Genomic DNA, 56,067 nt, shown 5'->3' on the forward strand with positions numbered 1-56,067 from the left:
GGCCGCCCCCGGTCCGGGGCACTACTCGTGCTCCCCCTGGCGCGTCCTGACCCCCCCACCCCACAAACCGCGCACACACCCCCGACCCGTTGCCCCTACCGTGGATCGTGGCCTTCTTCCGTCTGACCCGCCGATGGCCACTGCGCTGCTCGCGTTACTCGCGGACCCGGGCGGGCACTGCGGGATCCGCGTCGCCGCTGTCCGCGCCCAGGGCCGCGAGCAGGCGTAGTCCGTCCTCGGCGGGACTGCCGGGGGCCGCGGACAGCACCAGCAGCTCCATGTCCGACTCGTCCGACAGCGTGAAGTTCTCCTGGTGCAGTTCCAGCAGTCCGACCAGCGGGTGCCGGTACGCCTTGCGGCCATGTGTGCGGGCGCGCACGTCCGCGCGGGCCCAGAGGCGGCGGAAGCGCTCGCTGCCCATCGCCAGTTCGCCGATGAGCGAGGCCAGGCGGGGGTCCTCGGGGTGTTTGCCGGCGGCCAGCCGCAGGTGCCCGACCACGTCGAGGGTGCAGTTCTCCCAGTCCGCGTAGAGGCCCCGCTCGGCCTCCTCCAGGAAGAGGTGCCGGGCGGTGTTCAGGCCCGGCATCGGCCGGCCGTAGAGCAGCCCGGCGAGGCGGTTCCCGGCGAGCACGTCCAGGCGGTGGTCCATGATCAGCGCGGGTGCGTCGGCGACCAGTTCGAGGACGCGCATCAGCTCCGGCCGGACCCGCCCACCCGGCGCCTTCGCGCGGCGGCGGCGCTGCCGGGCAAGCCGGCAGAGGTGCCCGCGCTCGGTCTCGTCGAGGCCGAGGACGCGGGCGAGCGCGTCGAGGACCTGCTCGGAAGGCTGGGTCGCGCGGCCCTGCTCCAGCCGTACGTAGTAGTCGACGCTGACTCCGGACAGGTGCGCGACCTCTTCGCGGCGCAGCCCTTCGACCCGGCGGCGGCTGTCGGTGGGGATGCCGACGGTCGCCGGGTCGACCCGGGAACGCCGGGTCCGCAGGAAGCCCGCAAGATCGTCCATGCCCTCAGTATGGCCGCGGCGGCGCCCGTGAAGGTGGCCCTGCCGATACCAGGAAGTCCAGTCCGACGGAAGCGGCGCCCCTGAACGCCGGGCGCCGCGCTGCCCAGAATCGAAGGCACCTGATCCGAAGGAGTTCCCATGAGGACGCTGATCGTCCACGCCCACCCGGAGCCGAAGTCGCTCAACAGCTCACTGAAGGACCTCGCGGTGTCCACCTTGGGGGCCGCCGGGCACGAGGTACGGGTGAGCGATCTGTACGCGATGAACTGGAAGGCGGTCGTGGACGCCGCGGACTACGGCCCCGACGCCTCGAGTCCGTTGAAGGTCGCCCTGGACTCGGGCCGGGCCTTCGACGCCGGGACGCTCACCCCGGACGTCCTCGCCGAGCAGGAGAAGCTGCGGTGGGCCGACACGGTCATCTTCCAGTTCCCGCTGTGGTGGTACACGATGCCCGCGATCCTCAAGGGCTGGGTGGACCGGGTGTTCACCTACCACTTCGCGTACGGCGTCGGCGAGCACAGCGACACCAAGTACGGCGAGCGCTTCGGCGAAGGCACCCTCGCGGGCAGGAGGGCTCTGCTGTCGGTGACCGCCGGCGGCCCGGAGTCGCACTACGCCGCCCGCGGGATCAACGGCCCCATCGACGACCTGCTGTTCCCGATCCACCACGGCATCCTCTACTACCCGGGCATCGAGGTGCTGCCGCCGTTCGTGCTGTACGGCACCGACCGGATGACCGACGAGGACTACGCGGACGTCGCCAAGGCCTGGGAACAGCGCCTGCTCACCCTGGAGTCCACCGAGCCGATCGCGTTCCGGCGGCAGAACTTCGGTGACTACGAGATCCCCTCACTGCAGCTGAAGGAGGGGCTGGAACCCGCGGGCCGCACGGGTTTCGGGCTGCACGTGGGCGGCTGACCCCCGACGGCGGGTACCGGCATCCATGCCGACGGCAGACCCACCGGGAATCCCCCGTTTGAGTCGCCGGTTCGCGGTGAGACGACAACCGAGGCCGACAGCCCGCCGCGCGCGTTCCCCCCGCGCCCGGCGGCAGCTACCCGGATACGGCCTCGGACGGCCGTCCCGGGGCCCGGGGACAGCATCCGGCCCCGGGGCGAGTCCGCCCCTCCGGACCTTGGGCGGCGCCCCTACGACCTGGCGCCGCCCACCCGACGTCGACTCTCCGAACACCCGCTCAGCCGCCCCGCCCAGCCCGCCCCGGCCCGCGACATGCCGGGCGGGCAGGCAGGCGGCGCCAGCCGAAGGAGCAAGCCCATGACCGACGTGTCCCGGCTACCCGGTGCCTTCGAGCACTGCTGGCAGTGGCAGATCCACGCTTCCTGCCGTACGGCGGACAGCGGCCTGTTCTTCCACCCGCCCGGCGAGCGCAACCCCGCCCACGACGACCGCGACGCGGCCGCCAAGGAGGTCTGTGCGCGCTGCCCCGTCCGCGAGGCCTGCCTGGAGCACGCGCTGCGCACCCGGGAGCCCTACGGCGTCTGGGGCGGCCTGAGCGCGGAGGAGCGAGCCGCCGCACTGCGGGCACGCCGACGCGGCGCGCCGGTCCGCCGCCGTGTCGCGGCCTGAGCCCGCCCGGGCCCGGGCCGGAGCCGGAACTGGTCGCCGGGGCCGGTCAGCAGGGCCGGTCAGCGGGGCCGGCCGTGTCGAGGAGCGGCCCTGCGTGTGGTCGACCGGGGTGCGGGTAACCCTGAGGTATGGCTGTCCGTGATGAGCTAACGGGTGGTAGTCGCAGGACCACCGTGCCGGCCGGCCCGCCGACGATGGGAGTGGAGGAGGAGTACCTGCTCCTGGACCCGACCAGCGGGCTGCCGATGCCGAAGGTGGAGGCCGTGCGCGAGGCGGCGGGCCTGCACCCCGCCGTGGACCACGCCGAGCTGCAGCACGAGTTGCTCCAGGCCCAGATCGAAGTGGCCACCCCGGTCTGCAGCGCGCTCGCCGAGGTCGGCGGTCATCTGCTGCGCCTGCGGCACGCGCTGGCGGCCGCCGCCGAGGACTCGGGCTGCCGGCTGGCGGCCTGCGCCACCGGTCCGTACGCCCCCGCCGCTCCCCCGGCGATCACCGATGCGCCGCGCTACCACTCGATCAGCCGCCAGGTCACGCGGCTGGCCGACGAGGCGCTGATCAACGGCATGCATATGCATGTGGGGATCCCCGACCAGGAGTACGGCGTCGCGCTGCTCAACCGGCTGCGGCCGTGGCTGCCGATCCTCACCGCGCTGGCCGCCAACTCGCCGGTCTGGCACGGCAGCGACACCGGCTTCGCCAGCTGGCGCACGGTGGTGTTCGGCCGCTGGCCGATCAGCGGCATTCCCCCGCTGTTCGCCGGGGCCCAGGACTACGAGGAGCGCATCCAGCACCTGCTGGACGCCCAACTGATACGGGACCGGGGCCAGTTGTACTGGCAGGCCCGGCTCTCGGCACGCTTTCCCACCATCGAGCTGCGCGCGATGGACGTGCAGCTGCGCGCCGACGAGGCGGTGATGCTGGCCGGACTGGTCCGGGCGCTGGCCGTCACGCTGTCGCGCGAACGGTCCCCCGCCCCCGCGCCGCCCGCATGGCCGCCCGAGGGCCTGGCGGGCGCGGGCTGGCACGCCGCCCGGCACGGCATGGGCGCCATGCTGCACGACCCGCGAACCGGGCTGGCCCGCCCGGCCGGAGCGATCGTCGAGGACATGATCGACTACCTCACACCCGCGCTCGCCGAGGCCGGTGACACCCGCGAGGTCGTTCCGCTGCTGGACCGTCTCATGCGCGAGGGCAACGGGGCCGAACGCCAGCGCCGCAGCCTGGCGGAGACCGGGCGCCAGGGACTGATCACGATGATCGCCGCCGAGACCTCGGCCTCCTGATCCCGTCCGAGACGCTACGGGGCAACGACGCCGTCCGAGACGCTACGGGGCCACCACGCGACGAGGCTGCAGACGCCACGAGGCCACGACGCGACGCGGCCGCGCGGCTACGAGCGGCGGACCGAGGTGGGGCGCAGCGGCAGCTGGTGCACGCCGGTGCTGAACATCCGGGCCTCGCCCCGATCGCTGATCTCCACGCAGACTATGCCGCTGTGGTCACGGTAGAGCGGGTGGCCTCCCGGGCCGGTGGCGTCCTGGCGCTGCACCACGACCACGTCGGGGGTGTCCGGGTGACCGACAGCGGGGGTGTGACGGAAGGTCAGCTCGTAACGCTCGTGGGGCATGGAAATCCTTCACTCGTGGAACCGGCCCTGCGGGGGCACCTGGTCGCGACATGACGCCGCCCCACACGCGCGAATCCGGCGGGCGGAGCGACCAGTGACGTCTACCCGCCTTTCCCGGCTCCATTCCTGCCCCGTTCGTATCCTGACACGTCCCTAACCGCTCGCCCGCTCGTCCGCCCACCCGTCGGCTCGTCGGCTGGTCGCCCGCCCGCTCGTCGCTCGTCGGTGCCTGCGGCGTCCGCGTGATCGGCGTGCGAGAGGGCGAGGCGGGGCAGTGCACGGGGGTGCTCCCGGCGCAGATAGGCGATCAGCTTCTCCCTGACCAGGCAACGCAGTTCGAAGGCGTCGCCGGCATCGCGGGCGGTCATCAGCGCCCGGACCACGATCGTGGACGGCGTGGTGTCCACGACCTGCAGCGCGCTGCCCTCGCCGTCCCAGAGCTCGGTCCTGGCCAGCAGTGCCTCGAACTCGGCGCGCAGGGCGTCCACCGGTGTGCTGTGGTCGAGGTGCAGCAGGGCCGTGCCGGTGATCCGGCTGTCGCCGCGGGTCCAGTTCTCGAACGGCCGGCCCGCGAAGTACGAGGCCGGCATGACGATCCGCCGCTGGTCCCAGGTCGCCACCACGACGTAGGTGAGGGTGAGTTCCTCGACGGTGCCCCATTCGCCGGCGACGACGACCGTGTCGCCGATGCGCACCATGTCGCCGAAGGCCATCTGGATGCCGGCGAAGACGTTGCCGAGTGTGCTCTGCGCGGCCACGCCCGCGATCACACCGATCAGACCGGCCGACGCCAGCAGACTGGTGCCCAGGGTTCGTACGGCGGGAAAGGTCATCAGCATGGCGCCCAGCGCGATCACGGCAATGGCCGCCTGGCTGACCCGGCGCAGCATGCTCGCCTGGGTGCGTGCCCGCCGCACCTGGCTCGCGTTCTGACGGCGCACCGAGAACCGCACGCTCGTGTCGATCAGCAACGCGACCAGCCGGGCCGCCAGCCAGGCGCACGACGCGAGGCAGAGCAGGACGAGCGCGTGGCGGGTGGCGTCCTGCGGTGCCGGGGCAAGACCCGCCCAGCCCGCGCCGGCGAGCATGAGGCTGGAGGCGAGGGTGACCATGAACGGCCTGCGGCATCGGCGCAGCAGCGACAGCGGCGCGCTGTCGGGGCGTTGTGAGGCCAGGCGACGGGCGACCGTCACCGCGGCCTGGTTGATCACGAACGCCACCAGCATCGCGCAGGCCGCCACCGCGGCCGTTCGCAACAGGCTCCACACAGTCACGCCGAACTCTCCTCACCCCTGGGCACGTTGGCACGGCGGCCACCGACCGCGACCGGGATCCTGTCGCCCGCACTCATCCCGCGCGCGGCAAGATCGGCCGGACCGGCCCTGGCCGCCGTCGGTGCGCCGTCGCCCGATCGGGGGCTCGTCTGCCCGGCCGGCCGGGGAGCATGCATGCAGCGGCAGCCGCCCTGGGCGGGCTCAGCCGGAGGGGCGGGCGGGGGTCCGGGCGGGGTGCGCAGCAGGGCCGGGTACTGCGCGGGGGCCAAGTCGAAGGAGCCGGCGGGAGTGCCACATCGGCCGGCGCGGAAATTCATGAGAGGAGTGGCCCGAGCCCATCGAGGGTGCCGAGCACGGCGATGTGGAGTACGCGATGACCCGCGAGGCCCGGGCGCGACAGCACGGCCACCGGTAGCTGCCGGCGTGTCCTGCGCGACCGCAGCCTGCCCTCGGCCGGACAGGCCCTGGCTCACCTGCCGCGCAGCGAGGGCACCTGGAGCGGGCTGCGCCTGTCCTCGGCGCGGGCCAGCAGTTCCAGGCACTCCTGGTACTCGGCCTGTTCGATCAGACCCGCGAGCAGGCCCGCGGCGAGCAGCCGCTCGGCCTCGTCCCAGGTGACCTTGGTCGGGTGGTCGGCCGGCCGTTCACGGTCGTCCGTCCGCTGCCCGCCGTCGGGCGACCGCCCCAGCCCGAACCAGCGGGCGGCGAGCCGTGTGGTGCCCGTCACCAGCCGGCCCAGCCAGCCGGCCAGAACAATGATCATGACCGCCACCTCCCGGGCGGGAACTCCCCCGGACCAAGCCTCCCACAGTGTCGCGCCGCGAACCGTGCGACCGTCGGCGGCCCGGCTGACGGCCGCGCTCCGGCCCCGGTCCGGCCGCGCTCCGGCCCTGCTTCGGCCCTGCTTCGGCCCCAGCTCGGCCCCTGTCCGGCCGCGGTCCGGCCTCCCGGGGTCTGTCCGGTCGGGAAGCTGCGGCGGTCGCGGTCCGGCAGACTGGGACAGACCGGACACGGAGGCGAACGCCATGCGACCAGAGATCACCGTCGGCCTCGACGGCTCCGCCGAGAGCCGGTCCGCCGCACGCTGGGCAGCCCACGAGGCCGAGCTGCGGGGACTGCCGGTGCGCCTGCTGCACCTGTGGATCCTGCGCTCCCTGACGGCACAGAACGTCCCCGGCGAGTATCCCCAGGCCCTCGCCGCGGAGCGCATGCTCCAGGACGCGGAGAGCGACCTGCTCAGGCGCTACCCCCACGTGCCCGTGATCACCGAACTCCTGTCGGCCGACTCCCCCGCGGCGCTGCTGCCGGGCGCACCCAACGCGGAGATGGTGGTGCTCGGTTCCGAGGGGCTGGGCGGTGTGCAGGGCTACGTGCTCGGCTCGCTCGCCCTGCACACCGTCGCCCAGTCCGCGGTTCCGGTGGTGCTGGTGCGCGCCCCCGAGGAGCCGGAGGGCTCCGGTGCACCCGCCGCTCGGTCCGGTGCGGTGGCCGTCGGCGTGAGCCTGCGCGCCGGGTACGACGGCGTCCTGGCGTTCGCCTTCGGCGCCGCCGCCAGACGCGGTGTGCCCCTGCTCATCGTCCACGCCGCCACGCGTCGACGGGCGGCCGACGGCCGGGAGCGGGCGCCCGACGAGTCCCCCGAACAGGCGGAGCAGCGGGAGTTGCACGACGCCCTGCTCCCGTGGCGCGAGAAGTTCCCCGCTGTGCACGTGGTGGAGCACATCAGCCATGAGAGCCCGCCCCGGGCCGTCGTGGACATCGCGCCCGGGGCGGGTCTGCTCGTCGTGGGACGCGGCGGGAACCGCACCGGCCTGGCGCCCCGGATCGGCCCCGTGGCCCATGCCGCCATCCACCACGCGGCCTGCCCGGTGGCCGTCATCCCGCACGACTGACCGTCACCCGTCCGGCCACCGTCGACCGTCCACCTGCGCCACGAGATCGCGCGCCGCCCCATGACGTCCCACGGCGTCCCCCGCCGTCCCGCCCGGCGGCGCCTCCGGCCGGGGTTCGCGCGCGCCCGGCCCGGCGGCCGCGTCAGTGCGTGAGGACGGCGGCACCGGCCGCGGCGAAGGACTCGTCGAGGTCGCCGCTGGGTGCGCCGGCGACGCCTATACCGGCGATGGGGGCGTTCTTGGCGTCGACCGGCACGCCGCCGGCCAGGAAGAGGGTGCCCGGGATGTCCTTCAGGTTCGGCGTCTGCGCGAGGCGGCCGGACAGGACGGAGGTGGCGGCGTTCCAGGAGACGGCGGTGTAGGCCTTCTCCTGGGCCGAGCTGTAGGACTGCGGACCGGCGCCGTCGCCGCGCAGGGTGACCAGGGTGTTGCCGTCGCGGTCGACGACGGCGACCGAGACGTGCTGGCCCGCCTTGGTGGCGGCGTCGAGCGCGGCCTGGGCGGCCTTGAGGGCGGCGGCCTGGCTCAGGTGGGTGGTCTGCTGGGTGTCGGTGGCGGGCGCGGAGACCGGCGCCGGGGCAGCAGCCGGGGCGGGCGCGGCAGCCGCCACGGGGGCGTTCGCCGGGGCGTCGGCGGTGGCGGTGACCGCGCCCACGACGCCGGCGGTCAGCGCGGCCAGGGTGGCGGCGCCGGTCAGGACGGTGGCACGGCTGCGGCGCAGGGTGGGCTTCACGGTGAGCTTCACGGTGGGATCGCTCCTGGTCGGGTGGGGCCCGCGGTTCGGGCCGGTGCATTCATCGTGGAAGCCGTGGGCCGCCCGCCCGGTCCACCGTGGGGCTCGCCCTGCGCCGCCCTTCGGACGACGCCAGGGTCAACCAATCGGCTGATGTGTGGTTCGCACACCGTGGGATCATGAGTGGAGAACGCAACCGACGCGCGGCGAGGGAGGCCGAGATGACCGCAGTGGGGACGGCAGCCGCGCCCGGAGTGGACGACCGGCGGCTCGCTCTGGTGATGCACACCGCGTTCTTCGTCCTGCTGCTGGCCTCGCTGGCGCGGTTCCTGCAGCGCCACCCCGGCGATCCCCGCACTCCGTGGGTGCTGACCGCCGGCGCCCTGCTCGCCATCGGCTATCTGCTGAGCGGGGCGCTGCGCGAGCGGCCCCGGCTGTGGCTCGCGGGCGTGGTCGTGGCCTGGCTGGCGCTGGTGCTGCTCGCGCCGAGCTGCTCGTGGTGTGCGGTGCCGCTGCTGTACTCCGCGCTGCGGATCCTGCCGACGCGTCCCGCGATCGTGCTGATCGGGCTGCTCACCGGCTGCATCGTCGGCTCCGAGGTGCGGCTGTCGGGCTGGGACCCCAACATCCTGCTGGCCCCGCCCGCGATCGCCGCACTCGCCGTCACGGTCCTGCTCCACTCGATGCGGCAGACCCAGCGGCTGCGTGCCAGCATGGCCGAGCTGGTCCAGGCCCGGGGCGAGCTGGCGGCCACCGAGCGCCGCGCCGGGGTCCTGGCCGAACGCCAGCGGCTGGCCGCCGAGATCCATGACACCCTGGCCCAGGGCCTGACCAGCCAGCAGCTCCTCCTCCAGGCCGCCGACCGCAGCTGGGCGCAGGATCCGGCCGCCGCCCGCGCCCACCTGGCAGCCGCCTCCGAGTCCACCGCCCGCTCCCTCGCGGAAGCCCGCCGCTTCGTCCACGACCTCGCTCCCGCCGACCTCGCCGAGACCGGTGGCCTCGAAGGCGCGCTGCAGGCCGTCGCCGCCCGCGAGAGCGCCCGCCTCCACATCGACGGGACGCCCGTCGACCTCCCGCAGCGCACCCAGGGCGCACTGCTGCGGGTCGCCCAGGGCGCCCTGGCCAACACCCGGCGCCACGCACACGCGCGCACGGCCACCCTCACCCTGACCTACCTGGACGACCAGGTCATCCTCGACGCCTGGGACGACGGCCACGGCTTCGACCCCAGCGAGCTCCCCGCTCCCGGCGCGCACGGCGGCCACGGCCTGCCGGCCATGCGCGCCCGACTCGGCCAGCTCGGCGGCCTGCTCAGCGTCGAGTCCGCACCGGGCGCGGGCACCACCGTCACCGCGATGGTCCCGCTGGATCCCGGCATGGCCCGGCCCGGGGAGGTGGCCGCGTGATCCGGGTCCTGCTCTGCGACGACCACGCGGTGGTCCGCGCCGGTCTGACCGCCCTGCTCGGCAGCGCCCCGGAGATCGAGATCGTCGCCGAGGCCGCCACCGGCGAGGAGGCGCTCGCCGCCGCCGCACACCATCACCCCGACGTGGTCCTGATGGACCTCCAACTCGGCCCCGGTATCGACGGAGTGGAGACCACCCGCCGGCTGACCGCCGCGCCGGGCGCGCCACGCGTGCTGGTGCTCACCACCTACGACACCGACGCCGACATCAGCCGGGCCATCGACGCCGGCGCCACCGGCTACCTGCTGAAGGCCGAACGGCCCGAGGAGCTCTTCACCGCCATCACCGCGGCGGCCCAGGGGCGTTCCACCATGTCCCCGCCGATCGCCAGCCGCGTGATGGCCCGCATCCGCACCCCGCCGCCCACCCTCACTCCCCGGGAGCTGGACATCCTGGGCCGGCTCGCCCAGGGCCTGGGCAACCGTGAGATCGCGCAGCAGCTCTTCATCAGCCAGGCGACCGTCAAGACCCACCTCGGTCGTGTCTACGCCAAACTCGGCGTCGACACCCGCGCCGCCGCCGTCGCCATCGCGAAGGAGGAGCGCCTGCTGCGCTGACCCAGGAGCTGTCCGGACAGCTCCTGGGCGGCGGGTCAGTTGCCGGTGGCCTGTGGCCAGAGCCGGTCGCAGTCGCCTTCCACCACCTCGGCGGCGTAGCGCAGGTCGCAGGCCAGGGCCAGGGCCAGGCCCGCGCCCACCGCGTGGCCGCTGACGGCCGCCACGGTGGGGACGGCCAGATCGCGGATGGTCAGCCAGGTCCGGTAGAAGGCCGCCAGCTGGGCTCGGGCTCCGCTCAGGCTCAACCCGTGCCCGTCGGCGAGGTCCGCCAGGTCGGCCCCCGAGCAGAACGCCGGTCCGGTGCCGGTGACCACGACGGCGCGCAGGTCGGGGCCTCGCGCAGGGAGAGCATGGTCTGCTGCCACTGGTCGGTCAGCCGCCTGGTCATCGGATTGCGTCGGTCGGGGTTGTCGAAGGTGAGCACGGTGACACCGTTCGGCCGGTGTTCGACGCGCAGGGGGTCCTGCTCGCTCGTGAGGTCCTCGATTCGGGTGGTGTCGGGGGCGCGGACTCACGCGCTCAGGCGCAGGGGCGGTGGCCGATCTCGGCGAAGACCTCTTCGGTGTGCTCGCCGATCTGCGGGCAGTGCCGGTGCAGGCCGGCCGGGGTGGCGAGGAAGCGCACGGGCTGGCCGATGAGGCGGTAGCCGCCCTCGGTGGGGTGCTCGACCGCCTGCACCAGGCCGCCCTCGACGGCGTAGTCGGTGGCGGCGGCCTCCTCCAGGCTCAGCACCGGGCCTGCGGGGATGCTGGCCGAGTCACAGAACTCCTGCCATGCGGCGCTGGTCCGCCGGGGGGTGAACTCACCGAGCAGCGTGTAGAGCTCGTCGGCGTTGTGGTCCCGGTCGGAGAGCGAGCGAAAGCGCGGGTCGTCGGCCAGTTCCGGACGGCCGACGAAGCCGAAGAAGTCACGCCAGTTGTGGTCGCTGTGGGGCAGGATGCACATCCAGCCGTCCGCCGTGCGGGCGGCCCTGCGCTTCGCACTGAGCGCCCGCGGGTAGCCCATCGGGCCCTCGGGCGGGTCGAGGGTCGCCGCCGCCAGGTGCTCGACCAGATTGAAGGCGAGCATGGTGTCGGCCATCGGCACCTCGACGTGCTGCCCCTGCCCGGTGCGGTCGCGGTGGTGGAGCGCGGCGAGCACCGACTGGACGATCACCAGGCCGCAGATCTTGTCGGCGAGCACCGTGGGGACGAAGTACGGGACACCGCTGACCTGTTCGTTCAGCCACACCAGACCGGAGGCCGCCTGCACGATGTCGTCGTAGGCCGCGCGCCCGCCGAGCTCGGAGTCGCTGCGGTAGCCCTGGGCGTTCAGGTAGACCAGGCCGGAGTTGACGGCCGCCACCTCCTGATAGCCCAGTCCCAGCCGCCGCAGGGCCGGCGGGCGGACGTTGGTGATGAACACGTCCGCGGTCGCGATCAGGGCGAGCAGCGCCTCACGGCCGCCCGGTGCCTTGAGGTCGATCGCCACGCTCCGCTTGTTGCGGTTGAGGTTGAGCGCCGCCACACCCATGCCGGGGTTGCGGGTCGGCGGGTAGTGGCGGGTCATGTCACCGGCCGGCGGCTCGACCTTGATCACGTCGGCGCCGAGGTCCCCGAGCTGCTGCGCCGCGTAGGGCGCCATGATCACGCTGGCCAGTTCGACCACCCGCACGCCGTTCAGCGGCCCCACGCCACTGGTCTCTTGCCGTCCTGTCGACATCGCACGTCTCCGTTCGCCATCAGGACCGGCTTCGTACGCCGGTCCGTTGACAAACAGTCAAGTCCTCGCCGTGCCATACCGTCCAATACTTCTCATTGCCTCATCTCATATGCTTGATCATATGGAACTGACGCAGCGCATCCTCCAGCAGTTCGTCGTCCTGGCCGAGGAACAGCACTTCGGCCGCGCCGCCGAGCGGCTCACCATGAGCCAGCCGCCGCTCAGCCAGGCGATCCAGCGACTGGAACGCGGACTCCAGGTCACGCTGTTCGAGCGGAACCCGCGGGGCGCACGACTCACCCCCGCCGGGCGCGCGTTCGCCGAGGACGCCCGGCGGCTGCTCGAAGCACAGGCCGCGGCCGTCGACCGGGCCCGGCGGATCGCGAGCGGCCACGAGGGCGAACTGCGGCTCGGGTTCATCAGCAGCCTCGGCTACGACCTCCTGCCGCGTCTGCTGCGCCGCAGCCACGCCGAACTGCCGGGCCTGAGGCTGCAGCTGAGCCAGCACTCCTCGGTGGAGCTGCTCGACATGGTCCAGGCCGGGACGCTCGACCTCGCCCTGGTCCGCCTTCCGGTCACCGGCACCGATCTGCTGACCGTCCAGCAGATCGGCACGGAACGGCTGGTCGTGGCCCTCCCCGAAGGCCACGCACTCGCCGCCGGGCCCGCCCTGGACCTGTGCGAGCTCGCCGGGCAGGAGTTCGCGCTCCCCAAGCCCGACGCCCTGCCCGGGCTCGCCCAGCAGGTCGCGCTCGCCTGCGCCCAGGCCGGCTTCACCCCCCGAGCCCTGGGTCGGGCGGACGACCTGCCGGGCCTGCTCGGCTATGTCGCCGCCGGCCTCTGCCTGGCGCTCGCCCCCGCGCAGGTGCGCTCCCTGGGGCTTCCCGGCGTGACCTGCCGCCCGCTGCGCGGCGACTCCCCCTACCTGGAGACCGCGATCGCGGCCGTGCACCGCCCCGACGGCCCGGACGCCGCCGTGGAGCAGGTCCTGAGACTGCTCGCAGCCTTCGATCAGTAGGCCAGTTTCTGAACAGAAGACAAAATAAAAGGCGCTAGGCAGGTTTGGGTGTAGAATCTGAAGCACTGAAGGCGGGCGGCCTCCGGGCTCCGGCATCGCGGTGATGCCGACGGACCGCCCAACACCAGGGGGAGAACACCATGACCAACCACATCGACGCCGCGCGGGCCACCATCGACGAGCGCCTGCGCGAGGCCCAGACGCTGCGCCTGGCGCGGGCGGCCCAGCTCAAGAACCGCGCCGAGCGCACCGGACAGCGCGCCCGCCGGGCCCTGATCAACCTGACCGCATGAGCACCCCACCCCCAACGGGCCGTCACCGACACACTGGTGACGGCCCGTCCCGTTTCGCGCGTCCCCGCCGCGCGCCCGCGCCGACGGCGACGACTGTGTAGCGACGGTGCTGACCGCGCAGCCGGTGGCACGGGCGGCAGCGGGGACTACCCTGCTGCCGGTGGGCAGTTCGTCCCGGCCCCCGTCCGCGCCGACCGCGTAGGAGCCGCTGTGACCGATCCCCGCGTCCTGACCGTGCGCCCCTCCCCCGAGCAGTACGCCTGGACCTTCGGCGGCGCCCGGCCGCTCGCCACCGTCGCGCCCGGCACCGTGCTGGACCTGTTCACCGAGGACTGCTTCGCCGGCCGGGTCACCTCGGAGAAGACCCTGGTCTCCGAGGTCTGTCAATTCCCGTTCCTGAACCCGCAGACCGGCCCGTTCCAGGTCGAGGGCGCCGAGCCCGGCGACACCCTGGCGCTGCACTTCGTGTCGATCGAGCCGGCCCGCGACTGGGCCGCCTCCACCACCGTGCCGCTGTTCGGCGCACTCACCTCGACCCACACCACCGCCACCCTGCAGCAGCCGCTGCCCGAGACGGTGTGGATCTGGCAGCTCGACCGCGCCGACCGCAGCTGCCAGTTCACCGCCCGGCAGGGCGACCTGCGGCTGAAGCTGCCGATGGACCCGATGCACGGCACGGTCGGGGTCGCCCCGGCCAACCTGGAGGTGCGCTCCGCACTGGTCCCCGATGCGCACGGCGGCAACCTGGACACCCCGGAGATGCGCGCCGGCGTCACCTGCTACCTCGGCGTCAACGTGCCCGGCGCGCTCTTCAGCCTCGGCGACGGCCACGCCCGCCAGGGCGAGGGCGAGACCTGCGGGGTGGCGGTGGAGTGCGCGATGCACACGGTGCTCGTGGTGGAGCTGCTCAAGGGCGTGGCCACGCCCTGGCCGCGGCTGGAATCGGACACCCACCTGATCTCCACCGGCTCCGCCCGCCCGCTGGAGGACGCCTTCCGGATCGCCCAGCTCGACCTGGTGCAGTGGCTGGTACGGGACTACGGGTTCGCGACCATGGACGCCTACCAGTTCCTCTCCCAGGCCGTGGAGTCACCCCTGGCCAACGTCTGCGACACCAACTACACCGCCGTCGCCAAGGTCCGCAAGGACTGGCTCCCGGCGCCGACCGCCCCGGCCCACCGCGGCCTGCACGAACACCTGCGCAGCACCGCGCCGCACGGCCCACTCGGCCCGCTCGGCTGACGCATCGCCGGCGAACCTGTCCAATGGTCCGCCGCACTTCATCTCGCCGACGCATTGTCACCGGCTGGCCGAAACCTTACTGTCTCAGAGTCTCCACGCCTGAGTTGTACAGATTACTTTCGGAGGCTCTCCGTGTCGCCCGTGACCCGTCGTACCTTCCTCGGCTCCGCCGCCGCGCTCGGCGCGGCCGTGGGGCTGGACTCCCTGCCCGGCGTCGCACCTCGCGCGGCCGCCGCGACCACGGGGACGATCAGCGACGTCAAGCACGTCGTCGTGCTGATGCAGGAGAACCGCAGCTTCGACCACTACTTCGGCTCGATGAAGGGCGTGCGCGGCTTCGGCGACCGCTCGACGATCCAGCTCGCGGGCGGCAACAGCGTCTTCGACCAGCCCAACGGCAGCGGCCGGCAGTACCCGTGGCAGCTGAGCGCCACCAACACCTGGTGGTGGGGCAGCAGCGGCGAGCTGCTGGCGCAGTGCGACGGCTCGCTCGACCACGCCTGGTCCACCCAGCACCAGGCGTGGAACAACGGGAAGATGGACTCCTGGATCGCCGCCAAGGGTTCCAACAGAACCATGGGGTACATGACCCGGTCGGACATCCCGTACCACTACGCGCTGGCCGACGCGTACACCATCTGCGACGCGTACCACTGCTCGATCCTGTCGGCCACCGGCCCCAACCGCACCTACCTGTGGTCCGGCATGATCGACCCGAACGGCACCGCGGGCGGCGCGGCCTACGACGGCGGCAGCGAGAGCGGCCTGCACTGGCAGACCTACGCCGAGGCGCTGCAGAACGCCGGGGTGAGCTGGAAGGTCTACCAGAACGCCAGTGACAACTTCGGCGACAACGCCTTGGCCTACTTCAACCAGTTCACCGGTGCGGCCAGTTCGAGCCCGCTGAGCCAGCGCGGCATGGGCTCGGTGCCCAGCACCGGCTCGACGCCGGACGACATCGCGGCCGCGATCAAGGCCGACGCACTCGCCGGCACGCTGCCCCAGGTCTCCTGGGTGGTGGCCAACCAGCTCTTCTCCGAGCACCCGGACGGCCCGCCGGAGAACGGCGCGCACTTCGTCAACCTCGTACTGCAGGCCCTGGCGGCGGACAGCACCACCTTCAACTCCACGGTGCTGTTCCTCAACTACGACGAGAACGACGGCTTCTTCGACCACGTGCCGCCGCCGGCCGCGCCCGCCGGGACCGCGGGCGAGTTCTACTCCGGCACCAACATCGGCCTCGGCTTCCGGGTGCCCATGATCATCGCCTCGCCGTGGACCCGCGGCGGCTACGTGGACTCCCAGGTCTACGACCACACCAGCGTCATCCGCTTCCTGGAGACCTGGACCGCCGCCCTGGGCACCCCGGCCACCTGCCCGAACATCAGCAGCTGGCGCCGCCAGGTCTGCGGCGACCTCACCGGCGCCTTCGACTTCGCCAACCCGGTCTACGGGGTTCCCGCACTGCCGGACACCAGCGCCACGATCAGCCAGGCCACGGCGAACACCCAGATCAACCCGGGCCCGAGCAACAACGCCATGCCCGGCCAGGAGAGCGGCACCAAGCCCGCCCGCGCGCTCCCCTACCAGCCCAACGCCTGGGTCAACCGGATCGAGTACGACGCCAACAACCAGATCCTGCTCTGGATCGACATGGCCAACCAAGGCCCGCAGGCCACCGCCTACGCGCACTACTCGATCTACGCCAACGCCTACCGCACCGACGGCCCCTGGCAGTACACGCTCGCGCCCTACAACGCCGCCACCCGCACCGACGGCAGCGCGAGCGACTCCTTCAACATCGGCGCGAACTACGGCAACGGGCAGTACGACCTGACGGTCGTGGGCCCCAACCGCTTCCTGCGCCGTTTCACCGGCAACGCGACCACCGCGGGTAAGAGCGCCGAGGCCACGACCTCCTACGCGCCGGCGCCGGACACCGGGCAGCCGGCGGTCTGGTTCACGATGACCAACTCCGGTTCCAGCAGTGCCACGTTCACCATCACCTCGAACAACTACCGCGGCGGAGTGTGGACGTACCAGGTCGCCGCCGGCGCCACCGTCACGGACTTCTTCAACGCGGTGACCGTCGCGCAGGGCTGGTACGACTTCACGGTCACCGTCAGCAGCGACAGCAGCTGGTCGCGCCGGGCCGTCGGCCACCTGGAGACCGGCGCGGTGAGCATCAGCGGCTGACGACCGGCCGCGCACACCTCGCACGCCCCGCCGAAGGACCTCCGCGCGCAGTCGCCGACGGCTCGCTCCTCCTGCTGGGCGGCGAGCCCTTCGAGGAGAAGCGCGTTATCTCGTCGGCGTCGGCGCGCGCGGGAGGCGGCGCCGGGGCGCCGGGATTCGACTCGAGCACGGCGGACCATGCCGCACGGATGATCAGGATCCGCTGGTCGCGAGGTACGCGCGCCAGTCGCCGTGGTGGGTGATATCCGTTCCCGTGGACGCCGTGTACGGGTCGCATTGGAAGCCCAGCACCCAGGTGCCCTCGGCGAGTTCGATCCGCCCCAGGGACATGGGAGCGGGCAGGGCGGCCAGGAAGCGGCCGAGGGCGGCGGGTGAGAGGGTCCAGCGTTCTCCGGTGATCGGGCCTCCGGTGCCCGGACCGACCCGCACGAGGCCGGGCTTCGCCGGGTCGGTGGCCAGCGCGGTGAGGCGGTAGGCAGCGGTCGTGGTGACCTCGCCCGCGTAGCGTGCGCCGGTGTCGGTGAGCTGGTGGCTGAGGGGCTGGCCGCGCAGGTGGGCGCCGAAAACGGCGAGGTCGACTCCGGTGTCGGGCAGGGGGGTCGGGTCCTGCTCGCCGGTGAGGCGGGCGGCGATGTCGAGGGCGGGCTGGTCCTCGAAGGCGCGGGTGATGACGCTGACGCCGAAGGGGCTGCCGTCGGCCCCGCCGGCCGGGACGGCGACGGCGGCGAGGTCGAGGAGGTTGACGAAGTTGGTGTAGGTGCCCAGGCGGGAGTTGATGGTGACGGGGTCGGCCCGGACGGCGGCGATGTCGGGATGCTCGGTGGTGGTCGGCAGGAGTAGCGCGTCGTAGCCGGACAGGAGTCGGTGGGCGAGCGCCTTGTACACGTCGAGGCGTTCCTGGTCGGCGGCCAGGGCGTGGGCGGGCAGTTCGGCGGCGGCGAGGATGATCGCGGCCACCGTGGGGTCGGCGGCCGACGGGTCACGGGCGATGAACTCGCCCACCCCGGCGTAGCGTTCGGCGACGAGTGCGCCGTCGTAGAGGAGTCGTGCCGCCTGCAGCAGGGGTGAGACGTCGATGACGGTGGCCTCGGCGCCGGCGGCCTCCAATCGCTTGACGGCCGTACCGAACGCGGCCCGTGCCTGCGACGTGAGCGGTGTGAGGTCCTCGTCCCTGGGGATCGCGACGCGTGGGTGATCCGGGGCCGACAGGCGTACGTCGTCCGGCCAGCTGCGGCTCAGCGGGTCGCTCTCGTCGGGGCCGATCATGACGGCCAGGGCCCGCTGGGCATCGGTGAGGGTGCGGGCGAAGACGGTGACGGCGTCGTAGGAGCGGGCGGCGGGGATGACTCCGGTGGTGGGGACCAATCCGAGCGTGGGCTTGATGCCGACGATGCCGTTGAGGGCGGCGGGGACGCGGCCGGAGCCGGCCGTGTCGGTGCCGAGGGCGATGTCGGCGATGCCCAGTGCGACGGCGACCGCCGATCCGGAGCTGGAGCCGCCGGAGATCTTCTCGGGGCGCAGTGCGTTGCGGACGGGGCCGTAGGGGCTGCGGGTGCCGACCAGACCGGTGGCGAACTGGTCCAGGTTCGTCTTGCCGAGGACGAGCACGCCCGCGTCCAGCAGCCGCTGCACGGCGGGCGCCGAGCTGCCCGGCGTGTAGGCGTAGCCGGGGCAGGCTGCGGTGGTGGGCAGGCCGGCCACGTCGATGTTGTCCTTGATGGCCACCAGTGTGCCGGCCAACGGCAGTTCGGCCCCTGCGGCGATCCGCCGGTCCAGCTCGCGGGCCTGCGTCAGTACGTCGGTCTCGGGGCGCAGGGTGATCCAGATCTCGGGCCGGTCGGCTTCGGCGATGCGCCGGTAGGCGTCGATGACGCGCTCGGCGCAGCTGACGGTCGGGGCCTGGGTCATGCGGTTTCCTCTTCTACGACGGTTTCCACGACGGTTTCCACGACGGTTTCCACGACGACGGCCAGCGGGATGCCGGCGTCGATCTGCTGTCCGGTGGTGACGAGTACGTCGGCGATGACGCCGTGGGCGGGGGCCCGGACCACGACCTCCATCTTCATGGCTTCCAGCACGAGGAGCGGCTGGCCGGGTACGACACGCGCTCCCGGCTGGGCCTCGATCTTCCACACGGTCGAACTGAGCGGTGCCTCGACCAGGATGCTGCCCGGATCGAGGGTCAGGGAAGCGGCGTCCTGGGCGACGGCTTCGGGCGCTTCACGGGGCGCGAACTCCCCCGCCTTCTCCCACGCCTGGCGTTCCGCCTCGAAGGCAGCTGCCTGGCGGGTGCGGAAGGCCGCGATGCTGTCGGCGTTCTCGCGCAGGAACCTCTCGTGCTCGCTGAGCGAGAAGGTGCCGGGACGGATGTCCAGGGCGGTGCGTCCGGCGGTCAGGTCGGCGCGGATGTCGAGGAGTTCCTGCGGGCTCACCGGGTGCCAGACGATGCGGTCGAAGAAGCGCAGCAGCCAGGGCTCGCCGTCCGCGAAGGAGCGGGGTGGGCGCAGGCCGCCCCAGACCGGGACGGTGCGGCCGATGAGCTGGTAGCCGCCGGGGCTCTCCATGCCGTAGACGCACAGGTAGGCGCCGCCGATGCCGACCCCGCCCTCGGCGGTCCAGGTGCGGGCCGGGTTGTACTTGGTGGTGACCAGGCGGTGGCGCGGGTCGAGCGGCGTGGCGGCGGGGGCGCCGAGGTAGACGTCGCCCAGGCCGAGCACGAGGTACTGAGCGGCGAAGACGGCCTGCCGCACGTCGTCCACGCTGTCCAGGCCGTTGATGCGGCGGATGAACTCGAGGTTGGACGGGTTCCAGGGCGCGCCGTCGCGGACCGAGGCCGTGTAGCGGGCGATGGCCTCCTGGACGGTGGGATCGTCCCAGGAGAGCGGGAGGTGGACTTCCCTGCTGGCCACGGTCAGCTCGGCGGTCGCGGGGAGTCGGTCCTCCGCCTCCTGGAGCAGACCGAGCAGGGTGCGCAGGGGCAGCGCGTCGGGGTCGGTGTGCAGGTGCAGGGAGCGCACGCCCGGGGTGATGTCGATGAGCCCCGACGGGCGCAGTGCGTGCAGGTGCTGGGCGAGGGCGTGGACGCGCATGCGCAGCGCCAGGTCGAGCGTCATCGGACCGTACTCGACCAGGATGTTGTCCTCGGCACCGCGCCGGTACGTCACCTCAGGGGTGGTGTCGGTGGCCGGGCGGCGGGCGATGACGCCGTCGTCGCCGTCCGGGCCGGCGTTCGTCGGGAGGGTGAGCAGGGCGGGGGCGCGGCGCAGCGCGTCGGCGGTCGTCTCGCTGACGGGAACGAAGCGCACGGTGTCGCCGGGACGCAACTGTCCGGTCTTCCAGCGCTCGGCGCGGACGATGGTGACGGGGCAGGCGAAGCCGCCGAGGCTGGGGCCGTCGGGGCCGAGGATGGCGGGCGTGTCTCCGGTGAAGTTGACCGCGCCGACGGAGTACGCGGTGTCGTGGACGTTGGAGGGGTGCAGGCCGGCCTCGCCGCCGTCCGGCCGGGCCCATTGGGGCCGCGGACCGATGAGCCGTACGCCGGTGCGGGCGGACTGGGCGGAGACCTTCCAGTCCGCCTCGTAGACGGTGCGCAGGCCGTCGCGGGTGAGGAAGTCCGGTGCGGGGTGCGGGCCTTCGCTGACCGCGATCCGCCAGTGGGTGGTGAGGCGCGGGCGGTGCGCCGCCGGCACCCCTGACGGGGCTGGGGCGTCGCAGGCGGGTGCCGCCGGGCGCAGGACGTCACCGGTGCGCAGCGCCCGTCCGGCGTGCCCGCCGAAGGCACCGAGGGTGAAGGTGGCGGCGCTGCCGAGGTAGTCGGGTGTGTCGAGGCCGCCGCGGACGAGGACGTAGGTCCGCATGCCGGGGCCCTTCGCGGTGCCCACGTCCAGTACCTGACCGGCCGTCAGTTCGAGCGGCTGCCACTGCTCGACGGGCCGGCCCTCGACCCGGACCTCGGCCCGTGCGCCGGTCACGCAGACCACCGCCGGGTGGGAGAAGCGCAGGGCCGCTCCTTCCAGCGTGCACTCCAGGCCCGGCGCACCCTCCAGGTTGCCGACAGCGGTGTTCCCGAGGCGGAAGGAGAGGTCGTCCATCGGACCGCCGGGCGGGATGCCGACCTCCCAGTAGCCGGTGCGCCCGGGCCAGTCCTGCACGGTGGTCTGCGCGCCGCCGCGCACGACGTCGATGCGCGGACGCGGATCGGTGATGCCCGCGAGCGTGGCGGTGGTGTGCCGGGCGGCCCGCACCTCGGGCGCGCGGCAGGCCGCGCGGAGCAGGCCGAGGTTGGTCTCCACGCCGTCGATCCTGGTGTCGGCCAGGGCCTGCGCGAGGCGGTCGAGGGCCTCGGCGCGGGTGCCGCCGGTCGCGATGATCTTGGCGATCATGGGGTCGTACGCCGTGGAGATCAGCTGCCCGGTCTCGGCCCAGCCGTCGACGCGGACGCCGTCGGGGAAGCGGACCCGGGTCAGCAGGCCGGAGCTGGGCCGGTGGTCGAGGGCGGGGTCCTCGGCGTAGATCCGGGCCTCGATCGCGTGGCCGCGCGGGACCGGTTCGTGGAGGAAGCCGGTCTCGCCGCGGGCCAGGCGCAGCATCCAGGCGACGAGGTCGACGCCGTGGATCTCCTCGGTCACCGGGTGTTCGACCTGGAGGCGGGTGTTGACCTCAAGGAAGTACGCCTGCCGGCGCGCGGGGTCGTAGACGAATTCGACGGTTCCGGCGGAGCGGTAGTCGACCGAGGCGCACAGCTGCCGTGCCGCCGTGTGGAGTTGGGCTCTGACCTGGGAGGGGAGGTCCGGCGCCGGGGCTTCCTCCAGGACCTTCTGGTGGCGGCGCTGCAGGGAGCAGTCGCGGTCGCCGAGCACAGCGATCCCGCCGGTGCCGTCGCCGAAGACCTGCACCTCGACATGGCGGGCGCCGTCGACGTACCGCTCCAGAAAGACCCCGCCGTCACCGAAGCTGCCCTGGGCCAGGCGGGTGACCTGGGTGAACGCCTCCCGCAGCTGCTGCGGTCCGGCGCAGGCCCGCATGCCGATGCCGCCTCCGCCGCCGGTGGCCTTGAGCATGACCGGGTAGCCGATCGCCTCCGCCGTCCTCAGTGCCTGCGCCTCGTCGGCGAGCAGGCCGCTGCCGGGCAGCAGGGGAACTCCAGCCGCGAGCGCGGCGGCCCGGGCGCTGTGTTTGGCGCCGAAGACCTCCAGCTGGGCCGGGGCGGGGCCGACGAAGACCAGACCGGCTGCCTCCACCGCGGCGGCGAAGGCGGGGTTCTCGGAGAGGAAGCCGTAGCCGGGGTGGATCGCTCCCGCGCCGGTGGCCAGGGCCGCTTCCAGGACCAGGTCGGCGCGCAGGTAGCTGTCGGCGGCGGGTGCCGGGCCGAGTCGTACGGCCTCATCGGCCATCCGGACGTGCGGGGCGGTGCGGTCAGCGTCGGAGTACACCGCCACCGTGCGCAACCCCAGGGCGTGTGCGCTGCGCAGGATGCGGCAGGCGATCTCACCGCGGTTGGCTACGAGCAAGGTGTCGAACACGATGGCGGCTCCTCCGCAGGGGGCGAGCGGACGGCGGTTGACGCGCCGCCGGTGTCTCGGGGTCAGACGGTGATCGGCTGTGCGGGCAGCCCGTGGTCGCCGACCTTGTCGGTGCTCAGGCACAGCGAGCAGACGGCCGCTTCATGGGTGGCACAGGCGGTCAGGTCGGGGCGCGCGTAGGGCTGGTGGCAGACGTGGCAGTCGAGGACGACCGCGCTGGGATTGCCCTCGGCGTCGAGCAGCGGCTCCTCGATGCCGTCGCCGGTGCGGCGCAGGTAGTACCTGCCCTGGGTGACGACCGCCATCAGCGGGGTGAGGACGAAGGCGATGACGGCGGCGGCGACGGGCGAGTACGGCTGGCGCGTAGACCGTCTCACGCAGTGAGGGCGCGGGCAGCACCCCCGCATCCGGCGCGGTATCCGAGGGCGTATACAGCTTCGCATCCATGAACGGACATGCTAGGAACCGCTTGTTTCCCCAAGAGCCCGAGCAGAGTAAACGGTCCGTTACCGGAACCTCACCCGGAACTGCGCCTCGGCAGGCCGATCGCCCTGTTCGGTACGCTCCCGGCACTGCCGGTGTGCAACGCGGCGGGCCGGAATAGTTGAAGGATGAACTATGTTCTGGCGTGCGAGGTCACCAGGTCACGAGATCACCGCACGAAAGGACACCTGAGGTGAACACCACCGCGAACCACCCACGGATCGACGTCCGCCGCGCCGGCGAGCGCTCCGCCACGAAGATCGACTGGCTGGACTCCAAGCACTCCTTCTCCTTCGGCGGACACTACGATCCCGCCAACACCCACCACGGGCTGCTGCTCGTCAACAACGACGACATCGTCAAGCCGGGCAGCGGCTTCGAGACCCACCCGCACCGCGACATGGAGATCGTCACCTGGGTGCTGCGGGGCTCCCTGGTCCACCAGGACTCCACCGGCCACTCCGGCGTGATCTATCCCGGACTCGCCCAGCGGATGAGCGCCGGAACCGGCATCCTGCACTCGGAGAAGAACGACTCCTGGCGCCTGAGCGGCACCGACGCCCACACCGACCCCGTCCACTTCGTCCAGATGTGGGTCGTCCCCGACGAGGGCGGCATCACGCCGGGCTACGAGCAGCTCGAAATCGACCACGAGCTGCTGTCCGGCGCCCTGATCCCGGTCGCCTCGGGGATGGACAGGCACGACGGCGCGTCCGCCATCCGGATCAGGAACCGCTACGCAGCGCTGCACGTGGCCCGCCTGCAGCCCGGCCAGAGCGTCGAGCTGCCCGACGCCCCCTTCGTGCACCTGTTCATCCCCCACGGCAAGGTCGCACTGGAAGGCGTCGGCCCGCTGGGGGCCGGCGACGCCGTGCGCTTCACCGCGGTCGGCGGGCAGCAGGTCACCGCGGTCGAGCCGGCGGAGATCCTGGTGTGGGAGATGCACGCCACCATCGCCGGCTGACAGTCCGCCAGGGGCCCCGGCCCGCGCCCGGGGCCCCACCCCGCTCGATCCGCCCCTGCGGCCCGCCCGCCCTACGGCCTCAGGAGGCGTGGTCCAGCCCGCACAGGGCCGTGTCCACCAGCCTCTCGACGTGATGCGTGCCGGCCGGGTCGTTCGGGATGTCCGTCACCGCGATGTCGGCGGCGCGGCCGTCGTCGGTGGCCCCGCCCCGGGTCTCGTATCCCGGGATGTCCCCGCCGTGGCCCCAGTAGACGCCACCGCACGACAGTGGCCTGCTGATGAGCCCCAGCCCGTAGCCGGCGCCGGTATTGCCGATGGGGACGGTGGTCCGCATCTGAGCGAGCTGGGCCGCCGGGAGGAGCCGGCCGGCGAGGAGGGCGGTGAAGAACTGGTCGAGGTCGGAGTTGGTGGAGATCAGCTCGCCGGCCGCCCAGCCCGCGGAGGGGTCCATCTCCGTGAAGTCGAGCAGCGGTCCGCCGGCCGAATCCCTCCGGTAGCCCTGGGGGTGGGCTTCCCGGATGGTCCGGTCACCGGGGACGGGGAAGTAGGTGTGGCGCAGTCCGATGCGCTTGATGACGCGCTGGTCGATCTCCTCGGCGAGGGGACGCCCGGTGACCTTCTGGACGATGAGGCCGGCCAGCACATAGTTCGTGCTGCTGTAGTTGAACCCCGTCCCCGGAGCGAAGTCGGCCTTGTGCTGGAGGGCGATGTCGAGGAGGTCGCGCGGGTCGAAGTACCGGTGCTGGAGGCCGGCCTCGTCGAGGTAGCCCTCGTAGTCGGGTATCCCGCTGGTGTGCTGCAGGATCTGCCGGACGGTGATGTGGCGTCCGTCGATCCCGTCGCCGCGGACGAGGCCCGGAAGGTAGGTCTCGATGGGCTCGTCGAGGCCGATCTTCCCTTCCCCGACCAGTTGCAGCACGACCACCGCGGTGAACGTCTTGGTGTTGCTGCCGATCCGCACCTGACCGTCGACCGGCACTTTCGCACCGGTAGCCAGGTTGCCCACCCCCGCGGTGTAGGTACGGGTGCGGCCGTCGCGGCCCCGGACGCTCGCCAGCGCGGCGGGCAGGCCGTCGGTGTGCACCAGCGCGTTCAGCCCCTGCTGGACGGCGTCCGGCCTGGCGGCGGCGGAGGCCGCGGGCGGCACCAGGGCCGCGCTCACGGTCATGACGCCGACGGCCACCGCGGCCGCGGCCGTGACCCGTGCGCGCCGACCGTCCTGCTGCCGCTCAGGGCCCGTCCGGTCGTCCCTGGCCGAAAACCTCTGCCACATCTGCTCGCGCATGAGTCAACTCCCTTGGAATCATCGGGAGACCAGGGGAATGCCCGGCAGCGCGCCGCAAGGGGGAAGAGCACATCCGCACCCGTGGAGTCGCGCGGCAGCCGGAGGATTCCCTGGTCACGAGCGGTCAGTATGGTCGGGCGGCCCACCGCTGGCCTCCCCCGACCGAGCGAGGAGCATGTCCCGCGTTCCCGCGATGCGCACCGAGCTCGCGGGCGCCAGGATGGTGCGCCGGAGCGGTCGCCGGTACAGGGCCTCGGGACGGCCGGTCGGCATCAGGCGGAGAAGGCAGGATTCGAACCTGCGTGGGCTTGCGCCCGACCGGGGCCAGGCGCCCCGGTCCCCGATCAACCACTCCGGGCACCTCTCCCCGGGACCGACCCGCTTCGCTTCGCTGCGGTCCGTCCCTGTGCCACCAACTATGAAGCGCCCCACTGACCCGATGCTGATGCGCACCTGACACCACAACCGCCTCGGCGGGCAGGGGCCAGGGGTGCGGGGTCCGGGACTCAGGCCGAGGAGCCGCCGCTGGTCGTCACCCTGGGGATGGCGGGCGCCGCGTAGCCCTGGGTCGCGACCCTGGGGGCCGCGCTCTGCGTCCGCTCGGGTGCGGCGGTGGACTCAGTGACGGCCCGCCGCGCCGAGGCCGGCGAAGGCTCGGGTACCGAGCTGGACTCGGTGGCTCCCCACCGGGCGCCGCTCCGCCCCTGCTCCCGCACCGGATTCGACATGGGCGCCGAGGTCGACCCGGTCCCGGACCAGCGGGCCGGGATCTGCTCCCGCACGGGCGTGGCGGCGGGAACGGACTCGGTGACGGCCCGCCGGGCAGTGGTCTGCTGCCCCACGACGGGCGCCGCGACCCGCTCAACGCCGGACCGCCGGGCGCCGGCCACGACCCCCGGAGCCGGGACGCCCGAGCCGACCCGGTCGATACGGATCACCAGGTTGCGTTCGCTGGTGTCACCCGGCCAGTCGTGGTCCTTGCTGCGGATCAGCTGGCTGCGCCCGTGCTCCGAGTCCGTCCACTTGCCCTGGATGGCGCGGACGTTCGGCCGCCAGACGCCCTCGTACTGGTGCTCGACGGACAGGTCCCAGCCATGGCTCGCGACACTGCCGTCGATGACCTCGCCGGCGCCGACGATTCCCGGGATCACGATCGTGGCACCGCGGCGGATGCTCACCACCGCGCGCTGCGGCCAGGAGGCCGCGACCCCGATCACCGTGATCCGGCAGGACCCTTCGTACCAGGGCATGAAACGAACCTCCGCACTCGCATCGTGGCGCAGGCCTGAGGAGGACCCGCCACCCAGGAGTACGGCCGGCCGGGCCCAATCGGTTCGGTTCACAGAACCGAAGGCAGCCTCTGAGCAGGGGTTCTTGAAATAAGGCCATCCCGCCTGTTGACCTAGGAATGCAAGACGATAGGATCGTCTCACTCGATAAAGCGAAGCCGGACCCACAGGGTCCACGTCCAAGGGAAGTGCAGCACATCATGGCCGAGTCCACCCGGGTCATCGTCGGCGTCAGCGGTTCACGGCGCGACGCGGCGGTCCTGCAGCGCGCGGCAGCGGAGGCGGCCCGGCGCGGCGCCGAGCTGGTGCCGGTGATCGCCTGGACCCCGGTCGGCGGCGAGCCCGCCTATCGTGCGCACCCCTGCCCGCCGCTGGCCGCCGCCTGGCAGCAGGCCGCGCGCACCCGCCTGGACAAGGCGTTCGGCGAGGCGTTCGGCGGCTACCCGGCCGGCCTGCCGATCTCCCCCATGGTGATCCGCGGCGCTGCGGGCCCCGCCCTGCTGGAGACCGCCGACCGGCCCGACGACCTGCTCGTGGTCGGCGCCGGCCGCCGCGGACCGCTGCAGCGGCTGTTCTTCGCCCGGGTCACCCGCTACTGCCTGTCCCGGGCCCGCTGCACCGTCCTCACCGTCCCGGCCGACGCCCGCCCCACCACCCACCGCCCGCGCGGCGGACGTGCCGAGCTGGCCATGGCCGCCTGAGGCGACTCGCCCCGGCCGCTGCCCCGGCTCAGCACGACCCGCCGGGGCAGCGGCCTCTTCAGCTGTGCGGCCGCTTCAGCTGTGCGACCCCTCCGGCTGTGCGGCCTCTTCAGCTGTGCGACCCCTCCGGCTGTGCGGTGCGGCAGGCCATCAGGTAGCCGCGACGGGTCTGCGCCTCCTGCGGGTAGTTCACCCGCTCGACCCTGGCCTCCACCGTGAAGCCGGCATCCATCAGGTGACCCGCGACCGTCTCGATCTCCAGGAAGCGGAAGTCCACGTCGACCTCGTGCCCCCACCACTCGGCCAAGTGCCGTGTCCCGGCACCGAGGTGGAACCCGACCAGGAGCAGCCCGGCGGGCCGCAGCACCCGCCGCACCTCCTCGAACGCCGCCCGCAGCTCGGACGGTTCGAGGTGGATGACCGAGTACAGCGCGACGGCCGCCCCGAACTCGCCGTCCGCGGCGGGCAGGTGCAGCAGGTCACCCACCCGGAACTCCGCCGCGGGGTGTTCCCGCCGGGCGATGTCCACCATGGCCGGCGACAGGTCGATCCCCACCGACCGGGCACCGCGCCCGGCGAGCCAGCCGGCCACGTGCCCGGGCCCGCAGCCCAGATCGGCCACCGGCCCCAGGCCGTCCGCCCGTTCCACGAGCGAGGCGAGCAGCGCCCGGTCCAGCGGCTTGTACGCCAGCTCGTCGCCGATCCGTTCCCAGTACTCCGACGCCACGGTGTCATAGCTGCGACGCACCTTGGCGTGATCATCATCTCTGGTCATCGGCCCAGCATCACACAGCAGGAGAGACGGCCTGACGCGGCACTAGTGCCGCGTCAGGCAACCTTCGCCCCGTCGCGACGCCCGGCACGCACTCTCGCCGCACCGGCCGAAAGCCCAAGTACGTCCAGTACGAGGGCTTCCGGCCGGCACGCCGATAGCACGCACCGAACGCCGCTCCTTGACGGGCAAAAGTTGCCTGACGCGGCGCTAGCTTCCCGCGGCCTTCTGCCGTCCCGCCAAGGTGCGGGAGGCGGCGAGGCGGGGGCGGGCCAGGGGGTCGACGGGAGCACCGGCGCCCTGGTCAGGGGTCTGCTGCCAGCCGCGGATCTTCGCTGCGACCTTGCTCAGGCGGGAGTCGCCCGGCGGGACATCAATCTGGAAGTGGCCTTCCTTGGGCTGCTCCTGGTCGTCCCCGCCCCAGCGGACCACGCCCTCGCAGTCGGCAAGGATGTCGCGCAGAACCAGCAGCTGCGGAGCGAACAGGTTGCCCGCCGAGCCGACCGGGTAGAGGTCGGGGCGAATCGCGAAGGCCGTGCCGGAGCGGTAGTTGGACTCGTACGGCGCCTGGTCGCCGGTGGCGGTGGTGTGGCCGTGCAGGTCGCCCCGGTTCAGGGTGTCGATCTCGTAGTTGAAGCGGCGGGCGACGTGCAGCAGCACGGTCTCCACCTCGCCGCCGCGCAGCGCGACCACCGCGTCGCTGCCCTCTATTCGGCTCTCGGCGACACCGGACCCGGTGCCCAGCACCGGCCAGCCGTTCGCCGTGGTGGCGGCAGCACCCGCGTCAGGTGCGGTGCTCGGCGCGGCATGCGCTCGGCCCGCCGGGCCGGCTACGACGGCCGCCAGGCCGGCCGCCGCACCACCGATCACGGTCAGCAGACTCCGGCGGGATATCAGCGTGTTCTCGCTCATCGAGCAAGTCCCCCTCTTCTGGCTCAGCTTCTTCGATCTTCAGCGGGCGGTTTCGGCAGTGGCTGTGTCGGCGGCGGAGGCGGCGGAGCCAGCGGAGCCAGCGGGAGCCGTCGCACCGGCCCGGCGGTGCGCCAGCTGCGCAAGTACCAGGAGCACGACCATGGCGACCAGGCAGCCGACGATCACGGGGTTGACATAGCCGGGCACCAACTCGGTCGCGCTCCCGTCGCGCCACCGGCACTGATGGCTCAGCGGCACCCAGCCCTGGAACTCCGGGCGGGTGGCCGGCTCCCCTGGTCCGCAGTAGGACATCCGGCCGCGCAGGTCCAGGAAGTGGCCCGACCACAGCCCGTGCAGGTAGGTGGCGACGGCGGCCGGCGGCGCGAGCACCGCGCCGATCAGGTAGTACCGCGCCGACCGTGCCTGACGCCTGGCCACCTCAGCCCGCCGACGTCGCACGCAGCATCCGGGCCTTGGAGTTCTCGTCGCCCACGCGCTGCAGCAGCATGTCGGCGAAGCCCTGGCAGAACTCGTCGAGCTTGCCGTCGGGCAGCATGGACGGCGTCAGGGTGGGAATGCCTCCGGTGCTCTCGATCAGGTAGGTCCGGCCCGCGTCGATCACCGCGTCGTCGTTGCTGGTGAGCGCCTCCCGGGCGATGGCCTTGGCGCCGCCCGCCGAGCCGAAGCGTCCTTCGAAGAACCGCTTGAAGCGCGAAAGGTAACCGCCGCCAAGGTAGTTGAAGCGCATCTCCTCGACGATGGTGCCGTTCTGCAGCATGCGCATGGCGATGTTGTAGGAGTCGGCGTCCTCGATCAGGTCGCGCAGCTTGAAGGTGCCGTTGCCGTCGAGCTTGGCGAGCTTCTCCCGGCAGTAGGTCAGGCCGGAGGAGTAGCTGTCGCTGTCGCGGCGCCACTCGCCGTAGAAGGTCATCCAGTCGCCGGCCCAGCCGGCCACATCGCCGCGCTTGACGGCGGTTCCGCCCGCCGCCCCGCGCAGGTACTCGCCGTTGATGGAGGCCGCCAGATGGGAGACCTTGAGGTCGATCCCGTAGAACGGGTCGCGCAGCTGGCGGATCATCTGTACGCCGGACTTGTTGACGTAGTCGACGAAGTCCCAGTCCAGGTCGCCGATCAGCAGCTGCCACTGGGAGTTCTGGTACTCCTCGTGGCGCATGAACTCCAGCACCAGCGTGTTCGGGTTGCGCTTGCCGCCGCCCGCCGCGTACGCGGTCGCCAGCGCGTAGAGCTTCTCGACGTACTCGATGAAGGCGTCGACGGGCGCGACCGGATTGTTGACCGAACCGACGGCCGGGTCGCTGCCGGTCTTGTAGACGTCGTTGTCGATCTCGATCGCGCCGCTGCCCGAGCCCACGGTCAGCGTCCGGATCTGGTTGAAGGACCAGTTCTCCGGCAGTGCGAAGCCCATGTTTCCGGAGAATCCGGTGGACATACCGGAGACGAACGACCAACGCGCGTAGGTGGACTTGGTCACCTGCGTGCAGACATTGCGCGATCCGTAGACGCCGTGGATGTAGCGCTTGCCCTGGGAGGCCAGGCCCGCCACCACCCCCTGGAAGTACGGGATGATGTTGTTGTCGATGTCGGTCTGGGTGGCGTCGTAGTCGACCCCGAAGTAGATCACGGTGCCGATGTCGAAGCCGTAGCCGAAGGCCGCGGCGTGGGCGCTGAGCGCGTCGTCGAAGCCCTGGGGGTAGCTGAAGTACTTGACCTCGCCGCCGTAGTACTGCGAAATCGGGAAGACCCGCAGCCCGTTGCGGAAGATGGTGTCCAACTCACCGGGCTGGATCCGCTTGTTGAGCTTGCCACCGGGCTTCTCGTCCAGGTAGCGCCCGACGAAGCGGTAACCGGCCGCCTTCAGAGTCTGCGCGCGGGCGTCGGTGATGGTGGTGATGCAGTCGCAGCCGGCCCCGGGGCGGGTCGGATCGCCGGTGGAGACCAGCAGCTGGCACCAGGTCGCGAAGTCTGCGCTCCCGGTCTGCGGCAACTCCGAGAACTTCTGGAAGCTCTTCACCGCGCTGGTCAGTTCGGCACCGAAGCTGCCGGTGAACCCGCCGTAGAAACCGCCCTGGGACAGCCGGACCCGGTTGAAGACCATGGCGGCGCTGAAGATGTTGACGAAGATGCCGCTTGCACCCTCCGACAGCGTGTGCGCCTTGAGCCCGGCCTGGGTGCCGGGCCCGAAGGCACCGGTCGCCTGGTCGTCGGTCATTCCCAGCTCGTACTGGATCGCGAGGTAGAGGGCTTTCTGCACATCGCGCGAGAAGATGCCGTCGCAGGGTATGACGAAGAAGTTCTTCCGGCTGACGACGTAACGACCGTTCAGCCACTGCTGGATGGAACGGACCGAGTCCGTCCCGCCGGCCACCACCGTATAGGCATCCATGGTCAGCAGTGCCTTCATCACCTTGGACGACACCGTGCCCCGGAGCTGATCTCCAAGGCCGGCGTTACTCATCAACGAGGTGACGGCGAACTGCGTCGGCAGCCCGAAGTTGCCGTTGATTCCGCCGGGTTCGTAGCCCTTGCAGTAGCAGGCGCACTGGATGATCCTGACCAGGTTCTTGTTGGACTCGTCCAGCTTGATGCCGCCACGCTCGTCCAGCTTCCCCACTGTGGTGGGACCGAAGCTGCTCGACAGCGAGGCGATGCCCAACTCGTACTGGAGCGCCCGGGTGAGCGCGAACATGGTCGACCAACCGGTCCTGCCGTCCTCGGGCGTCGCCACGTACCCGGCCACGCTCGCATACGTGGCATTGACCCACTTCTGGGCCTCAAGGACCTTGGCATCCGCCATCAGTACGCCTCCCCGTGTTGCTGTTCCGGCCGGCTTTCCGGCAGCGGCACAGCGCCTGTGGGCGGCACCCCGCCCCGAACCGCTCGAACAGTACCTCAGAGGTCAGCGACAGTAAAAACTTTGATAAAGCATTGGCAAATGCCCACTCTGCCTTCCTTGCCCAACTCGCAGGCCGCACAGTCCGCGTGTACAGAAAGCGTCAAGATCACCGGCAGCGGAAACCCGGTGAGCCGGACGGCCGTCACCATCATGGAGATCACTGATCCGACATCAGGCACTCCGGCGGCACCTGCCCGACCGGCCATCACGTGGGGGAACGTTCATGGCACAGCTGCTCGTCGAAGAGAACTTCCAGCACCTGGACGGCCAGGACGTGGAGCTGCTGATCGAGGCCCTCGCCGAGCTCGGCCTCAGCGCCGAGCCCACCCAGCCTCGCACCGGGACCCGAGGCGAGGACTGGGCGCTCATCCTGCACTGGCTCAGGGACGACACCGAGCCGATCACCGGGGATGCCGTGGCGGCGGCGCTCGTCACGAGCGTCACCCAGGTGCTGTGCCAGGTGCACGCGGCCGGACCCGGCGGCACCAGCGTGCGGGGCCGCACGCTGCCGGTCCGCATCGACATCCGCGGGCACTCGGGTGAACTGATCAAGTCACTCGCGATGCCGGGTGCGCAGACGAAGCCGGCGGCGGCGCGGTGGTGGCGCGGACAGCACACGGCGGCCACCGACGGCGCGCCGCGTCCGGGCCATGTCTCCCCGATCATGAGCGGATCCCCGTGAGCGCCGAACTCGGAGCGCTGGTTGCCGTGGGCGCGGACGCCGCCGGCGGCCTTGAGCAGCCGCGCCAGGTGTGCTTCACGCCGTCATCGTTGCCGGTGACTCAGCCGGCCGTCCCCGATACCGGTGCCGGCAGCACCGGGAGGTCCTCCCTCACAGCAGGGTGAGGATGTCCTGGTGCGCTCCGTCGAGGACGAAGCCGTTGTCCCAGCGCACCCGGACCGTCATCCGGCTGCCGCGCTCCCGGTGGGCGCTCCACTGCGGCTCCAACGCGGCGATCTCCGCCACCAGCCGCGTCCGGCTCGCCTCCGGCATGGTGTGCCCATAGGCGTCGAGGAGGGCCTTGAGCCGCTGGTACTCGCGGACCTCCTCGCGCTCCGGGAGCTCCCCGTCCACCCGCTCGACGGTGCCCTCGATCCCGGCGCCCAGCGCGAGGAACCCTACGACGGCCCCGGGCTCCCCGGTGACGGCCTCACCGATCCCGAGGTCCTGCGCCAACCGGACGCGCCGGCCCACCTCCAAGGTCATCAGTCCGCTGCCTCTCCGTCGACGATCGCCGTCGCAGACACAGCCGGCCTGCGACACCGGCCATTATCCGCCGGGTGCGTCGGGTGCCGGGACGCGGGTCGGGGCGTGCGGAACTGCTCGCGCAGCCGATCGGCCTCGGCCAGGTACCCGAGAACGGGATCCGCTCGGGCCTCAGCGGTGTTCCGGGTTCTCGAAGTCGAAGCGGCAGCCGGCGTCCCACTCGGAGCGCTGGTTGCCGCGGGCCGGGATGCCGCCGGCGTCCTTGAGCAGCCGCGCCAGGTGGAGCAGGTTCCAGGTCATGAAGGTGGTGTTGCGGTTGGTGAAGTCGTTCTCCGGCCCGCCGGACCCCTGGTCGAGATAGGACGGCCCGGGGCCGGCCTCGCCGATCCAGCCCGCGTCCGCCTGCGGCGGGATCGTGTAGCCGAGGTGCTGGAGGCTGTAGAGGACGTTCATCGCGCAGTGCTTCACGCCGTCCTCGTTGCCGGTGATCAGGCAGCCGCCGACCCGCCCGTAATACGCGTACTGGCCGGCCTCGTTGAGCAGCGAGGAGCAGGAGTAGAGGCGCTCGACAACCCGCTTCATGACGGAGGAGTTGTCGCCCAGCCAGATCGGGCCCGCGAGGATCAGGATGTCGGCGGCCATCACCTGGCTGTAGAGCACCGGCCACTCGTCGCTCTCCCAGCCGTGCTCGGTCATGTCGGGCCAGACGCCGGTGGCGATGTCGTGGTCGACGGCCCGCACGACGTCGACCGCGACGCCCTGACGCTCCAGGATGCCGCGGCTGACGTCGATCAGGCCCTGCGTGTGGCTGCGCTCGGGCGAGCGCTTGAGCGTGCAGTTGACGACCAGGGCGCGCAGGTCGGCGTAGGAGGTCTCGGTGTCCGGCATTCGGGTGCTTCCGTCCTCGGGGCGGGCATGGGTCCGCGTCCACTCCATCAGCTGGGGCAGGGCGGCGCAGGCCGGGCTGGGCCGGACGTGCGGTCCGCGAGAGCGCGGCTCGACGGGGCTGCCCGGGTGCGACCACAAGGCCGGCTTCGGCATCCGCCTCCAGGAATTCCGACATTCCGTCACATACCGTACCGACGAGCGACGGTGGCCCGAGTCGTGGGCGAGACGTCGAAACCCCGATCCCCCAAGAGGCGGATACCGTGCACAGAATCACCCGACTCGGCCTGGCCACCGCCACCGCGCTCGCCGCGGCGGGCTCCCTCGCCCCGTCCGCCACCGCGGCGACGCCCGCGGACAGCGGACACCACGGCGGACACCACGCGGTGTTCGTCCAGACCGACAACCTCGCCGGCAACCGGATCATCGCCTACCGCCGCGCGGACGACGGCACGCTGACCCAGGACGGCGGCTACGACACCGGCGGGCTCGGCGGAGCGCTCAACGGTTCGGTCGTCGACCACCTGGCCTCGCAGGGGTCGCTGACCTACGACGAAGGGCACGGCCTGCTCTACGCCGTCAACGCCGGCAGCGACACCGTGACCGTCTTCGCCGTCGACGGCGACCACTTGGAGCGGCGCCAGGTCATCGACTCCGGCGGCAGTTTCCCGGTGAGCATCGCCGTCCACGACGGGGTGGTCTACGTGCTCAACGCCCTGAACGGCGGCTCGGTCCAGGGCTACACCGTGCGCGACGGGCGGCTGGAGGAGCGGTCCGGCTGGCACCGCTCCCTCGGACTGGACCCGACCGCCACCCCGCAGTTCACCAACACGCCCGGACAGGTCGGCTTCGTCGCCGACGGCTCGCAGCTGGTCGTCACCACCAAGGCCAACGGCAACAACCTCGACGTGTTCCGGCTCGACCACTCGGGCGCCCCCTCCGACACCCCGGTGGTCACCAACCTGCCCGGTGCCGTCCCGTTCGGCTTCGTCCCGTACGGCCACCACGGCATCCACCTCACCGAGGCCGGCCCCAACGCCCTGGCCGCCTTCACCATCCACCCCGACGGCACCGCCACCCAGGACACCCTGGCGGCCACCGGCCAGTCGGCGACCTGCTGGGTGGTCGCCGTGCACGACCTGCTCTACACCTCGAACGCGGGCAGCTCCACGCTCAGCGGCTTCCGCGCCGGCGACCACGGCCGGCAACTGACCGCCCTGGGCACCACGCCCACCAACCCCGGCACCGTGGACGCCGCGGTCTCCGGCAACGGGCGCTTCCTGTACGTGCAGACCGGGGGCGAGGGCGTCCTCGACGAGTTCCGGGTCGACGACGACGGCTCGCTCGCCCCGCTCGACTCACTGCTCGTGCCCGACGCCGTCGGCGGCGAAGGCATCGTCGCGTTCTGATCGGCCGGCAGCCAGGGGTCCCAGAGCCGGCGGCCGGGGCGGACGCCGGGGGCCGGGGCCGGGCGCCGGGGGTCAGGACCGCTCCGCGTCGGCCTCCGCCGCCCGGCGGCCGTCGAGGAGGCCGGCCAGCCGCCCGGCGGCGTCGGCGGGGACCGCGGGGTGGATGAGTTCCGTCCGGTGGACCAGGCGGGGCTCGGCGACCGGGACGGCCGCGATGCCGGGCAGCGAGGCGGCCAGCGACAGGGGCAGGACGGCAAGGCCGTGACCGGCGGCGGCCAGGGCGGCCAGGCCGTGCAGATCGGTCCCGCGGTGGCGGATCCGGGGGCGGAAGCCGTCGGCGCGGCAGACCGCGCGCAGCTGGTCGAGCGGGATCGCGGTGTCCGGGGCGTCGATCCACTGGGCCTGGGTCAGATCGGTCAGGCGCACCGAGCCGCGGCCGGCCAGGGGGTGGCTCCCCGGGAAGAGCACCGCCAGGGCCTCCTCGGCCACGCCGACCGTGGTGGTGGGGCCGAGGTTGGGCAGCGGGAGCGGGTCGCTGGGGGCGGCGGCGCCGTCCACCAGGCCCGCGTCGGCACCCCCGGTGAGTACGCTCTCGATCACCGCCGCCCGGCCGAGTACCCGTACCTCCAGGTCCAACGGGTGTGTGGTGGTGTGCAGTTGGGCAAGGGCGCGGGCGACGGCGGGGCCGAGCGCGGCGGGTGTGTGGGCGAGGGTCAGCCGGGTGGGGTGGATGTCGTGCAGGCGTGCGATGTCGGCGCGGGCGGCGTCCAGGAGCAGCAGCAGGGCGGGGGCGTGCTCCAGCAGTCGCGCCCCGGCCGCGGTGGGGGCCACGGGCCGGCGTTCGATCAGGCGGGTGCCCAGGTCGGTCTCCAGCGCGGCGATGTGCTGGGAGACGGCGGACTGGGTGTAGCCGAGCTCCGCGGCGGCGGTGGAGAAGGAGCGGTGGTCGAGGACCGCGACGAAGGTGCGCAGCAAGTGCGGATTCACGTGCATCAGTATCACTGATGCGGAGTGCAGAAACCATCGTTGGACCTGATGCCCGCCGGCCGACAGGATGGCTGCCATGAACCACACCCCACGTATCGCCCTTGTCGCGGACCGCTCCGACGCCGTCCGCTCCCACACCCGCGTTCCCGGTCTGCTCGAAGCACTGCGCGTCCGTGAGGGGTTGGACCTGGACGCCTACTGGATCCCCACCGAGGACGCCGACCAGGGTCTCGACGGCTTCGACGCGATCTGGGTGCTGCCCGGCAGTCCGTACCGCAGCGAGGACGGGGCGCTGGCCGCGATCCGCACGGCACGCGAGAACGGCATCCCGTTCCTGGGCACCTGCGGCGGCTTCCAGCACGCGCTGCTGGAGTTCGCCCGCAACGTCTGCGGCCTCGACCGCGCCGGCCACGCCGAGAACGCCCCGGCGACCGCCGACGAGGACGCCGTGATCGTCCCGCTGGCCTGCTCGCTGGTCGGCCACGAGGGCACCGTCCGGGTCGCCCCCGGCTCCCGGGTCGCCCGGCTGCTCGGCGCGGACCGCATGCAGGGGCGCTACCACTGCAACTACGGGGTCAACCCGCACCACCTGGACGTGCTGCGCGAGCACGGTCTGACCTTCCCGGGCAGCGACGAGTCCGGCGAGGTGCGCATCGCCGAACTGCCCGGCCACCCCTTCTTCCTGGCCACCCTCTTCCAGCCCGAACTGGACGGGGACGGCACCCGGGTCCACCCGCTGATCACCGCGCTGGCCACGGCCGCCACCGACCACGCCGACACCCGATGAGCGCGCGCCCCGTGCTGGACCGGGTCAGCGCCGCCGTCCGCGCCTGGCTGCGCGCGTGCACGGTGCCCGAAGCCCACGCCAGGAGCCCGCTGGCCACCTTCCCGGAGGCCGCGCTCGGCGCCGCACGCGCCGGTGCCGCACGCGCCGGTGCCGCACGCGCCGGTGCCGCGGGCGTCGGCGGCACGGGCGTCGGCACCCCGGGGTCCGCCACGTACCGGCCGTGACGCAGGGCCAGGCATGACGCAAGGGGGCAGCCGGGCGCGGGGCCGATGTCCGGAAAACCCACCGGGCCGTCCGCATCGCCCCTCGGCCCGGCCCCTGCCCCGCGCCTACCGTCGAGCCATGACCGAGCCCCTGAGCCCCGAAGACCTGGCCGCCTACCACGAGAACGGCTTTCTCCTGGTCAAGAACCTGATCAGCAGGCAGGAAGCGGAGGCGATGCGCGAGGAGTGCCATGCTCTGGCCGCCCGCCTCGACTCCGACACCGACCCGACCTGGGCCAGCGCCCGCACCGTCGCCGGCGCGTCCGTCGGCCGCACCACCCTCAAGCACGCCCACGACACCCAGTTCCACTCGGCCGCGTTCGCCCGGCTGCTGGTCGACCCCCGGTTCACCGACATCGCGGCGGCGCTGCTCGGCGGGCCCAACGTGCAGCTGCACCACACCAAGATGTTCATCAAGCCGCCGGAGACCGGCTCGCCGTTCCCGCTGCACCAGGACCACCCCTTCTTCCCGCACGCCAGGCACTCCGTCGCCGCGGCGGTCTTCCACTTCGACGACGCGCCGGTGGAGAAGGGCTGCATCCGGGCCGTCCCCGGCAGCCACCGGGGTGGACCGCTGCCCCACGTCGAGGAGGGCAGCTGGCACCTGCCGCCCGACACCTGGCCGCTCCAGGACGCCCGGCCCTGCCCGGCCGAAGCGGGCGACGTCCTCTTCTTCAGCTACCTCACCGTCCACGGTTCGGGGTTGAACACCTCCGACGAGGCCCGCACCACCTGGCTGGTACAGTTCCGCGATCCGGCGGACCGGCCCACCCTGGACGAGCACACCTGGTCCCTGGGCCAGGGCATGATCCTGCGCGGCATCGACCCCACCGCGCGCCGGAGCGAGCACACGGCGGAGGGGACGGACGAGGCGCGGTGAGCGAACTGGCCCGGGCGGGTGCCGCGATCCCCCTGCTGGGCGGCGTGCGGCTGGGCGTCACCCTGGCCGGACGGCGGGTCGAGTTCGTCGACTGGGGGTTCTACCCGCCCGAGCCGTGGCGCAACTTCTGGCACAGCCACTCCTACTTCGAGCTCTGCTACGCCTACGCCGGACGCGGCACCTTCCGGACCGGGGCGCAGCAGCACCCGGTGGCGGCCGGCGACCTGTTCGTGGCCCGCCCCGGTGACGTCCACGAGATCACCACTGACGCCCGCGACCCGCTCGGCATCGTCTTCTGGTCCTGGACGATGGTCCCCGAACGGACGGTCCCCGAACGGACGGTCCCCGAACGGACGGTCCCCGAACGCGGCCTGCCCGGCGCCGGCCCGCACTCCCCCGACACCCTCGCCCTGCTGGAGGCCTTCGCGACCGGCCCGCGCCAGGTCGTCCCGGCCGGCGGGACCCCGCTCCCCCGGCTGCTGCTGACCCTCGCCGAGGAGGCCGCGACCCCGGGCCCGGGCAGCGCCGAACTGCTGACCGCGCTCGGCTCGGCCCTGGTCCTGGGCTGCGCCCGCGCCCTCACCGACCGGCCCGCCGCCGTCCCCCGCCCGGCCCCCGCGCCCGGCGGGCGGGCGGCGGCCGCCGTGGCCAGGATGACCCGCTACCTCGACGACAACTTCGACCGCCCGGTGCGGGTGCGCGATGTCGCCGCCCAGGTCCATCTGAGCGAACGTCACGCGGCCCGGCTGTTCCACCAGGCGACGGGGCACACGATCCTCGCCCACCTGACCCGCTACCGGCTCGGCGTCGCCGCTCAGCGGCTGGCCGATCCCACGCTGCGCTCGCTCTCCGTCGCGGCCATCGCCCGCTCCTGCGGCTATCCGGACGCCCGGCACTTCAGCGCCGCCTTCCGACGGCACTGGGGCGCGCTCCCGACCCAGGTGCGGGCGCGGGGCGGCACCAGTCAGCTCGTCGCCCCGCCGGCAACCGCGCATCCCATGAGCCTCTGATCAGCCGGAGTTGGCCAGCAGCGTCCACGGTTCGGGGCGGGCCAGCGCCAGGCGGGGTTTGCGGGCGGCCCAGTAGCGCACGGAGGCCGCCATGACCTCGGCCGGGTCCCGGACCGGCCGGGTGGGCTCGAAGGGCCGGGTCATGCTGGTGTAGCTCTGGAACATGGCCAGGAGCTTGACGGCCTGGCTCTGGAAGGGCGAGAGGTACTGGTCGGCGAGCGGGAGGAAGAAGCGGTCCCAGGTGTCGCCGGAGACCAGCGGCGGGCGCTCGATGGGGGCCACCCCCTGGGCGGTGCGGCACTCGTTGAGGGTGGCGCAGATGACGTCGAGCATCGTGTCGAGGGTCAGGCTCGCGGGACCACCGGCGACCACCTCGGTGCGGGGGTGCCGCGGGGGCGGGCCCAGGACGGCGGCCGCGATCGCCTCGGCGACCTCGTCCACGGGGCTGATCTCGGCGTAGCCCGCCGGATCGCCGACCACCACGGCGGCCAGCCCGGAGACCAGCGCCTGGAACAGCGTGTAGGGGCCGGAGAAGCGGGCGATCTCACCGCTGCCGCGCCGGCCGACCACCAGCGGCGGGCGGATGAGGGTCAGCGGGCCGGGGTGCTCCTCGCGGGCGATCTGCTCGCACCGCGCCTTGGACCACTCGTAGCCGTTGCGGTACCCCTCGAACTCGGCGCCGCGCAGGTCCTCGGGGTTGCGCACGCCGCCGACGTAGGCTGTCGAGACGTGGACGACGTGGGTGTCAGGGTCCGCGAGGGCGAGGACGGCCCGCAGCGGGTCGATGTTGGCGGCGATCGCCTCGGGCCGGGCGAGGGTCCAGCGGGTGCTCGCCGCCGCGTGCACGATCACGTCCCAGTGGCCGCCGAGGACGGCGGGCGGCGGCTCCTCGCCGATCCGCCAGCGCACCAGCGTGTCCTCCGCCAGGCGCCGGGCCACCCGGACGAGGGTGTGCTCGTGTTCATGGGCGGCGGCGCGCAACCGCTGCACGAGTTCGGTGCCGATCACTCCGGTGGCGCCGGTGAGGAGGACTCGCATGGCTTGGCCCGTTCGTCGTCGGAGTGGGGGGATCGGGATCGCGGGGACCGAGGTCGGGGCGCCTCAGGGCGCCGGGGCCAGGACCAGGCAGGCGTTCTGACCGCCGAAGCCGAAGGAGTTGGAGAGCACCGGGGCCCGCGCGACGCTGCGCGGTGTCCCGCCGACCAGGTCCACCAGGTCGGCCTCCGGGCTGGCGGTGAGGTTGGCGACCGGTGGCACCACGCCGCGTGCGGCGCAGCGCAGGGCGAGCGCGGCCTCCAAGGCGCCCGAGCCGCCGATCAGATGGCCGGTGACGCCCTTGACGGCGGTGACCGGCGGCGACTGGCCGGCGAAGCTGCGGTGGATCGCCCGGGCCTCGGCGCGGTCGTTGAGCACCGTCGAGGTCCCGTGCGCGTTGATGTGGCCGATGTCCGCCGGGGAGAGCCCGGCGTCGGCGATGGCCAGGCGCATGCAGCGGGCGGCCACCTCGCCGTCCTCGTGCGGGGCGACGATGTGGAAGGCGTCGCAGTTGTCGGCGTAGCCGGCGATCTCGCCGTGGATCACGGCGCCGCGCGCCCGGGCCGCCTCCCAGCGTTCCAGAACCAGGACGGCCGCGCCCTCCGCCATCACGAACCCGTCGCGGTCCGCGTCGAAGGGACGGCTGGCCAGCGCGGGGTCGCTGTTCCTGGTGGACATCGCCCGCATCCGGGCGAAGGCGCCCATCACGACGGTGCTGACCGCCGAGTCGACCCCGCCGGCCACCGACACGTCGAGTTCGCCGTACCGGATCTTGCGCGCCGCCTCGCCCAGCGCGGTGGTGCCGCTGGCGCAGGCGCTGGCGTAGGTGGTGCAGGCGCCCTGGAACCCGTAGCGCAGGGCCAGCCGGCAGGCGGGCGAGTTGGCCATGGTGCGTGGCACGGTGTGCACCGGCATGTCCCTGGGCCGGTCCGCGTGGCTGATGGTGACGGCCTCCATGCTCGGCAGGCCGCCGATGCCGGTGCCGATCTGCACGCCCACCCGGTCGAGCGGCTGGTCGGCGGGCAGCCCGGCCTCGGTGACGGCGTCCGCCGCAGCGCAGAGCAGCAGTTGGGTGGTGCGGTCGATCTGCCGCGACTCGCGGCGGGTCAGGTAGGCGTCCAGGTCGAACGGCGGTACCAGGCAGGCGAAGTGCACCGGCAGGTCGTGCTCGACCAGCCGGTCCACCCGGGTCGCGGTGGACCGGGCGGCCAGTACCGAGGCGAACGCGGTGTCCAGGTCGTTGCCCGCCGGGGACTTCACGCCGATTCCGGTGACGGCGACCCGGTGGCCGCCCGAGGGGTGCCGGTCGCTCACTGCGGCACCGCCAGCCGGCTCTGCAGCAGATCGATGGCGTGGCCCACGTTCTGAGCCGCCGTCAGATCCTGGAGCTCGATCCGCACCTTCAGGGTCCGTTCCAACCGCGCCCCGATCTCCATGAGTTCCAGGCTGTCGATCCCGTAGTCGTCCAGCAGGCTGGTTCTCTCGTGCACCTCGTCGGGCTCGGTGCCGAGCACGTCCGAGATGACCGTTCTGACCGTCAGGGCCAGTTCCTCGCGAGTGGGCAATGTGGTCGTTCCTTCCGCCGCGTCGTGCGGCAGTCACGCCCGGTGGCGTCAACCGGCGCTGGTCACCGGCACGGTGCGCTCGGCCACCGCGATCGCGGCGTCGAGAATGCCGGCCGCCTGCGCGATGTCGGCCGGGGTACTGACCAGTGGGGGCAGCAGGCGCACGGTGGTGGGGCTGCTCAGGCAGGGCGACACCAGCAGCCCCGCGCCGGCCAGCTCGACCACCACCGAGCCCGCGGCCTGCGGCGAAGTGAAGTCGATCCCGCGCAGCAGCCCGCGGCCGCGCACCTCGCGCACCACGCCGGGATACCGCTCACGCAGCTGCTCCAGCGCCTCGTCCAGCAGCGCGGACAACAGCCGTCCGTGCTCGGCCAGTTCCTCGATCGCGGGCAGCACCACGGGCAGCACCGCGCAGGCCAGCGGGTGGCCGCCGAAGGTGGCGGAGTGCAGAAAGGGGTCGGCGGCCAGCGGGGCGTACATCCGCTCCGAGCAGAGCAGCGCCGACAGCGGCAGCACGCCGCCGCCCAGCGGCTTGCCGAAGAGCACCGCGTCCACCGGCAGACCGTCGGCGAGGGCGACCGAGCGTTCCCCGCAGCGGCGCAGGCCGCACTGGATCTCGTCGGCGATCACGAAACTGCCGTGCCGGGCGGCATCCTCGCACCACTGGCGCAGCACGCCGGCCGGCAGTGGGACGGCGCCGTTCTCGCCCTGCACCGGTTCGAGGACGACCGCGGCGACCTCGCCGCCGGCCACCTCGTGCAGCACCGCCGCCGGGTCGTCGGGGTCGACGTGCACCACGTCCGCCAGGCAGCCGAGCAGGCCCGCCCGGTAGAGCGGATGGTGGGTCAGCGCGAGCGCGCCGAGCGACTTGCCGTGGAACCCGCCGCGGACCGCCAGTACCCGTCCGCGTCCGGTGGCCAGCCGGGCGAGCTTGACGGCGACCTCCACCACGTCGGCGCCGTTGAGGCCGAAGTAGACCTTCGGCAGCGCGTCGCCCAGGTAGGCCGAGAGGCAGGCGGCGGCCTCGGCCATGACCGGGTTGGTCAGACTCCGGGTGGAGGTCGGCATGGTGTCGAGCTGTCGGCGCACGGCCGCGACCGCCGCCGGGTGGCGGTGCCCGAGCAGGGTGACCGCGTAGGAGCCGAAGTCGAGCACGGTGCGGCCGTCGGAGAGCGTCACCCGGCAGCCCTCGGCGTGCTCCTCCACCGCGCCGCGCCCGGCGAAGTTGCCGGTCAGCGCGAGCTTCGGGGACAGGTGGCGGCGCAGCCGGTCGAAGGCCTCGGCGGCGCGGGCCTGTCCGGTCCGCGGGTCGCCGCTCACCGCACCGCCTCCGAGCCGGACAGCGGCCGGGCAAGGGCCTCCGGCCCGAACGCCTGCCGGCCGGAGGCCTGTTGGCCTGACGCCTGTTGCCCGGAGGCCTGCTGGCCGGACGTCTGTTGCCCGGGCGCCTCCTGGCCGGGCGCCTCCTGGCCGGGCGGCTGACCGCCGAGCAGCCGCCGTTCCAGGGCCGCGAGCATCTGCGCCGCGTTCTCGCGCAGCGCGTCCGCCGCCACCGGGTTGAGCATCTGCGCCAACAGCGGGATGCCGATGTCGAAGTCCACGTGCAGCGAGACGGTGCTGCCGCCCGGCGGCGCGGGCCGCACCGCCCAGTGCCCGGCGAACTCCCCCAGGTCACCGCTGAGTTGCTCGAAGTCGAAGCGACGTGCCCGGTGATCGATCAGCTCGGCCTCGGTCCAGCGCAGCACCGATCCCTTGAGCCGCACCGACCAGGCGGTGGTCCGATGGCTCTCGTCGGGCTGGTCGACGATCTCGACCGAGTCGACGCTCTCCATGCAGTCCGGGTAGCCCAGCACGTCCACCACCGCCGCCCAGGCGTCCTCGGGCGGCACAGCGATGCGCAGATCCACTTCAACGCGTGGCATGACGCGGCCTTTCTTCACGGTGTCCGATGGCGCGGTCGGCGGCCGGGTCGGCGGCCGAGGCAGGGGCGTTGGCGGGGCCAGGGGCGTTGGCGGGGGCGTGCGGGCCCAGTGCCTCGGCGAGCGCGGCGGCCAGCGCCCGGGGCAGCAGTCGTCGCAGCACCGCGCGCGGCAGCGGGCGGACATGGGTCATCGCGTACCACTGCTCGACCAGCTCGCAACCCAGTTCGAGCTTCGGCTGGTACGCGGTCTGGGCGAAGCGGATGTGCCGGCAGCCGGCGGCCATCGCCAGGCGGATCGCCGCGTAGTGCACGTTGTGGTAGAGCCGCGCCTCGTGGGCGAGGCGGTAGTCCAGGCCGATCCGGGCGCCGGTGGCCCCCGAGCCGGCGAAGAGGCAGAGCAGGAAGGCGACCGGCCGCTCCCCCTCGAAGCAGACCACCAGGCGCCGGCGCAGTTCGGCCTCGCCCTGCACGGCGGCCCAGAACGCGTCGTCGAGCACGTCGAGCGTCTGGTCGGCCCGGTCCATCACCTGCCGGTAGAGGGAGAGCAGTTGCGGCAGCAGGTGGCCGAACTCGTCGAGCACCTCGATCCGCAGCTCGGTCCTGGCCTCGAACTTGCGGATCTTGCTACGGGCGTTGCGCCGCGGCTTGGCCGGCAGCGCGGCCAGGTAGTCCTCGAACGAGGCGCCGGCCAGGCGCAGTTCGGTGTCGGGAAGGCTCGGCACGAGGAAGAAGTCGGCGGCCCGTAGCGCCGCGCGCAGCGGGTCCAGGTCCGCCGGGGCGAAGTCCTTGAACACCACCGTGCCCAGCCGCTCGCGCCGCGCGAAGTCGAGCACCGCCGCCACCAGCACCCGGGCGGCGTCCTCGTCGAGCGTTGCCGGGGCCAGCACGTGCCCCTGGCCCAGCAGGTTGCCGCAGAACAGCATCGGCACCCGCAGCAGCCGGGGCAGCAGTCTGCGCACCGGCGCGAGCAGGCGTCGCTCGCGTGGACCGACGACCCGGTCCAACCGCAGGTCCCGGAACAGGCAGAGCGGCAGGACGGCTGCCAGCGCACCATCCTGACGTAGCGTCAGATAGGCGTAGCCACTGGGCCCGACGCTGCTGCGCTCCAGGGCGGTGAACACGCCCCGGGCCCACATCGGGTCGTCGGCGGGTGCCAGCCGTTCCCAGACGTCGCGCGGCAACTCCTCGATACTGCGCAGCAGTTCGACGCGGTAGCCCGATTCTTCGGCGGCGGCCTCGGTCAGGTTCACCCGGCTCAGCCGATCCGCAGGGGAAGACCGTCCAGGAAGTCCCGCAGCGGGCGGGCCATCCGGCTGCGGGCCGGCGGGTGGAAGGTCAGACCGACGGCGGCCGAGGCCAGGTACGCGCCGTCCGGGGAACCGATGAACGCCATGCCGCCCAGCGCCGCCAGGCAGACCCTGGTGGTACTCGCGATCGCGTCCTGCGCGGCGTACCGGGCGGTCAGCGCCTGGACCAGCAGGGCTTCGCTCCACTCCTCGTCGGCCATCGCCCGCGCCACCGCCTCGACCGCGAGCATCGCCGCCTCGATCGTGACCAGATAGGGGGTCGGATCGTCCTGCGCACCGCCCGGGCGCAGCAGCGTGCGCTCCACCAGCGCGCTGGCCACCCCCAGGTAGCCGGCCGTCAGCAGCACTTCGAACCAGAGGAAGCCCGCCACGTTCAGCGCATCCGGCACGGCGTCGGCGGTGACCTCGGTGGGCACCACCATCTGCGGATCCAACACGACGTCGGTGAGCACGACTTCGTCGCTCTCGGCGCCCGCCAGGATCGGCGTGCCCCAGAACGGGCGCACCGTGATCCCCGGGGTGGTGGCCGGGATCAGGGCGACGCCGAGACGGTCCACGCCGTCCTCGCCGCGCAGCACCACGGAGCAGGTCAGCAGGTCCATCGACCGCGAGAGGCTGCACGGCATCTTGCTGCCGTTGAGCACGATCGCCTCGCCGCGCCGCTCGGCGGTGATGTGCGGGCTCAGGATGTTCTGGCCCGCCCGGCCCTCGGCGAAGCCCGAGGCCACCAGCATCCGGTCCTTCGCGATGGCCTCCAGCAGCAGCCCTTCCAGGCCGTTGCCGTACCGGGCGGCCTCGACCAGCCCCGCGATCGAGAAGTGGTGCATCGTGGTGGCCACCGCGAGCGAGGGGCAGCGGGCGCCCACCGCCCGCTGCACCCGGACGGCCTGCAGCGCACTCGCCCCCGAGCCGGCGTTCTGCGCCGGCACCAGCAGTCCGGGCCCGCCGGCCTCGCGGAACGCCTGGATCGCCGGACTCGGCGACTGCTCCAGTTCCGCCAGTGAGTAGCGCGCGAGGTCCTGGTCCAGCCCGGGCATGAGTGTGTCGAGTACGGCACGTTCGCGATGCAGGAAGTTCACGGGCACGTCCTTCGAGGGGTGGGCGGTGCGGGCGGCGACTCGGGCTCCTGGGCCGGGCGGGCTCCCGGGCAGGCTCTAACCGGTGGCGGCCAGGGGCAGCACGTCGAACGAGCGCAGGCAGGCGGACTCGCGCCGCACCGGCGCGTCGGCCAGGGCGAGCGCCGGGAACCTGGCGAAGAGCCGTTCGAGCAGCACTGCCCCCTCCAACCGGGCCAGTCCCGCGCCGAGGCAGTGGTGCGCGCCCGCGCCGAAGCTGAGCACCCGGACGTCCGGGCGCCGCACCAGGAACGCGTCCGGGTCCCGATAGCGCGCGGGGTCGCGATTGGCCGCGCCGAGCACCGTGGTCACGCTGCCGCCGGGCGGGACCGACACCCCGCCCACCTCCATCGGGCAGGCGGCCAGCCGTTCGGTCATCAGCACCGGCCCGTCCCAGCGCAGCGACTCCTCGACCGCGCCGGGCAGCAGCCCCGGATCGGCCCGCAGCAGGGCCAGTTGGTCGGGGTGGGTCAGCAGGGCGAACACCGACGTGCCGAGCAGGCCCACCGTGGTCTCGAAGCCGGCCACGAAGACCAGCAGCAGCAGGTCGGCCAGCTCCTGCCCGCTGAGGGCCGGCTCGGCGAGGTCCGGGTGGGCCTGCAGGCCGGAGGCCAGGTCCTCGCCCGGTCGCGCCCGCCGCTCGGCCAGCAGGGCGGCGAAGTACGCGCGCAGCTCCACGACCGCCTGATCGGCCCGCTCCCAGTCCGCCGCGGTGCGCACCGGCTCCAGCAGCCGTGCGGCCTCGCGCCCCAGCCGGTGGAACCGCTCCTGGTCCGCCCGGGGCACGCCGATCAGCTCGCCCACCGCGGTGACCGCCAGCGGATACCCCACCAGCGCCTGGAAGTCCGCGGCAGCGCCGTGCGCGGTGGCGTCGGCGAACCGGTCGAGCAGGGCGTCGACGTGCTCGGCCACGCTCGCCGCCAGGGTGGCGACCCGCCTGGCGCTGAACGCCCGCTGCACCGGCCGGCGCAGCCGCTCATGGCCCACCCCGTTGGTACCGAGGAGCGAGGAGTAGAAGAAGTCGGCGGCCGGGCGCGCTGCCCAGGCGGGCCGCTCCCGGAACAGCCAGGCCCGGTCGGGAACCACGAAACCGGGATCGGCCAGCACGGCCTGGCAGTCCGCGAAGCGGGTCAGGAAGCGGGTGTCCAGGCTTTCCTGCTCGCAGTGGTAAACGGGAGCGAATTTCCGCAGCGCCGCCAGCGACGCATAGGGACTTTCCCCGTTTTCCGGGGACAGCGCCGAGGCCAGTGCGACCCCGGCATTCGACAGATCGTCCGCCAGATCACTCACGGAGCTGTTCACTGTTCCCACCTGCCTTCACCTGCGGCTGCTCAGGAAGAATGCGCGGACATTGATCGTTCGCCAACGTCCGGACGGAGCCTACACCTGACCCCGCGGCGCACACCAGGAAAACAGGTGCTCGAATAGCGAATCCGACGATATACCCGGAGGGTATTTCCACATCATTCCCATGATCTCATTCGCCTATTGCCGTCCCGGCCCGAATGGGATGCTCGGCCTCCGGAAATACCGTCAGGGGATACGGTGCGGGTGCTGCAACCCGCTCGGAGCGGCGCGGCCCGCTCACGTCCTCCAGCGCGGTGGCGCGGACGTGGCGCGGCGAGGACGTGGTTCGGAGCGCCGCCGGGATGCCGTAGAGTAGAGGAACCGACGCGGGGTGGAGCAGCTCGGTAGCTCGCTGGGCTCATAACCCAGAGGTCGCAGGTTCAAATCCTGTCCCCGCTACGAACGTGAAGGCCCGGCAATCGCCGGGCCTTCACTGCGTTACCGCTGGATCTACCGGGCTACCGGGCGTCGGGCTCGAAGGTCCGGAGCAGCCGTCCGTCCCGGTCGTACAGGGTGACCTTGGCGGGCAGCTGCTTGCCGGCGGTCCGGAAGTGCTCCCGGATCCTGTCCACCACCGCGGGCAGGGTCGCGTCGAGACCGGCCGGCACCGGTGTGGCCGGCTGCCAGTGCATCGTCAGTTCCCAGTGGCGGCCTCTGCCGCTGCTGCGCGGTGCGGTGGGCTCGGCCTCCAGGGCCAGCTCGTCGAGCAGGTCGAGGATGAGGTTCATGTCGCTGCCGTCGATGTGCGCGAAGTTCTCTTCCACCAGGATCTCAGCCATGCCCGCTCAGTACCCTGATACCCGCGGGGACCAACCCTGAAGAGACCAGCCCTCGGGGTCAGCCGCCGGTCGACGCGGCCGCCGGGACGACCACCACAGCGTCGCCCACCGGGCGTTCGCCGGTGGCGTCGGAGGGCCTGCTGACCAGGCCGTTGCCCACGTACATGGCCGAGGAGCCGCCGCCGTCGAGGTTCATGGCCGCGACCACGCCGAGTGACCTGAGGGCCTTGGCCTCCTCCTCCAGGGTCAGGCCCTGGCTGTAGCCGGGCTCGCGGCCGTCGGCCTCCAGCAGCACGACGCGCCCCTGCGCGTCCTTGCCGATCACGGTGCGCGGATTGCGGCGGATGCCCCAGCCGTAGAAGTACGACGGGTCGCCCGGGTGCGCGATGCCGTCGGCGACCGGGGCGATGGCCTGGTGGCCGCCTTCGAGCAGCTGCGGGCCGCCGTTGACCACCGAGTCGTGCGGGCCGAAGGTGACCGGGCGGCCGTGCTCGTCGGTCACCCGGGTCTGCAGGCTGACCTGCTGACCGACCTTCAGGGCGCCGGAGAGCCAGCTCGCCTCCGTGCCGATGGACTGCAGCACCGAGTCGCCGGCCGGCACCGCGGCACCGTCCCGGGCGCCCAGGGAGACCACCCGGCCGCTCCTGTCGATGACCGCCTGCTCGCCCGGGCCGGCCGGCGGCGCGGCGCCGAACTCCGGGGTGAGCATGACGGATTCGTTGGCATTGGTGCAGGTGACGTCCATCAGCGGCTTGCTGGTGGGCTGGTCGCCGGGGTGGCCGCAGTCCCGGATCAGTCCGGCGGGCCGGTTCAGCCCCTGGATGGTGTGCCGGGTGCCGTCGACCGAGACGGTCAGGCGCGTGGTCAGCTCGGCGAACTGCAGCCGCCTGCCGCCGTCGCGCAGGATGGCCGTGATGCGGCCGTCGGTGCTCTCGCGCAGCACCTTGCCGTTCTCCACCACCATGCCCGCCGACTCACCGGGCGTCCCGTCGCCCGGGCTGATCACGAAGAAGCCGCCGTTCACCGCGGCCAGCGCGCCGGCCGTGGTGGCCAGTTGGCTGGTGGTGCGGCGGCCGGTCATGGTGCCGCCGTGGGACTCCTCGACGGAGCCCTTGAACTGGTGCGGGTCGATGACCAGTTCGTGCAGCACCCAGGGTCCGTCGCTCTGGGTGCTGTCCATCCCGGTGTAGAGGGTGGAGGTGGCGTAGCCGAGCTTGGCGAGGGTGCCCGCCAGCGCGGTGGCCGAGGGCTGGTCGGCGAAGGCGCCGACGCGCACCACATAGCCCTGCGGTCCGCCGGCGAAGCCGCGGAAAGCCGGGCTGTCCTGCTCGCTGACGGTCGGGGCATAGCCGGCGGCGGTCAGCTTCGCGGCGATCGCGTCGGCGTTGGCCTGGCTGCCGAGCACCGACTGCGGGGTGTCCGGGTCCAGGGTGGGCGGCACCGCGCCGGTGGGGACCGCCACGTCGACCGTCCAGTGGTCGGCCGGCGAGACCCTCCCCCGCACGATCGTGGTCAGGCTCACCCCCGGGGCGATCTGCTGGACGGTGCGCGTCTGCGGCAGCCCGGCGGAGCCCAGCGGCAGCCCCTGGTGGCCGGTGGCCCGGTACGGTGCCGCGGCGACGGTGAACGGCGCGATCACCGCCAGCAGGCCGGCGAGCACGCCCTGGCGCCGCGATATACCTGTGGACATCGTTCTCCTCTGCTGGCCGGTCCGAGCGAGTTCGGGCCGGGCGGGTTCGGTCCGAACGGGTTCGGGCCGGGCGGGTTCGGTCCGAACGGGTTCGGGCCGGGCACGGTGGTTCCGTGTGCACACGGGCCGCGTCGGGCCCAGGGTGCTGACGGCCCCGAGTATCGCCCGTCCCGGCGAACGCCTTCTGTCCGCCGTGCGTGGCCGACCTGTCGGGTGCGTGATCGGCTGAGGTCGCGTCAGGGCGCCACGGGCGGAACGGGCGATAGGCACCCGCTATCCGGAGGGTGAATCTTTCTCCTTGCCCCGCCCGCACAGCGTGGGATTCCCTTCCTTCAGGCCCTTCGTGCCCGGCGCCCTCTCCCGCGCCGGCCGGTCACGCCCTCGCCCCCACCGCCGGGGGCGAGTACCGCCCATCGGGCGGTCTCTCCCCGGAAGGATCCCCCATGACGTCCCGCCTGCGTCTGCTGTCCGTGCCGCTCGCCCTCACCGTGGTGCTCGTCCCGGTCGGCTCCGCCCTGGCCGCCTCCGACGGCTCGGCCGACCACGTGCCCCCGACGCTCCAGCTGACCGGTCCGCCGGCCGACCCGGACACCGCCACCGTGCTGCGTCCCGGTGCCAACGGTGGCGTCACCCCGGTCCCGGTCGCGCACCTGCGGCTGGCGCGACTGGACGCCGACGGCTCGGCGCTGCTCGTCGGCGGCTCCCCGCCGGGCGGGCCGCAGAGCACCGCGCAACAGCCGCGCCCCGGCGATGTGATCGTCGGCCCCGCCACCGGTGCGACGCCGCACGGCGCGCTGGTGAAGGTGACCGCCGTCCACCCGGGCACGGACGGTTCGACCGCGGTGGACACCGTCCCGGCCACCCTGGTCGACGCGCTGGGCGACGCCGGCGCCGACCTCACCGTGCCGCTCACCGCCGCCGACATCTCGGTCAAGCCTTCCTCGGCCGGCGGCAAGGTCAACACCTCGGCGGGGCAGAGCAGTTCACCGGGCGTCAGCTTCGACGTCGACGTGCCGATGCCGCCGGGCGTCGAACCGACCCCGGGCCACGGCACGGCGCTCCACGCCCAGGTGGACTTCCACCCGGAGCTGCTCTTCTCCTACCAGCGCGCCCACTGGTACGGCGTCGCCCCGTCGAAGGCCGAGATCGGCCTCGCCGGGGACTACAGCCACAGCGTCCAGGTGCACGCCCAGGGATCCGCGGCCTACGACACCGGGCACCAGCCACTGCACATCCCCGCGGCCGAGGTGAACGTCGACAAGACCGTGTGGCTCGGACCGGTCCCCATCGTCCTCAACCTGAAGGTCGACTACTTCTACGACGTCTCCGCCGACGGGAAGATCACCGTCGACGCCGAGGAACACACCCAGGGCAGGCTGCAGGTCGGCGCCCGCTACGACGCGAACGGCGGCTGGAGCGCCCTGTCCAGCCCCGCCCCCACCAGCCACGGCAGTTCCTCGCGGATCAGCGGCACCGCCACGGCCAAGGCGGGCATCGGCAGCCACATCGCCCTCGGCCTCTACGGGTCGGTGGGAGTCGCCGCCGACACCCAGCCCTACCTGAAGGCCACCGTCGGCGCACAGAACGCCCCGGACGCCCCGAACACGCCGAACACGCCGAACACGCCGAACGCACAGGCGAACTGGGCGCTCTACGGCGGGCTCGACATCACCGGCTCCTTCTTCGCCAAGCTGAACATCTTCGGCACCACGGTCCTCGACAAGGACTGGCAGCTGCCACCGCTCTCCCAGGAGTGGAAGCTGGCCGAAGGCAGCACCGCCTGACCCGGCCCCACCCCGCACGCCGACGGACGGGTACGGCGCGGTGCCCGGCTCATGGGGGCCGGGCACCGCGCCGTACGACGTGTGGGACGCCGGGGTCTCAACGGACGTTCACGGTGAACACCGGGGAGGCGACGTGGCCGCTGACGATGCGCAGCTCGTTCACTCCCTTGATGCCCAGCTTCACCCCCAGCCGGTAGGAGCCGTGGTGGTCGGTGTGCATCGACGCGGGCAGGGACACGAACGTGCCGTGCTGCTTCTGCTGCAGGGTGATCACACTGCCTGCCTTGATCCCGCTGGTCGTTCCGGTGACATGGAACAGCTGCCAGGCCCGGACCGACTTCGTGGACGGCTTCGCGGTGATACCGGCGTGCTTCGCCACCGCAGGGGCGCTGTGCGGACCGCGCGGGACCGCCGGTGCGCCGTGCCGGCCGCACGACATCCACGGCTTGCCATGGCCGTCGTGGCCGCGGTGGCCCGGCACCGGCGGCAGGCAGCTCTGGCCGCGCTCCACCACACCCGGGGCGCAGGAGCCACCGTGTGCCTCGTCCGCCACCGCGGTGGAGGAGGTGGCGGGGGCGGGGCGTGCGGCCGCGGCGGCCGGCGTGCAGGCGGACGCGGCGCCCGCCAGGCCGATGGTGGCCGCGGTGGCGACGCCGGCGACGGTGAACCGCAGGGAAGTCTTGCTGATCATCAGGGGTGCTCCGTTCGCTGGGAGGGTCTGCTGGAAGGGAACGCTCGAAGGATCCGCTCGAACGATCCGCGCGCACGATCCGCGCGCAGGATCCGCGCGCACGATCCGCTCGAAAGATCTCGGCCGCTCGGTCTCCCAGCCTTCTGCGGGCCCGGCCGTGGCGGAGTCCTCCAGCCGGCCCCCCGACCGGATGACCGGTGCGTCCACCGCCGGGTGGAGGGGCGCGACCGGCGCCTCGGGTCAGGCCCCCCCGGGCTGTCCGGCCGACGAGTTCGGGGCACGGGCGTGGGGCGGTTGCTCCTCCGGCGGTTCGGCTGATCAGTTGAGCCGCGCGGGAGGCCGGCCGCGGCACGGTGGGGACAGCACGGAACCTCCTGCCCGGGCTTCGGCGGCTCCGTCACGCGCCCCTCCTCGCGCGAGCAACGGTCGAGGCCATGGTCCGGGAACGACGGCCACGGTCCCACGGACGACGGCCACGGCCACGGCCCATGAACGGAGTCCCCCCATGAGCAGCATGAGCAGCACCGAAACCCACTCCACCACCCCCGAGACCACCCCCGAGCAGTCCCGGCCCGCCGCCGTCCTCGACGGCCGCGGCCTGGTCGCGCTCTGGACCCCGGCGGCGCACCGACTGCTCGGCTACACCGCCGAGGAAGTCGTCGACCGCCCCGTCGGCCGGTTGCTCGGCGCACCGCTCCCGGTGCCCGTGCGGCGTGCCACGGCCGAGGGGCACTCCTGGTACAGCCTGCTGTGGGCTCGGCACCGCGAAGGCCACCCGATCGAGATCGGCGTCGAGGCCCACCCCTGCCGGAGCGGGGACGACCGCTGGCGCTGGGTGCTGCTCCTCGAACCCGCCGAGCGCAGGGTCACCCGCTTGGTCGAGCGCGCCTTCACGCAGTCCCCGATCGCCACGTCGCTCTACGACACGCAGGCCCGACTGGTCCGGGCCAACCCGCAGATCGTCGAACTGGCCGGGCAGGACGAGGCGGAGATGCTGGGCCGGCGGATCGACGAGATCCACCCCTTCCCCCCGTTCCTGGAGTTCGCCGAACTCCAGCGCCAGGCGTTGCGCACCGGAGAGCCGACGCACAGCAGAATGGTCGGTCCCTCGCCCGGCGGCGGCCGGGAACGCGCCTGGGACGTCTTCATGACCCCGCTGATCGACGACTCCGGCACGGTGAGCGGAGTCAGCGCCTCAAGCATCGACGTCACCCTGGAACACCGGGCCCGGCAACGGCTGTTGCTCGCCACCAGCGCCTGCGACCGGATCGGCAGCACACTGGACGCCACCCGCACCGCCCAGGAACTGGCCGACACCCTGGTCGGCCAGTTCGCCGACTTCGCCGCCATCGACCTGTACGACAGCCTGCTGCGGCCAGGCCGACCGGCCACCGACCAGGCCGACAGCACCCTGCTGCGCTGCGCGCAGGCGTCGGTCCTCGACGGCTGCCCCGAAAGCCCGGTGCTGCCCGGCCAGTTGGCGCTCCACCCACCGCTGCCCCCGTTCCTCACCGCGCTGCGCGGCGCCGAGCCCTCACTGCACCAGCTCAGCCCGGCCGAGGCCACCATCCTGTCCCCCACCCCGGGCAGTCCCCGGCCCCACTCCCTGCTGCTCGTGCCGGTCACCGCCCGCGGAGTGACCCTGGGCCTGGCCGCCATCCTGCGCCACCAGCGGCCGGAACCGTTCGACCAGGACGACCTGCTGCTCGCCGAGGAGATCGTCACCCGGGCCGGAACCTGCATCGACAACGCCCGCCGCTACGCCCACGAACGCGACATCTCGCTCGCCCTGCAGCGCACCCTGCTGCCGCACCACACCCCCGAGCAGGACGCGCTCGACGTCGCCTTCCGCTACCTGCCCGCCCACAACGGGCGCGACGCCGGCGGCGTCTGGTTCGACGTCATCCCACTGTCCGGCACCCGCGTCGCACTCGTCGCCGGAGACGTCACCGCGCGGGGCATCAACGCCTCCGCCACCACCGGACGGCTGCGCACCGCGGTGCGCGCCCTGGCCGACCTCGACCTGCCACCCGACGAACTCCTCACCCACCTCGACGACCTCGTCACCCAGCTCGACCGCGAGGAACACCGCCCGGCCCGGCAACAGCCCTCGGACAACTCCGCCGGCATCGGCGCGACCTGCCTCTACGCCGTCTACGACCCGGTGGCCCGCCGCTGCACCCTGGCCAGCGCCGGACACCCCGCTCCGGCCCTGCGCCGCCCCGGCGCCCCGGCCGAATCCGTCCCGCTGTCCGCCGGACCACCGCTGGGGACCGGCGCGATCACCTTCGAGACCACCGAGACCGAACTCCCCGAAGGCTCGGTGCTCGTCCTCCACAGCGGCTACCGCCGCACCCCGCCCGGCTCCGGGGCACAGACCGTGCGGCAGGCGCTGACCACCGCCCAGGGCAGCCCGGAACAGACCTGCGACCAGGTCCTGCGAGCCCTGCGGTCCGAGGACGACGTCGCGGTACTGACTGCCCGGACCCGCGGCATCGCCCCCTCCCGGGTGGCGACCTGGCAGCTCCCCGCCGACCCCGCGGTGGTCGCCCAGGCCCGCGCGAAGGTGGGCGCGCTGCTGACCGCGTGGGACCTGGCGGACCTGGCCTTCACCACCGAACTGGTCGTCACGGAACTCGTGACCAACGCCATCCGCTACGGCCGTACCCCCATCGAACTGCGCCTGATCCACGGGCGCCGGCTCATCTGCGAGGTCTCCGACGCGGCAGCCGCCTCACCGCGCCTGCGCCGGGCCCATCCGGACGACGAGGGCGGACGCGGCCTGTACCTGGTCGCCCAGCTCACCCAGCGCTGGGGCTCCCGCTTCACCGCCGACGGCAAGACCATCTGGACCGAACAGGACCTCGTGCCGCAGCTCTGACACCCGGTCCGAGCCCACTCAGTCGCAGCTCTGCCACCCGGACCGAGCCCACCAGACCGGACCGAGCCCACCAGGAGGCACCCGCCATGACCACACCGAACAGCACCGGCCTGTCCCTGCGGCAGCTCGAATACCTGGTCGCCACGGTCGACGAAGGCCGGCTGACCCGGGCCGCCCGGCAGCTGCACGTGACCGAGCCGACCCTCTCCCAGCAACTCAGGGCCCTGGAACGGGCAGTCGGCACACCGCTGCTGGTGCGCGGGGCCGACGGCGTGCGGCCGACCGCGGCGGGCGAGGCGTTCCTCCCGCACGCGCGCTGCGCCCTGCACAGCGCCGAACGCGCGCGGGCCGAGGCACGGGCGATCCAGCAGGGCCGCGGCCGCACCGTCCGGCTGGCCGTCCTGCCCTCGCTCCTGCCCGGGCTGCTCGGCACGCTCGGCTCCTGGGCGCGGGCCAGACCCGGCGTCGACCTCCTCGTGGAGACGCACCCGACCGGCGAGCGGCTGCGCGAGCGGCTCACCGCCCGCGCCACCGACCTGGCCCTCGCGCCCCGCCCGCCGGGCTGGAGCGGGGCGGTGTGGCCCGTGCACACCGAGGAGGTCGTCCTGCTCTGCCCGGCGGACGACCCGCTGCGCGGCCGCCGCGTCCCGCCGGCGGAGCTGCGCGACCGCCGCTGGATCTGCTACGGCGAGGAGCAGTGGCAGCCACCGCGCACGACCGGCACGGCCCGCACGACCCGCACGACCGGCACGACCGGCCGGGAGGAGCGGTACGGCGGCGGCCGGGCCGCCTCGGTCCTGCGGGTCCCGTGCGCCCGGGCCGCCGTGGAACTCGCCGCGAGCGGGGTGGGACTCACGGCCGTACCGGCGCACATCCTGCCCCCGGAGCTGCGTTCCCGGGCGATCCACACCGATCCGGCCACCCGCCGGGAGATCACCGTGTTCGCCGGCCCGCAGGCGCCGCCCGAAATCCTGGCGGACGGCGCCCTGCTGGCCGCCGACGCCGCCGCGCGGCTGCCGCCCGACGACCCGCGCAGTGGGCCTCCGGCCTGACCTGCGCAGCGGACCTCCGGCCTGATCCGGGGGTGGACTCC

Annotated in this window: 50 protein-coding genes, 2 tRNA genes and 1 pseudogene; 22 read left to right on the top strand and 31 right to left on the bottom strand. The window is 72.9% G+C overall.

The features are described 5' to 3' along the window. Nucleotides 1–154: 154 nt before the first annotated feature. Entirely contained in the window at nucleotides 155–1,003 is an 849-nt protein-coding gene (locus ACFZB9_RS18315) for a helix-turn-helix transcriptional regulator (RefSeq protein WP_391448284.1), read from the bottom strand. Nucleotides 1,004–1,141: 138 nt separating this feature from the next. On the opposite strand from ACFZB9_RS18315, the gene ACFZB9_RS18320 reads away from it, so the two are divergent. The 3 genes from ACFZB9_RS18320 to ACFZB9_RS18330 all read left to right on the top strand — a co-directional run bounded on the left by ACFZB9_RS18320 (nucleotide 1,142) and on the right by ACFZB9_RS18330 (nucleotide 3,873). Then, nucleotides 1,142–1,921 (top strand): NAD(P)H-dependent oxidoreductase, encoded by a 780-nt coding sequence (locus ACFZB9_RS18320; RefSeq protein ID WP_391448286.1) that lies wholly within the window; start codon nucleotides 1,142–1,144, stop codon nucleotides 1,919–1,921. 357 nt (nucleotides 1,922–2,278) lie between these two features. Continuing rightward, on the top strand, nucleotides 2,279–2,590 hold the full coding sequence (locus ACFZB9_RS18325) for a WhiB family transcriptional regulator (protein WP_391448288.1): 312 nt from the start codon (nucleotides 2,279–2,281) through the stop codon (nucleotides 2,588–2,590). Nucleotides 2,591–2,718: 128 nt separating this feature from the next. Then, the gene (locus tag ACFZB9_RS18330; protein ID WP_391448290.1) at nucleotides 2,719–3,873 is read left to right on the top strand and encodes a glutamate--cysteine ligase; all 1,155 of its coding nucleotides are present in this window, start codon (nucleotides 2,719–2,721) and stop codon (nucleotides 3,871–3,873) included. A 107-nt stretch (nucleotides 3,874–3,980) separates the two neighbouring features. On the opposite strand, the gene ACFZB9_RS18335 is transcribed toward ACFZB9_RS18330, so the two are convergent. The 3 genes from ACFZB9_RS18335 to ACFZB9_RS18345 form a co-directional block, all read right to left on the bottom strand. Then, on the bottom strand, nucleotides 3,981–4,217 hold the full coding sequence (locus tag ACFZB9_RS18335) for a DUF6296 family protein (RefSeq protein ID WP_391448292.1): 237 nt from the start codon (nucleotides 4,215–4,217) through the stop codon (nucleotides 3,981–3,983). Nucleotides 4,218–4,318: 101 nt separating this feature from the next. After that, complete coding sequence (locus ACFZB9_RS18340) at nucleotides 4,319–5,491, bottom strand: mechanosensitive ion channel family protein (protein WP_391448293.1); 1,173 nt, start codon at nucleotides 5,489–5,491, stop codon at nucleotides 4,319–4,321. A gap of 469 nt (nucleotides 5,492–5,960) precedes the next feature. After that, nucleotides 5,961–6,254, bottom strand: coding sequence for a hypothetical protein (locus ACFZB9_RS18345; protein WP_391448295.1), 294 nt, complete (start codon nucleotides 6,252–6,254; stop codon nucleotides 5,961–5,963). Between the two features lie 262 nt (nucleotides 6,255–6,516). On the opposite strand from ACFZB9_RS18345, the gene ACFZB9_RS18350 reads away from it, so the two are divergent. After that, nucleotides 6,517–7,383 carry a universal stress protein gene (locus ACFZB9_RS18350; RefSeq protein ID WP_391448297.1) on the top strand — a complete coding sequence of 289 codons (867 nt, stop codon included), beginning with the start codon at nucleotides 6,517–6,519 and terminating at the stop codon, nucleotides 7,381–7,383. A 142-nt stretch (nucleotides 7,384–7,525) separates the two neighbouring features. On the opposite strand, the gene ACFZB9_RS18355 is transcribed toward ACFZB9_RS18350, so the two are convergent. Next, nucleotides 7,526–8,116: a heme-binding protein gene (locus tag ACFZB9_RS18355; protein WP_391448585.1), complete on the bottom strand. Its 591-nt coding sequence runs from the start codon at nucleotides 8,114–8,116 to the stop codon at nucleotides 7,526–7,528. 221 nt (nucleotides 8,117–8,337) lie between these two features. Between ACFZB9_RS18355 and ACFZB9_RS18360 the strand changes: the two genes are divergently transcribed. Together ACFZB9_RS18360 and ACFZB9_RS18365 are read left to right on the top strand one after the other, a co-directional pair. Further along, nucleotides 8,338–9,522, top strand: coding sequence for a sensor histidine kinase (locus tag ACFZB9_RS18360; protein WP_391448299.1), 1,185 nt, complete (start codon nucleotides 8,338–8,340; stop codon nucleotides 9,520–9,522). Then, complete coding sequence (locus ACFZB9_RS18365) at nucleotides 9,519–10,139, top strand: response regulator (protein WP_391448300.1); 621 nt, start codon at nucleotides 9,519–9,521, stop codon at nucleotides 10,137–10,139. Before ACFZB9_RS18360 ends, ACFZB9_RS18365 begins: the two co-directional genes overlap by 4 nt. 35 nt (nucleotides 10,140–10,174) lie before the next feature. Here ACFZB9_RS18365 and ACFZB9_RS18370 read toward each other — a convergent pair whose 3' ends face one another. After that, entirely contained in the window at nucleotides 10,175–10,504 is a 330-nt protein-coding gene (locus ACFZB9_RS18370) for an enoyl-CoA hydratase/isomerase family protein (RefSeq protein WP_391448301.1), read from the bottom strand. A gap of 154 nt (nucleotides 10,505–10,658) precedes the next feature. Continuing rightward, nucleotides 10,659–11,840, bottom strand: a complete 1,182-nt coding sequence (locus ACFZB9_RS18375) for a CaiB/BaiF CoA transferase family protein (protein WP_391448303.1) — start codon at nucleotides 11,838–11,840, stop codon at nucleotides 10,659–10,661. A 121-nt stretch (nucleotides 11,841–11,961) separates the two neighbouring features. On the opposite strand from ACFZB9_RS18375, the gene ACFZB9_RS18380 reads away from it, so the two are divergent. The 4 genes from ACFZB9_RS18380 to ACFZB9_RS18395 all read left to right on the top strand — a co-directional run bounded on the left by ACFZB9_RS18380 (nucleotide 11,962) and on the right by ACFZB9_RS18395 (nucleotide 16,589). Continuing rightward, nucleotides 11,962–12,858, top strand: coding sequence for a LysR family transcriptional regulator (locus ACFZB9_RS18380; protein ID WP_391448305.1), 897 nt, complete (start codon nucleotides 11,962–11,964; stop codon nucleotides 12,856–12,858). Nucleotides 12,859–12,998: 140 nt separating this feature from the next. Beyond that, nucleotides 12,999–13,151, top strand: coding sequence for a hypothetical protein (locus tag ACFZB9_RS18385; RefSeq protein ID WP_391448307.1), 153 nt, complete (start codon nucleotides 12,999–13,001; stop codon nucleotides 13,149–13,151). A gap of 210 nt (nucleotides 13,152–13,361) precedes the next feature. After that, on the top strand, nucleotides 13,362–14,393 hold the full coding sequence (locus ACFZB9_RS18390; protein WP_391448309.1) for an acetamidase/formamidase family protein: 1,032 nt from the start codon (nucleotides 13,362–13,364) through the stop codon (nucleotides 14,391–14,393). A gap of 132 nt (nucleotides 14,394–14,525) precedes the next feature. Beyond that, nucleotides 14,526–16,589, top strand: coding sequence for a phosphocholine-specific phospholipase C (locus tag ACFZB9_RS18395; protein ID WP_391448311.1), 2,064 nt, complete (start codon nucleotides 14,526–14,528; stop codon nucleotides 16,587–16,589). Between the two features lie 192 nt (nucleotides 16,590–16,781). Here ACFZB9_RS18395 and atzF read toward each other — a convergent pair whose 3' ends face one another. The 3 genes and pseudogenes from atzF to ACFZB9_RS18410 all read right to left on the bottom strand — a co-directional run. Further along, a complete protein-coding gene (gene atzF, locus ACFZB9_RS18400) occupies nucleotides 16,782–18,497 on the bottom strand; it encodes an allophanate hydrolase (RefSeq protein ID WP_391448313.1) in 1,716 nt (571 codons plus the stop codon). Then, entirely contained in the window at nucleotides 18,494–22,111 is a 3,618-nt protein-coding gene (gene uca, locus ACFZB9_RS18405) for an urea carboxylase (RefSeq protein WP_391448314.1), read from the bottom strand. The genes atzF and uca overlap by 4 nt, the downstream gene beginning before the upstream one ends. A gap of 62 nt (nucleotides 22,112–22,173) precedes the next feature. Beyond that, nucleotides 22,174–22,476 (bottom strand): annotated as a pseudogene (locus tag ACFZB9_RS18410) (allantoin permease); the annotation flags it as partial. A 311-nt stretch (nucleotides 22,477–22,787) separates the two neighbouring features. On the opposite strand from ACFZB9_RS18410, the gene ACFZB9_RS18415 reads away from it, so the two are divergent. Next, nucleotides 22,788–23,558 carry a pirin family protein gene (locus ACFZB9_RS18415; RefSeq protein WP_391448316.1) on the top strand — a complete coding sequence of 257 codons (771 nt, stop codon included), beginning with the start codon at nucleotides 22,788–22,790 and terminating at the stop codon, nucleotides 23,556–23,558. Nucleotides 23,559–23,637: 79 nt separating this feature from the next. Here ACFZB9_RS18415 and ACFZB9_RS18420 read toward each other — a convergent pair whose 3' ends face one another. The 3 genes from ACFZB9_RS18420 to ACFZB9_RS18430 form a co-directional block, all read right to left on the bottom strand. Further along, nucleotides 23,638–24,843 carry a serine hydrolase domain-containing protein gene (locus ACFZB9_RS18420; RefSeq protein WP_391448318.1) on the bottom strand — a complete coding sequence of 402 codons (1,206 nt, stop codon included), beginning with the start codon at nucleotides 24,841–24,843 and terminating at the stop codon, nucleotides 23,638–23,640. A gap of 277 nt (nucleotides 24,844–25,120) precedes the next feature. Continuing rightward, nucleotides 25,121–25,210: transfer RNA gene (locus tag ACFZB9_RS18425), tRNA-Arg, on the bottom strand. 139 nt (nucleotides 25,211–25,349) lie between these two features. Then, nucleotides 25,350–26,093 (bottom strand): hypothetical protein, encoded by a 744-nt coding sequence (locus tag ACFZB9_RS18430; RefSeq protein WP_391448320.1) that lies wholly within the window; start codon nucleotides 26,091–26,093, stop codon nucleotides 25,350–25,352. 239 nt (nucleotides 26,094–26,332) lie between these two features. Here ACFZB9_RS18430 and ACFZB9_RS18435 point away from each other — a divergent pair, with 239 nt between their 5' ends. Then, nucleotides 26,333–26,833, top strand: a complete 501-nt coding sequence (locus ACFZB9_RS18435; protein WP_391448322.1) for a universal stress protein — start codon at nucleotides 26,333–26,335, stop codon at nucleotides 26,831–26,833. 109 nt (nucleotides 26,834–26,942) lie between these two features. Here the strand turns inward: ACFZB9_RS18435 and ACFZB9_RS18440 are convergent, their stop codons facing one another. The 4 genes from ACFZB9_RS18440 to ACFZB9_RS18455 form a co-directional block, all read right to left on the bottom strand. Next, a complete protein-coding gene (locus tag ACFZB9_RS18440; protein ID WP_391448324.1) occupies nucleotides 26,943–27,608 on the bottom strand; it encodes a class I SAM-dependent methyltransferase in 666 nt (221 codons plus the stop codon). 207 nt (nucleotides 27,609–27,815) lie between these two features. Further along, entirely contained in the window at nucleotides 27,816–28,517 is a 702-nt protein-coding gene (locus ACFZB9_RS18445) for a hypothetical protein (protein WP_391448326.1), read from the bottom strand. A 39-nt stretch (nucleotides 28,518–28,556) separates the two neighbouring features. Next, nucleotides 28,557–28,955: a hypothetical protein gene (locus tag ACFZB9_RS18450; RefSeq protein ID WP_391448328.1), complete on the bottom strand. Its 399-nt coding sequence runs from the start codon at nucleotides 28,953–28,955 to the stop codon at nucleotides 28,557–28,559. Nucleotide 28,956: 1 nt separating this feature from the next. Beyond that, the gene (locus tag ACFZB9_RS18455; protein ID WP_391448329.1) at nucleotides 28,957–31,332 is read right to left on the bottom strand and encodes a glycoside hydrolase domain-containing protein; all 2,376 of its coding nucleotides are present in this window, start codon (nucleotides 31,330–31,332) and stop codon (nucleotides 28,957–28,959) included. A 322-nt stretch (nucleotides 31,333–31,654) separates the two neighbouring features. On the opposite strand from ACFZB9_RS18455, the gene ACFZB9_RS18460 reads away from it, so the two are divergent. Beyond that, the gene (locus ACFZB9_RS18460) at nucleotides 31,655–32,113 is read left to right on the top strand and encodes a hypothetical protein (RefSeq protein ID WP_391448331.1); all 459 of its coding nucleotides are present in this window, start codon (nucleotides 31,655–31,657) and stop codon (nucleotides 32,111–32,113) included. 150 nt (nucleotides 32,114–32,263) lie between these two features. Here the strand turns inward: ACFZB9_RS18460 and ACFZB9_RS18465 are convergent, their stop codons facing one another. Together ACFZB9_RS18465 and ACFZB9_RS18470 are read right to left on the bottom strand one after the other, a co-directional pair. Continuing rightward, nucleotides 32,264–32,638, bottom strand: a complete 375-nt coding sequence (locus ACFZB9_RS18465) for a hypothetical protein (RefSeq protein ID WP_391448332.1) — start codon at nucleotides 32,636–32,638, stop codon at nucleotides 32,264–32,266. 171 nt (nucleotides 32,639–32,809) lie between these two features. Continuing rightward, on the bottom strand, nucleotides 32,810–33,526 hold the full coding sequence (locus tag ACFZB9_RS18470; RefSeq protein ID WP_391448333.1) for a flavodoxin family protein: 717 nt from the start codon (nucleotides 33,524–33,526) through the stop codon (nucleotides 32,810–32,812). 260 nt (nucleotides 33,527–33,786) lie between these two features. Between ACFZB9_RS18470 and ACFZB9_RS18475 the strand changes: the two genes are divergently transcribed. Then, nucleotides 33,787–34,932 (top strand): lactonase family protein, encoded by a 1,146-nt coding sequence (locus tag ACFZB9_RS18475; RefSeq protein ID WP_391448334.1) that lies wholly within the window; start codon nucleotides 33,787–33,789, stop codon nucleotides 34,930–34,932. A 72-nt stretch (nucleotides 34,933–35,004) separates the two neighbouring features. Here the strand turns inward: ACFZB9_RS18475 and ACFZB9_RS18480 are convergent, their stop codons facing one another. Next, nucleotides 35,005–35,919, bottom strand: a complete 915-nt coding sequence (locus ACFZB9_RS18480) for a LysR family transcriptional regulator (RefSeq protein ID WP_391448335.1) — start codon at nucleotides 35,917–35,919, stop codon at nucleotides 35,005–35,007. 76 nt (nucleotides 35,920–35,995) lie between these two features. Here ACFZB9_RS18480 and ACFZB9_RS18485 point away from each other — a divergent pair, with 76 nt between their 5' ends. From ACFZB9_RS18485 to ACFZB9_RS18500, 4 genes are all read left to right on the top strand, one after another. Continuing rightward, entirely contained in the window at nucleotides 35,996–36,706 is a 711-nt protein-coding gene (locus tag ACFZB9_RS18485; protein WP_391448337.1) for a hypothetical protein, read from the top strand. Next, entirely contained in the window at nucleotides 36,703–36,930 is a 228-nt protein-coding gene (locus tag ACFZB9_RS18490) for a hypothetical protein (protein ID WP_391448338.1), read from the top strand. The genes ACFZB9_RS18485 and ACFZB9_RS18490 overlap by 4 nt, the downstream gene beginning before the upstream one ends. A gap of 118 nt (nucleotides 36,931–37,048) precedes the next feature. Continuing rightward, complete coding sequence (locus ACFZB9_RS18495) at nucleotides 37,049–37,849, top strand: phytanoyl-CoA dioxygenase family protein (RefSeq protein WP_391448340.1); 801 nt, start codon at nucleotides 37,049–37,051, stop codon at nucleotides 37,847–37,849. Beyond that, nucleotides 37,846–38,859: an AraC family transcriptional regulator gene (locus ACFZB9_RS18500; protein WP_391448342.1), complete on the top strand. Its 1,014-nt coding sequence runs from the start codon at nucleotides 37,846–37,848 to the stop codon at nucleotides 38,857–38,859. Before ACFZB9_RS18495 ends, ACFZB9_RS18500 begins: the two co-directional genes overlap by 4 nt. Here the strand turns inward: ACFZB9_RS18500 and ACFZB9_RS18505 are convergent, their stop codons facing one another. The 8 genes from ACFZB9_RS18505 to ACFZB9_RS18540 all read right to left on the bottom strand — a co-directional run bounded on the left by ACFZB9_RS18505 (nucleotide 38,860) and on the right by ACFZB9_RS18540 (nucleotide 47,104). Beyond that, nucleotides 38,860–39,897, bottom strand: a complete 1,038-nt coding sequence (locus tag ACFZB9_RS18505; RefSeq protein ID WP_391448344.1) for an SDR family oxidoreductase — start codon at nucleotides 39,895–39,897, stop codon at nucleotides 38,860–38,862. Between the two features lie 63 nt (nucleotides 39,898–39,960). Then, on the bottom strand, nucleotides 39,961–41,208 hold the full coding sequence (locus ACFZB9_RS18510) for a beta-ketoacyl-[acyl-carrier-protein] synthase family protein (protein WP_391448346.1): 1,248 nt from the start codon (nucleotides 41,206–41,208) through the stop codon (nucleotides 39,961–39,963). After that, complete coding sequence (locus tag ACFZB9_RS18515; protein ID WP_391448348.1) at nucleotides 41,205–41,459, bottom strand: acyl carrier protein; 255 nt, start codon at nucleotides 41,457–41,459, stop codon at nucleotides 41,205–41,207. Before ACFZB9_RS18515 ends, ACFZB9_RS18510 begins: the two co-directional genes overlap by 4 nt. 48 nt (nucleotides 41,460–41,507) lie before the next feature. Beyond that, a complete protein-coding gene (locus ACFZB9_RS18520; RefSeq protein WP_391448349.1) occupies nucleotides 41,508–42,779 on the bottom strand; it encodes an aspartate aminotransferase family protein in 1,272 nt (423 codons plus the stop codon). After that, nucleotides 42,776–43,381: a type II toxin-antitoxin system RatA family toxin gene (locus ACFZB9_RS18525; protein WP_391448351.1), complete on the bottom strand. Its 606-nt coding sequence runs from the start codon at nucleotides 43,379–43,381 to the stop codon at nucleotides 42,776–42,778. The genes ACFZB9_RS18520 and ACFZB9_RS18525 overlap by 4 nt, the downstream gene beginning before the upstream one ends. After that, nucleotides 43,368–44,630, bottom strand: coding sequence for a GNAT family N-acetyltransferase (locus ACFZB9_RS18530; protein ID WP_391448352.1), 1,263 nt, complete (start codon nucleotides 44,628–44,630; stop codon nucleotides 43,368–43,370). The genes ACFZB9_RS18525 and ACFZB9_RS18530 overlap by 14 nt, the downstream gene beginning before the upstream one ends. A 5-nt stretch (nucleotides 44,631–44,635) precedes the next feature. Beyond that, nucleotides 44,636–45,766: an acyl-CoA dehydrogenase gene (locus ACFZB9_RS18535; RefSeq protein ID WP_391448354.1), complete on the bottom strand. Its 1,131-nt coding sequence runs from the start codon at nucleotides 45,764–45,766 to the stop codon at nucleotides 44,636–44,638. Between the two features lie 75 nt (nucleotides 45,767–45,841). Continuing rightward, complete coding sequence (locus tag ACFZB9_RS18540) at nucleotides 45,842–47,104, bottom strand: cytochrome P450 (RefSeq protein WP_391448356.1); 1,263 nt, start codon at nucleotides 47,102–47,104, stop codon at nucleotides 45,842–45,844. A gap of 370 nt (nucleotides 47,105–47,474) precedes the next feature. On the opposite strand from ACFZB9_RS18540, the gene ACFZB9_RS18545 reads away from it, so the two are divergent. Continuing rightward, nucleotides 47,475–47,548: transfer RNA gene (locus tag ACFZB9_RS18545), tRNA-Met, on the top strand. A gap of 59 nt (nucleotides 47,549–47,607) precedes the next feature. On the opposite strand, the gene ACFZB9_RS18550 is transcribed toward ACFZB9_RS18545, so the two are convergent. Together ACFZB9_RS18550 and ACFZB9_RS18555 are read right to left on the bottom strand one after the other, a co-directional pair. Further along, the gene (locus ACFZB9_RS18550; protein WP_391448357.1) at nucleotides 47,608–47,928 is read right to left on the bottom strand and encodes a hypothetical protein; all 321 of its coding nucleotides are present in this window, start codon (nucleotides 47,926–47,928) and stop codon (nucleotides 47,608–47,610) included. Between the two features lie 58 nt (nucleotides 47,929–47,986). Further along, the gene (locus ACFZB9_RS18555) at nucleotides 47,987–49,618 is read right to left on the bottom strand and encodes a phosphodiester glycosidase family protein (RefSeq protein WP_391448359.1); all 1,632 of its coding nucleotides are present in this window, start codon (nucleotides 49,616–49,618) and stop codon (nucleotides 47,987–47,989) included. A gap of 443 nt (nucleotides 49,619–50,061) precedes the next feature. Here ACFZB9_RS18555 and ACFZB9_RS18560 point away from each other — a divergent pair, with 443 nt between their 5' ends. Further along, nucleotides 50,062–51,402, top strand: coding sequence for a hypothetical protein (locus ACFZB9_RS18560; RefSeq protein WP_391448361.1), 1,341 nt, complete (start codon nucleotides 50,062–50,064; stop codon nucleotides 51,400–51,402). Between the two features lie 97 nt (nucleotides 51,403–51,499). On the opposite strand, the gene ACFZB9_RS18565 is transcribed toward ACFZB9_RS18560, so the two are convergent. Further along, complete coding sequence (locus ACFZB9_RS18565) at nucleotides 51,500–52,093, bottom strand: hypothetical protein (protein ID WP_391448362.1); 594 nt, start codon at nucleotides 52,091–52,093, stop codon at nucleotides 51,500–51,502. Between the two features lie 514 nt (nucleotides 52,094–52,607). On the opposite strand from ACFZB9_RS18565, the gene ACFZB9_RS18570 reads away from it, so the two are divergent. Then, the gene (locus ACFZB9_RS18570; protein WP_391448364.1) at nucleotides 52,608–54,974 is read left to right on the top strand and encodes a SpoIIE family protein phosphatase; all 2,367 of its coding nucleotides are present in this window, start codon (nucleotides 52,608–52,610) and stop codon (nucleotides 54,972–54,974) included. A gap of 86 nt (nucleotides 54,975–55,060) precedes the next feature. Next, nucleotides 55,061–56,026 (top strand): LysR family transcriptional regulator, encoded by a 966-nt coding sequence (locus tag ACFZB9_RS18575; RefSeq protein ID WP_391448366.1) that lies wholly within the window; start codon nucleotides 55,061–55,063, stop codon nucleotides 56,024–56,026. The last annotated feature ends 41 nt before the right edge of the window (nucleotides 56,027–56,067 follow it).

Origin of the sequence: Kitasatospora sp. NPDC008050, from assembly GCF_042957465.1 — a bacterium.
Classification (GTDB): domain Bacteria; phylum Actinomycetota; class Actinomycetes; order Streptomycetales; family Streptomycetaceae; genus Kitasatospora.

Coding starts and splice junctions, on each gene's coding strand:
- ACFZB9_RS18465 (WP_391448332.1), bottom strand. CDS start 32,638: ATGACCTTGGAGGTGGGCCGGCGCGTCCGGTTGGCGCAGGACCTCGGG.
- ACFZB9_RS18560 (WP_391448361.1), top strand. CDS start 50,062: ATGACGTCCCGCCTGCGTCTGCTGTCCGTGCCGCTCGCCCTCACCGTG.
- ACFZB9_RS18320 (WP_391448286.1), top strand. CDS start 1,142: ATGAGGACGCTGATCGTCCACGCCCACCCGGAGCCGAAGTCGCTCAAC.
- ACFZB9_RS18360 (WP_391448299.1), top strand. CDS start 8,338: ATGACCGCAGTGGGGACGGCAGCCGCGCCCGGAGTGGACGACCGGCGG.
- ACFZB9_RS18445 (WP_391448326.1), bottom strand. CDS start 28,517: ATGAGCGAGAACACGCTGATATCCCGCCGGAGTCTGCTGACCGTGATC.
- ACFZB9_RS18350 (WP_391448297.1), top strand. CDS start 6,517: ATGCGACCAGAGATCACCGTCGGCCTCGACGGCTCCGCCGAGAGCCGG.
- ACFZB9_RS18385 (WP_391448307.1), top strand. CDS start 12,999: ATGACCAACCACATCGACGCCGCGCGGGCCACCATCGACGAGCGCCTG.
- ACFZB9_RS18570 (WP_391448364.1), top strand. CDS start 52,608: ATGAGCAGCACCGAAACCCACTCCACCACCCCCGAGACCACCCCCGAG.
- ACFZB9_RS18380 (WP_391448305.1), top strand. CDS start 11,962: ATGGAACTGACGCAGCGCATCCTCCAGCAGTTCGTCGTCCTGGCCGAG.
- ACFZB9_RS18565 (WP_391448362.1), bottom strand. CDS start 52,093: ATGATCAGCAAGACTTCCCTGCGGTTCACCGTCGCCGGCGTCGCCACC.
- ACFZB9_RS18435 (WP_391448322.1), top strand. CDS start 26,333: ATGGCCGAGTCCACCCGGGTCATCGTCGGCGTCAGCGGTTCACGGCGC.
- ACFZB9_RS18485 (WP_391448337.1), top strand. CDS start 35,996: ATGAACCACACCCCACGTATCGCCCTTGTCGCGGACCGCTCCGACGCC.
- ACFZB9_RS18335 (WP_391448292.1), bottom strand. CDS start 4,217: ATGCCCCACGAGCGTTACGAGCTGACCTTCCGTCACACCCCCGCTGTC.
- ACFZB9_RS18315 (WP_391448284.1), bottom strand. CDS start 1,003: ATGGACGATCTTGCGGGCTTCCTGCGGACCCGGCGTTCCCGGGTCGAC.
- ACFZB9_RS18460 (WP_391448331.1), top strand. CDS start 31,655: ATGGCACAGCTGCTCGTCGAAGAGAACTTCCAGCACCTGGACGGCCAG.
- ACFZB9_RS18375 (WP_391448303.1), bottom strand. CDS start 11,840: ATGTCGACAGGACGGCAAGAGACCAGTGGCGTGGGGCCGCTGAACGGC.
- ACFZB9_RS18555 (WP_391448359.1), bottom strand. CDS start 49,618: ATGTCCACAGGTATATCGCGGCGCCAGGGCGTGCTCGCCGGCCTGCTG.
- ACFZB9_RS18325 (WP_391448288.1), top strand. CDS start 2,279: ATGACCGACGTGTCCCGGCTACCCGGTGCCTTCGAGCACTGCTGGCAG.
- ACFZB9_RS18330 (WP_391448290.1), top strand. CDS start 2,719: ATGGCTGTCCGTGATGAGCTAACGGGTGGTAGTCGCAGGACCACCGTG.
- ACFZB9_RS18495 (WP_391448340.1), top strand. CDS start 37,049: ATGACCGAGCCCCTGAGCCCCGAAGACCTGGCCGCCTACCACGAGAAC.
- ACFZB9_RS18440 (WP_391448324.1), bottom strand. CDS start 27,608: ATGACCAGAGATGATGATCACGCCAAGGTGCGTCGCAGCTATGACACC.
- ACFZB9_RS18525 (WP_391448351.1), bottom strand. CDS start 43,381: ATGCCACGCGTTGAAGTGGATCTGCGCATCGCTGTGCCGCCCGAGGAC.
- ACFZB9_RS18575 (WP_391448366.1), top strand. CDS start 55,061: ATGACCACACCGAACAGCACCGGCCTGTCCCTGCGGCAGCTCGAATAC.
- atzF (WP_391448313.1), bottom strand. CDS start 18,497: ATGACCCAGGCCCCGACCGTCAGCTGCGCCGAGCGCGTCATCGACGCC.
- ACFZB9_RS18470 (WP_391448333.1), bottom strand. CDS start 33,526: ATGCCGGACACCGAGACCTCCTACGCCGACCTGCGCGCCCTGGTCGTC.
- ACFZB9_RS18345 (WP_391448295.1), bottom strand. CDS start 6,254: ATGATCATTGTTCTGGCCGGCTGGCTGGGCCGGCTGGTGACGGGCACC.
- ACFZB9_RS18505 (WP_391448344.1), bottom strand. CDS start 39,897: ATGCGAGTCCTCCTCACCGGCGCCACCGGAGTGATCGGCACCGAACTC.
- ACFZB9_RS18550 (WP_391448357.1), bottom strand. CDS start 47,928: ATGGCTGAGATCCTGGTGGAAGAGAACTTCGCGCACATCGACGGCAGC.
- ACFZB9_RS18430 (WP_391448320.1), bottom strand. CDS start 26,093: ATGCCCTGGTACGAAGGGTCCTGCCGGATCACGGTGATCGGGGTCGCG.
- ACFZB9_RS18455 (WP_391448329.1), bottom strand. CDS start 31,332: ATGGCGGATGCCAAGGTCCTTGAGGCCCAGAAGTGGGTCAATGCCACG.
- ACFZB9_RS18420 (WP_391448318.1), bottom strand. CDS start 24,843: ATGCGCGAGCAGATGTGGCAGAGGTTTTCGGCCAGGGACGACCGGACG.
- ACFZB9_RS18490 (WP_391448338.1), top strand. CDS start 36,703: ATGAGCGCGCGCCCCGTGCTGGACCGGGTCAGCGCCGCCGTCCGCGCC.